Origin of the sequence: Cellulophaga sp. F20128 (assembly GCF_023015805.1) — a bacterium.
Classification (GTDB): Bacteria; Bacteroidota; Bacteroidia; order Flavobacteriales; family Flavobacteriaceae; genus Cellulophaga.
This window is the reverse complement of the sequence record NZ_JALKBA010000001.1, coordinates 1-57,671: the sequence shown is the minus strand read 5'-3', so window position 1 is coordinate 57,671 and position 57,671 is coordinate 1. Positions and strand designations below refer to the sequence as shown.

Genomic DNA, 57,671 nt, shown 5'->3' with positions numbered 1-57,671 from the left:
TTTTGTAGGTCATTTATGTTTGGATTATAAAAATACTACTTAAATCACTAAACAACAGTTTGGAATACTTTAATTTCTGAAAAATAATATGTATATTTGCACCGCTGAAAGAATATAATGTATTCATGAGGGGACTTAATAGTCCCCTCTTTTATTAACTATACTTTTTTAGTTTGTTTAAATTTCTGTAAAAAGAATTATGTTTAAAGATAAAGTTACAGCGTTGTTAGAAGGGGCATTGGCGGAAAACCAATCGCTTTTCTTGATTGATTATTCAGTGACTCCGGGCAATAAAATTAATGTTGTCTTAGATGGTGATAATGGTGTTACCCTAAAGGAGTGTATGGCAGTTAGTAGGGCTATAGAGCACAACTTAGACCGGGAAGAGGAGGATTTTTCTTTGGAAGTTGCGTCGGCTGGAGCTACTTCACCCTTGGTTATGCCTAGGCAATACACAAAAAACATCGGTAGAAAAATGGAAATAAGAACTGCTGAGAGTAGTTTTGAAGGGATTTTAACTGCCGCAACAGAAGATGCGATTACCTTGGAGTGGAAGGCTAGAGAGCCAAAGCCTATAGGTAAAGGAAAAGTTACCGTTCAGAAAAAAGAAGAAATTCGCTTTTCTGATATCAAAGAAGCAAAAGTTATATTAAAATTTTAATAAATAAATCAATATGGAAAATATTGCGCTAATAGAATCTTTCTCAGAATTTAAGGATGATAAATTCATAGATAGGGTAACGTTAATGGCAATTTTGGAAGAAGTGTTTCGTAATGCTTTAAAAAAGAAATTTGGTTCTGATGATAATTTTGATATCATTATTAACCCTGATAAAGGGGATATGGAGATATGGAGAAACCGTATTGTTGTAGAAGATGATGAGGTTGAGGATTCAAATGAAGAAATTTCCTTAAGTGATGCCCGTAAAATTGAACCAGATTTTGAAGTAGGAGAAGATGTTTCTGAAGAAGTAAAGTTGGTGGATTTAGGTAGGCGAGCAATTTTAGCGTTACGTCAAAACTTAATCGCAAAAATACACGAGCATGATAATACTACCATTTACAAGCAATTTAAAGACTTAGAAGGGGAAATTTACACGGCTGAAGTGCATCATATTAGACATAGAGCAATTATCTTGTTGGATGATGAAGGAAATGAATTGGTGATGCCTAAGGATAGGCAAATACCTTCAGATTTCTTTAGAAAAGGAGATAATGTTCGTGGTATCATTGAAAGCGTAGAGCTTAAAGGAAATAAGCCATCTATTATTATGTCTAGAACATCACCTAAGTTTTTGGAGCAATTGTTTTTCCAAGAGATACCGGAAGTTTTTGACGGATTAATTACGGTTAAAAAGGTGGTTCGTATTCCTGGAGAAAAGGCTAAAGTGGCTGTAGATTCTTATGATGATCGTATAGATCCTGTAGGTGCCTGTGTTGGTGTTAAGGGTTCTAGAATTCACGGTATTGTAAGAGAATTAGGAAACGAAAATATAGATGTTGTTAATTGGACAAGTAACCCACAATTACTAGTTACAAGAGCATTGAGTCCGGCAAAAATATCATCCGTTAAATTAAATGATGAGAAAATGACTGCTCAGGTGTACCTGAAACCAGATGAGGTTTCTAGAGCAATTGGTAGAGGAGGTCATAATATTAGACTGGCAGGACAATTAACTGGTTATGAGATAGATGTGTTCCGTGAAGGAGTAGAAGAGGATGTTGAATTAACGGAATTTTCAGATGAAATTGAAAGCTGGATTATAGATGAATTTAAGAAGATTGGATTGGATACGGCGAGAAGCGTTCTGGAACAAGATTCTGATGATTTAGCAAAACGTACAGATTTGGAAGAGGAAACAATTTTAGAAGTTGTACGCATACTTAAAGAAGAATTAGAAGATTAAGCTATATATTAGCAAAAATTTAAGAATACGAATACTTGTTTATGGCAGAGAATGCAACAATAAGGCTCAATAAAGTCCTCAGAGAATTAAATATTTCTTTAGATAGGGCTATAGACCACCTTTCGTCCAAAGGGCACGAGGTGGAGGCAAGGCCTACCACTAAGATTTCCAATGAGGTTTATCAAGTTCTTTTGGATGAGTTCCAAACAGATATGAGTAAAAAAGTTGCTTCTAAGGAAGTTGGCGAGGAAAAACGTAAGGAAAAAGAGGCAATCCGACAGCGCTTAGAGCAAGAGCAAGAAGACAAGCGAATTGCTAGAGAGAAACGCAATGCTGCTCAGGAAGTTGTAAAGGCTAGGGTAGAATTATCGGGTCCTAAAACAGTTGGTAAAATTGATTTGGACAGCGGCAAAAAGAAAACTGCTCCAGTTGTTAAAAAAGAAGAGCCTGCTAAGAAAGAAGAGCCTGTTAAGGAAGTAGAACCTGTTAAGGAAGAGAAACCTGTAGCGCAAGAAAAAGCTGTTGTAGAAGAAAAGCCTGTTGTAAAAGAAGAGGTTCCTGTTAAAGAAGAGGTAAAGCCAGAGGTTGCTAAAAAGGACATAGCAAAAACAGAGGAGGCTAAAAAACCAGATGAAAAGACGGAAGTTGCGGCAAAAAAAGATGAGGTTAAAGTTGATGAGCCTGCAGCAGATAAGCCTGAGGAGGCTACAGAGTCGAAAGAAAGTGATGTAATTACGACACAGTATAAAAAGTTATCAGGGCCTAGACTTACGGGTGCAAAAATTGATTTGTCTCAATTTAAGAAGCCTAAAAAGAAAGAAGCGCCTAAGAAAGTGGATGCAGCTGGTGCGGATAAGAAAAAGAGACGTAAAAGAATTGTTAGTAATAACAATGGTCCTGGAAACAACCAGAGGCCTAGTCCGGGTGGACCAAGAGCAAAAATTGTACAAGCTGGTAAAGGAAGATTCGGGGCTCCTGTTGTTAAAGTAGAGCCTACTGAAGAAGAAGTTCAAAAGCAGGTTAGAGAAACTTTGGAGAAACTTCAGGGTAAATCTAAAAAAGGAAAAGGAGCTAAATATAGAAGGGATAAAAGAGATCAACACCGTCAACAGACAGAAAAAGATCTTGAACAACAAGAATTAGAAAGTAAAATCTTAAAGGTAACTGAGTTTGTTACTGTAGGGGAGGTTGCAACTATGATGGAAGTGTCTAGTACGCAAATTATTTCTGCTTGTATGTCTCTTGGTATTATGGTGACTATGAATCAGCGTTTGGATGCTGAAACATTATCAATTGTCGCTGATGAATTTGGTTATGAGGTAGAGTTTATTGCTGCTGAAATTGAAGAATCTTTTGAAGTTGAAGTAGATGCGCCGGAAGATTTATTACCTCGTGCTCCTATCGTTACGGTAATGGGACACGTAGATCACGGTAAAACATCGCTTTTAGATTATATAAGAAAAGAAAATGTAATTGCAGGTGAAAGTGGTGGTATTACCCAGCATATTGGTGCCTATGGTGTTCAGTTAGATAACGGACAAAAGATGGCATTTTTAGATACACCGGGTCACGAAGCCTTTACGGCAATGCGTGCTCGTGGTGCTCAGGTTACAGATATTGCAATTATTGTAGTTGCAGCAGATGATGACATTATGCCACAAACCAAAGAAGCAATTAGTCACGCTCAAGCAGCCGGTGTACCAATTGTTTTTGCGATTAATAAAATAGATAGACCTACAGCTAATCCGGATAAGATTAAAGAGGGACTAGCACAAATGAATTTGTTGGTAGAAGATTGGGGTGGTAAAATACAATCACATGATATCTCGGCAAAAGTAGGTACGGGAGTGAAAGAGCTTTTGGAAAAAGTATTGTTGGAAGCTGAATTATTAGAGCTTAAAGCCAATCCAAATAAGTTGGCTTCAGGAACAGTAGTTGAAGCTTTCTTAGATAAAGGTAGAGGTTATGTTTCTACGATATTGGTGCAAGCTGGTACCTTAAAAATTGGGGACTATGTTTTGGCCGGTACTTGTAGTGGTAAAATCAAAGCCATGCAAGATGAACGTGGTAAAATTGTTAAAGAGGTAGGTCCTTCTACGCCAATTTCTATTCTTGGTTTAGATGGTGCGCCACAAGCAGGTGATAAGTTTAATGTCTTTGAAGATGAGCGTGAAGCGAAACAAATAGCATCCAAACGTTCGCAGTTACAAAGAGAGCAATCTGTTCGTACACAGCGTCATATTACTTTAGATGAAATTGGTAGACGTATTGCTTTGGGTGAATTTAAAGAGCTTAATATTATCCTTAAGGGTGATGTGGATGGTTCGGTTGAGGCATTAACAGATTCATTCCAGAAATTATCAACAGAAGAAATTCAAGTAAATATTATACATAAAGCGGTTGGACCAATTACAGAATCTGATGTGTTATTGGCTTCTGCCTCTGATGCTATTATAATTGGATTTAATGTGAGGCCAATGGGTAACGCAAGGTCAATTGCTGAAAAAGAAGAAATAGACATTAGAATGTATTCTATAATCTATGCTGCAATTAATGATCTTAAGGATGCTATGGAAGGTATGCTTTCTCCAGAAATGAAAGAAGAGATACTGGGTACGGCTGAAATACGTGAAACATTCAAGATATCCAAAGTGGGAACTATTGCAGGTTGTATGGTGTTAACTGGTAAAATAGTTAAAAGTGCTGGTATTCGTTTAATACGAGATGGTGTTGTAATCTATACTGGTGAGTTGTCTTCTTTAAAGCGATTTAAAGACGATGCTAAAGAAGTTGCTAAAGGGTATGATTGTGGATTGCAAGTTAAAAACTACAACGACATAAAAGAAAATGATATTGTAGAAGCATTCCAAGAAGTAGCGGTTAAGAAGAAGTTGAAATAGAATCTTCCAAACTATAGAGCATAAAAAAAGCGATCCAATTGGATCGCTTTTTTTATGCTGTTAATCGTTTTATTATTGTGGATTTAATAACTGTGCATTAGGATATTTTTTAAGAACTACGACGTATTTCTGTTGGGCTTCAAATTTAGTTTTAAACTTGCCTATAGTTACTTTGTAGTATTCATGAATAAAGTCTAAGGTAGAAGGCCATCCAGGGAAATCAGTTGCTGCTTTTTCTTTGGCGTTTTGTGCGCTTTGTGACGCTTTGCTAGAGTGTATTTGAATGGTGTAGTAATGTTTTGTTGTTTTGTTGTTATCTACGTACAAATCCAATAAGGTTTCAATCTCTTTGTCCTGTTTTATGGTAATTTTTCCTTCTTGTGCCTGCGTAATTGCCGTAAAACATAAGAATAATAGGGTGTAATAAAGTGTTTTCATATACTTTTAAAGTAAAAATTAATTGTGGTTACAAATGTAATTTATTCTAAATCAAACATTAAATATAAATATTATTTAGAATTATTATAAATTATCAATTATCAATCCCTTAACATTTCCAAATTTAAGCTTATGTCGTATTTTTGCCATCAATTTAAGAGGCGATAAAAAGGGGATACCCATTATATAGTAATTATCGTGCCAGGATTTCGATAGAAATATTTTAAATATGAAAAAGGTTTTATACCGTAATCAACTTTCTAATTTTTTGGGTATCAATCTGATAGCATTAATGTTATTTTCAGTGTCCCTTTTTTCACAAACTGAAAATGCTGATCCCGTTAAGGGGAAACAGATCTTCAATCAGAACTGTGCTTCTTGTCATTCTTTAGACAGAAAAGGAACGGGGCCTGCATTGCGGAATGTAGAGGCGCGTTTAGAAGAGGAAGGATTAGATCGTGAGTGGATTTACGCTTGGATAAAAAATAGCTCGGGTGTTATTAAATCTGGTGATTCTTATGGAAATAAGATTTTAGCAGAGTATAACAATACACCGATGACTGCTTTTCCAACATTGAGCAATGGTGACATTGATAATATTTTGGCTTATACAGCTGAAGAAGAAAAAGCACCAGTGGTTGTGGCGGGTGGAGTAGCGACTGAAGGTCAAGCTGCCGTAGGAGGAGTTTCTAATGAGGTAATCTTAGGTGCTCTGGCTTTGGTGTTTGGTCTGTTGGTGGTTATGTTGTTTATGGTGAACAAAACATTGCGTAGCATAGCAACTGCAAATGGAGTGGCCTTGGAGCAAGAAAATGCTGAAAAGCGTACGCCAATTTGGAAGGCATTTGTAAAAAATCAATTCTTAGTATTAGTTTCTGTAATATTTTTACTTTTAGCAAGTGCTTATTTTGTGTATGGTTACTTTATGCAGGTAGGGATAGATCAAGGGTATCAACCTGTGCAGCCTATTCATTTTTCGCATAAGGTGCATGCAGGTGATAATAAAGTAGATTGTGTACTTTGTCATTCTTCGGCAAGGGTTTCTAAAACTTCAGGGATACCTTCTTTGAATGTTTGTATGAATTGTCATAAATCTATTTATGAGTACAAGGGGAATCCAGAAGGTCCTTCTAAGGAGGATATAGAAAACGGATATACCAACGAATTCTATACTAAGGAAATTAAGAAATTATATGCAGCCGTAGGTTGGGATGAAGAGGGGCAAAAATACACTGGCGAAACCAAGCCGGTAGAGTGGGTAAGAGTACATAACCTACCAGATTTTGTTTACTTTAATCATTCTCAGCACGTAAGTGTTGCAGGTATTGAGTGTCAGACTTGTCATGGTCCTGTAGAGGAAATGGAGGTTGTTAGTCAGCACGCACCATTAACAATGGGCTGGTGTATTAACTGTCACAGAGATACGGATATTAAAGTAGAAGGTAATGCTTATTATGATAAAATTCATGAAGAGCTGTCTAAGAAATATGGTGTAGAGAAGCTTACGGCTGCTATGCAAGGTGGTTTAGAATGTGGTAAGTGTCACTATTAATTCAATTGTAAAAGAAGATAATTCAGATATATCATATGGCATCAAACAAAAAATATTGGAAAAGCGAGGCGGAGTTAAATCCCAACGATTCCATTGTTGAGGCGCTAAAACAGAACGAATTTGTTCAGGACATTCCTGTTGAGGATTTCTTAGGGAATAAGGATAACTTAGCAGCTAGTTCTACAAATAGAAGAGATTTTTTAAAGTACGTAGGTTTTAGTACCGCTGCTGCAACTATGGCTGCCTGTGAAGGTCCTGTAGTAAAATCTATTCCTTATGTGGTTCAGCCAGAACGAATAATTCCTGGTGTTGCTAACTATTACGCGACAACAATAGCAGATGGTTTTGATTTTGCTAGTGTTTTGGTTAAAACACGTGAGGGGAGACCAATTAAGATTGAAAACAATGTAGATGCAAAAGTAAACGGATCGGCTAACGCACGAGTGCAAGCCTCTGTTTTGTCTTTGTATGATAGTAAAAGGCTGCAAGGGCCAGTTGCAAACGGAGAGCCAATTGAGTGGTCTACTCTAGATGCAGCTGTCAAGGCAAAGTTGTCTGCTCTTAAAAATACAGGAAAGCAAATTGCGTTATTAACGCAAACCTATGCTAGTCCGTCTACCACACGATTAATTTCAGAATTTAAAGAGACTTTTGGCAATGTAAATCACGTTACTTACGATGCGATTTCGGCAGACGCGGCTTTAAACGCTTTTGAGGCAAGGTATAAGGAAAGAGCTTTAGCTGATTATGATTTTAGCAAAGCGAGTTTAATTGTGTCTTTCGGTGCAGATTTCTTGTCTGATTGGCAAGGTGGTGGTTATGATAGTGGATATTCTAAAGGGCGTGTTCCTAAAAAAGGGAAAATGTCTAGACATATTCAGTTTGAATCCAATATGTCTTTAACTGGTGCCAATGCAGATAAAAGAATTCCGTTAACTCCGTCACAACAAAAAGTTGCTTTAGCTAGGTTGTATGGAAAATTAAATGGAACATCGGTAGGTGGTGAATTGTCAGAAAATGTTTCAAAAGCGGTAGATGCTGCTGCTAGTGAAATTAGAAAGGCTGGAAAAGGAGCGGTTGTTGTAACAGGTCTTGATGATGAAAATGCGCAGGCTGTTGTTTTGGCAATCAACGAAATTTTAGGAAGTTCTGCTTTTGATGCTAAGGCGCCAAAGTATGTAAGACAAGGAAATGCAAAGGCGGTTGCTGGTTTAATTGCAGATATGAAAGCTGGTAAGGTAGGGGCTGTTCTTATGGATGGTGTGAACCCTGCGTATACGTTGCCCAATGCAGCTGAATTTGTAGATGCATTAGCTAAGATAGATGTAACTGTTGCCTTTGCTCAAAGCAAAACGGAAACTGTTATGGCTTCTAAATTTGCTGCTGCTGCTCCAAACTATTTAGAGTCTTGGGGAGATGTAGAGATAAAAAAGGGGCATTATGGTTTAATGCAGCCAACAATACAAGAAATTTTTGATACACGTCAGTTTCAATCTTCACTATTGGTGTGGATGGGAGCTGATAAAACGTATTACGATTATATCCGTGAAACATGGAGTGCTGGTATTTTAGGAAGTTCTTCTTGGAATAAGGCATTGCATGACGGTGTTTTTGCTGCAGGGGTTACACCTGTTGCGGCTGAGGCAATTGAAAGTGAAGTAGAAGAGCAAGAGTTAATTCCAATTGCATCTGCTATTCGTAGTTTGGCTGGCGCCAAAACGGAAGGTTTAGAGCTGACTTTGTACTCTAAAGTGGGTATGGGTGATGGGCAACAAGCTGGTAATCCGTGGTTGCAAGAGTTTCCAGATCCAATTACTAGGGTGTCTTGGGATAACTATGTAACTGTGTCTAAAACGGATGCAGAACAATTAGATCTAATTAACGACCATGTAGCAAACGGAGGTTTGGATGGTAGTAAGGTTAATCTAAAAGTAGGTGATGCCGTATTAAATGGTATTCCTGTGATAATTCAACCAGGACAAGCGGTAGGAACTATTGGTTTGGCGTTGGGTTATGGAAGAAAAGAAGGAATGAAGGCCGAAATGCAAACAGGTGTTAATGCCTATGCGTTGTATCAGGATTGTATTTCTTCACAATCAGTTTCTATTGAGAAGGCAAGCGGAATGCATGAGTTTGCATGTGTTCAATTGCACAAGACCTTAATGGGTAGAGGTGATATTATTAAAGAAACAACCTTAGAAGTATTTAATACAAAAGATCATTCGGAATGGAATATTATTCCTCAGGTATCTTTAGATCATGAAAGTGTAGATGCGGTTTCAGTAAGTCTTTGGGATGATTTTGATCGTTCAATAGGACATCACTTTAATCTATCTATAGATTTAAATGCCTGTACGGGTTGTGGGGCTTGTGTTATTGCATGTCACGCAGAAAATAATGTGCCTGTAGTTGGTAAAGACGAGGTACGTAAGTCTAGAGATATGCACTGGTTGCGTATTGATAGGTATTATTCTTCGGAAGAAACTTTTGCTGAGGATAATACAAAGAAAGATGAATTTGATGGTTTAACGGGAGATAAAGGTTCTTTGGCGGGGTTCGGAGAATTAGAAGATCCTTCTGCAAATCCGCAAGTGGCTTTTCAGCCAGTAATGTGTCAACACTGTAATCACGCTCCTTGTGAAACTGTTTGTCCTGTTGCTGCAACTTCTCATAGTAGACAAGGTCAGAATCATATGGCGTATAACAGATGTGTGGGTACTAGATATTGTGCAAACAACTGTCCGTATAAAGTGCGTCGTTTTAACTGGTTCTTGTACAATAATAATGATGAGTTTGACTATAACATGAACAATGATTTGGGTAAAATGGTAATTAACCCAGATGTAAATGTTCGTTCTCGTGGGGTCATGGAAAAATGTTCTATGTGTATTCAAATGACACAGAAGTCTATTTTAGATGCAAAGAGAGATGGTCGTACGGTTAAGGATAGTGAATTTCAAACGGCTTGTTCTTCGGCTTGTAGTAGTGGAGCAATGGTATTTGGAGATATTAATGATAAAGAAAGTGAAGTTGCTGAGTTAAAAGAAAGCAATCGTATGTATCACTTGTTAGAGCACGTGGGAACAAAACCAAACGTATTCTATCATGTAAAAGTGAGAAATACACAAGAAGCATAAAATTAAAAGGAACGTAACTATAACATAAATTATGGCGTCGCATTACGAAGCACCTATACGAAAACCCCTAGTAATTGGAGATAAAGGATACCACGATGTAACTGTGGATATCGCTGCTCCGGTAGAAGGAAGAGCAAATAAACATTGGTGGATAGTTTTTTCCATCGCGTTAGTAGCTTTCCTTTGGGGAGTTGGTTGTATAATATACACGGTATCAACAGGTATTGGAACGTGGGGATTAAATAAAACTGTAGGCTGGGCCTGGGATATTACCAACTTTGTTTGGTGGGTAGGTATCGGGCATGCAGGAACATTAATTTCTGCTGTATTATTACTATTCAGGCAAAAATGGAGAATGGCAATTAACCGTTCTGCAGAAGCGATGACCATTTTCTCGGTTGTACAAGCAGGTTTGTTTCCAATCATACATATGGGTCGTCCTTGGTTGGCGTATTGGGTATTGCCAATTCCGAATCAGTTTGGTTCGTTATGGGTAAACTTTAACTCGCCATTGCTTTGGGATGTATTTGCAATATCTACCTATCTTTCTGTATCATTGGTTTTCTGGTGGACAGGTCTTTTGCCAGATTTTGCAATGATTCGCGATAGGGCTGTTAAACCATTTCAAAAGAAAATTTACAGTCTATTGAGTTTTGGATGGACCGGAAGAGCAAAAGATTGGCAACGATTTGAGGAAGTTTCACTTGTTTTGGCAGGTTTAGCAACACCACTTGTACTTTCTGTACACACCATTGTATCTTTTGATTTCGCCACCTCTGTAATTCCAGGTTGGCATACAACCATATTCCCTCCATACTTTGTGGCAGGTGCAATATTTTCTGGATTTGCAATGGTAAATACTTTGCTTATTATTATGAGAAAAGTATGTAGTCTTGAAGCATATATTACAATACAGCATATAGAATTAATGAACATTGTAATTATGGTTACTGGTTCTATCGTGGGCTGTGCCTATATTACAGAGCTGTTTATGGCTTGGTATTCAGGTGTAGAATATGAACAGTATGCTTTCTTAAACAGGGCAACAGGACCTTATGCTTGGGCATATTGGGCAATGATGTCGTGTAATGTGTTCTCTCCACAATTAATGTGGTCTAAGAGATTGCGTACCAGTATTATGTTCTCTTTTGCGATATCTATAGTAGTAAATATAGGAATGTGGTTTGAGCGTTTCGTTATTATTGTAACCTCATTACACAGAGATTATTTGCCATCTTCATGGACAATGTTCTCTCCAACTTTTGTGGATATCGGTATCTTTATTGGTACTATAGGGTTCTTCTTTGTATTGTTTTTATTGTACGCTAGAACATTCCCAGTAATTGCACAAGCAGAAGTGAAGTCTATATTGAAGGCTTCAGGTAGTAAATACAAAAAGTTAAGAGATGCTGGTAAGCCTTTATATGAGATGCCTGCAAAGACAATCTATACCAATACAACTTCTCCGCAACCACTAGCAAAAGAAGTGGTAGCAGCTAAGGAAGATGATAAGGTATCTAATTTACTTGGTTCTTTAGGGACATTCGATATCAATACGGATACCCCAGATGATTTAAAACAGGTAAAAGGTATTGGTCCGCAAATGGAGCAAACTTTAAATCAAATAGGAATCTATAGTTTTGCTCAAGTGAGTAAAATGACTCATAAGGAGTATGATTTATTGGATTCAATTACAGAATCATTCCCAGGAAGAGCACAAAGAGATGATTGGGCAGGACAGGCTAAGAAACTAAATAATAAGAAATAATTATGGCGTCTAAAGTTATTCACGCATTTTACAATGATGATGATATATTGATGCTTGCAGTCAAAAAAGTAAAGGCAGCTAAGCATCATATCGAAGAGGTGTATTGTCCTTTTCCAGTTCATGGACTAGACAAAGCAATGGGGCTTGCTCCAACAAGAATAGCCATAACGTCGTTTATGTATGGTTGTGTAGGTTTAATAGTTTCTATCGTAATGATGAATTATATTATGATAGAAGATTGGCCACAAGATATAGGAGGAAAGCCAAGTTTTAGTTATTTGGAAAATATGCCGGCTTTTGTACCTATTATGTTTGAACTTACGGTATTTTTTGCAGCCCACTTAATGGTAATTACTTTTTATATGAGAAGTAGATTATGGCCGTTTAAAGAGGCAGAAAATCCGGACGTTAGAACAACTGATGATCTATTTTTAATGGAAATAGAGATTCATGATAACGAAGAAGAATTAAAATCGTTGTTAGCCGATACGGGAGCAGTAGAAATTAACATTTCAGAAAAGTAGTCATAGTATTATGAATAGTTATAAAAATATAGGAATTGTAGTAGGGTTGTTTCTTGTTATGGCATCATGTGCAGATAAGAATAGTCCTAACTATCAATATATGCCTGATATGTACGAGGCTGTAGGTTATGAAACCTACCAAAAAGTAGATTTTTTACCAAACGGAATGGAAGCGGGTTTACCTGTGGAAAACACAATTTCTAGAGGTTGGATGCCGTATGAATTTGCAAATGATCTTGAGGGTAGAGATTTAGCGAGGTTACAAGCTAGTCCGTTAGATTCACTAAAACAAGGTGAGAATTTGGTAAAGGGAAAAGAATTGTTTTCTGTTTATTGTGCCGTATGTCATGGAACCAAAGGAGATGGACAAGGTAACTTGGTGAAAAGAGAAAAAATATTAGGGGTGCCAAGCTATGCTGATGCAGGTAGAATTATTACAGCTGGTGGTACATACTATACTATCTATTACGGTTTAAATTCTATGGGCTCTTATGCAAATCAATTAAACCATGAGGAGCGCTGGCAAGTATCAGAATACGTAATGCAATTGAAACAAGACTTAACAAAATAATACATAGATTAAGAATATGTACACTTTTTCAAACAGACTAAAAATTGCTTCCATCATATTAATGGCTGTAGGGTTAATAGGAATAACTTATGGCTTTATTACTATGCCTGGAACAGTCCAAGAAGCAAAGAATATTGTGGCTAGTAATAGTGGAGACCATCACGGAGATGAGGAAGCAGGAGTAGAAGCTCACGCTAGTGACTCTCATGCTGAAGCCGGACACGATAGCAAGCATGACGAGCATCTATTACACAAATTACAAAATAAGCCTTGGTCAGCATTGTATGTTGCAGCCTTGTTCTTTTTTCTAATCGCATTGGGGGTATTGGCATTTTATGCTATACAAAGGGCGGCACAAGCTGGTTGGTCCCCCTTATTATTTAGAGTAATGGAAGGTATTACGGCCTATTTGTTGCCTGGAGGAATTATCGTTTTTGCAATTCTTCTTGCTTCGGTAGCACACATGAACCACCTTTTTGTTTGGATGGATTCAGAAGTTGTGGCAAATGATAAATTATTACAAGGAAAGGCTGGTTATTTAAATGGAACCTTTTTCCTAATAAGAGCAGCTATTTTTATTGGAGGTTGGGTTTTTTACAGAACAATTTCTCGTAAACTTTCTTTGGCACAAGATGAGGCCGATGATAATACAAACTTTGTGAAAAACTTTAGATGGTCTGCTGGCTTCTTAGTTTTCTATCTTGTATCTGAATCTATTATGTCATGGGATTGGATAATGAGTGTAGATCCACACTGGTTTAGTACCTTATTTGGTTGGTACGTTTTTGCAAGTATGATTGTCTCTGGTATTACGGTGATCGCTATGGTTACAATTTACTTGAAGTCAAAAGGATATTTGGAAGATGTAAACGATAGTCATATTCATGATTTGGGTAAATTTATGTTTGGTTTTAGTATTTTTTGGACTTACCTGTGGTTTGCACAATTTATGTTAATATGGTACGCCAACATTCCAGAAGAAGTTACTTATTTTGTTACCCGAATTCAAGACTATAATTTACCGTTCTTTGGAATGGTAGCATTGAACTTTGTTTTTCCGTTGTTATTGTTAATGAATAGTGATTTTAAGAGGATGAATTGGTTCATTATTATGACCGGTATTGTGATATTGACAGGACATTATTTTGATTTCTATACAATGATTATGCCTGCTACCGTGGGAGATCAATGGTCTGTTGGAGTTTCGGAAATTAGCTCCGTACTTTTCTTCTTAGGATTGTTCATATTTGTTGTCTTTAGAGCGTTAACCACGGCTCCATTGCAACCAAAGAGAAATCCTTTTATTGGAGAGAGTAAGCATTTTCATTATTAATAAATAAGTTTTAAAAGCATAAAATCATACAATGACTACATTTTTAACCATAACTGTTTTAGTCTTAATAGCCATTGCAATTTGGCAAATGACAAAAATATTTGAATTGTCACAGCTTAGTGCAACTAAGAATGAAGTAGCAACAGATAAGGATAACAAATATAACGGTTATCTAATGTTTGCTTTTTTAATCTTTATTTACGGAATTACAATATTTAGTTTCTATGAATATACAAAGATGTTGCTTCCAGAAGCAGGATCGGCACATGGAGCTGATTATGATAATTTAATGTTAGTATCCTTTATTATTATCTTTTTTGTACAGACTATTACTCAGTTTTTATTGCATTATTTTGCCTTTAAATACCGAGGAGAAAAAGGAAAAAAGGCCTTGTTTTATGCGGAAAACCATAAATTAGAATTTATTTGGACTATTATTCCAGTAATTGTTTTAGCAGGTTTAATTCTTTGGGGATTATATTCTTGGACAAACATAATGGATATCAATGAAGATGATGATCCGTTAATTGTTGAGTTGTATGCACAACAGTTTAATTGGACAGCTAGGTATGGTGGTGAAGACAACGTTTTAGGGGAAGCTAGCGTAAGAATGATTGATATTGATAAGGCTAATATATTGGGCTTAGACGAATCGGACCCAAATGCGGCAGATGATGTTATTGTTAAAGAATTACACTTGCCGGTGGGTAGAAAGGTTAATTTTAAAATGCGTTCACAAGACGTATTGCATTCTGCTTATATGCCTCATTTTAGAGCACAAATGAACTGTGTGCCAGGTATGGTTACACAATTTTCATTTACTCCTATAAGAACAACCGCAGAAATGCGCCTTGATCCTGATGTTATAGACAAAGTAAAACGTGCAAATAAAATACGAGCAGAAAGAGCAGCAGAAGGGATTCCGAATAACGATCCTTGGGAGTATGACTACATTTTACTTTGTAATAAGATATGTGGAAAATCCCATTACAATATGCAGATGAAAATTATTGTTGAAACTCAGGAAGAGTATGACAAGTGGATGGCATCTCAAAAAACATTCAGTGGTGCAGCAGTTGCAGGAGAATAATTGATTTACGAAACGAAGTTAACTAATAAAACAGAATATCTGATTATGTCAGGAATACAAGAACACGGAGACGATCACGGACATCATCACAAAGAGACCTTTGTAACTAAATATATTTTTAGTCAGGATCATAAGATGATTGCAAAGCAGTATTTAATTACTGGTTTGATAATGGGTTTCATTGGGATAGCAATGTCTTTAATGTTCAGAATGCAACTAGCATGGCCTGGGCAGTCTTTTGCAATATTTGAGACCTTATTAGGCAAATGGGCACCAGGAGGTGTAATGGATGCAGATGTTTATTTGGCATTGGTAACCATTCACGGAACCATTATGGTTTTCTTTGTGCTTACAGCGGGCTTAAGTGGTACTTTTAGTAACTTACTTATTCCCTTGCAAATTGGAGCCAGAGATATGGCTTCCGGTTTTTTAAATATGATTTCCTATTGGTTGTTCTTTTTGTCGGCAGTTATAATGCTCTGCTCTTTGTTTGTTGAGGCAGGACCTGCTTCAGCGGGTTGGACCGTTTATCCGCCATTAAGTGCACTACCTATGGCGCAATCTGGTTCAGGTATGGGGATGACACTTTGGTTAACATCTATGGCAATTTTTATTGCTTCGTCCTTGTTAGGATCACTTAATTATATTGTAACCGTTATCAATTTAAGAACAAAAGGAATGTCTATGACTAGACTTCCATTAACGATTTGGGCTTTTCTTGTAACAGCAATTATTGGTGTAGTTTCCTTTCCGGTATTATTCTCAGCAGCATTGCTATTAATTATGGATAGAAGCTTTGGAACATCTTTCTTTTTATCCGATATTTTTATTCAAGGAGAAGTGTTGCATTATCAAGGAGGATCACCCGTTTTATATGAACATTTATTTTGGTTCCTAGGACATCCAGAAGTATATATTGTTATTTTACCTGCAATGGGTATTGTGTCAGAAATTATGGCGAACAATGCGCGTAAACCAATATTTGGGTATAGAGCCATGATTATGTCAATCATAGCCATTGCGTTCTTATCTACGATTGTATGGGGTCACCATATGTTTATTTCAGGTATGAATCCATTCCTTGGATCTGTATTTACATTTACAACCTTACTAATTGCGATTCCATCAGCCGTAAAAGCTTTTAACTGGATTACTACCATTTGGAAAGGTAACTTGCAGATGAATCCAGCGATGTTATTTTCAATCGGATTTGTATCTACGTTTATATCTGGTGGATTAACAGGAATCGTTTTGGGAGATAGTACCTTAGATATTAACGTACATGATACGTACTTTGTAGTAGCTCACTTTCATTTGGTAATGGGTATATCTGCACTTTATGGTTTACTAGCTGGTGTGTACCACTGGTTCCCAAAAATGTTTGGTAAAATGATGAACAAGAACTTAGGGTATGTTCATTTCTGGATCACCGCAGTTTGTGCGTATGGGGTATTCTTCCCAATGCACTTTGTAGGTATGGCTGGTGTACCAAGACGTTATTATGAAAACACAGCTTTCCCAATGTTTGATGAACTTACGGATGTAAATATTCTAATAACTGTGTTTGCTTTGGTTGCTGGACTTGCACAATTGGTGTTTGTAGGTAATTTTATCTATAGTATTTTCTATGGTAAGAAGGCAGAGCAAAATCCTTGGAAAGCAAATACATTGGAATGGACTACGCCTGTAGAGCACATACATGGAAATTGGCCAGGTGAAATTCCTCATGTATACAGATGGTCTTATGACTATAGTAAAACAAAAGAAAATGGTGAATATGTTTTACCAGGACAAGATTATGTTCCGCAAAATGTTCCTTTACAAGATGGTGAAGAAGCGCTAGAACACTAATCAAATACAAGCTTACTTTAAATACCCCTTTTAAAATATATATTTTAAAAGGGGTATTTTTTTGGCATCATTTTAGTCAAACTACATTTGTTAATCTTTATTTTAGTATATTGATTGTACAGAAAACACAAGAACCATTAATAAACTAAGAAAGTGAAAAATATTATTTTAGGAATTTTACTGTTGAGTGTAACAGTAAGTTTTAGCCAAAAGAAACCGAAAATAAAGGGCAGTAAGGTGGTTATAGAAGTCAATGAGGTATTGCAGTCATTTACTGCAATAAAATTATTAGATGATCTTAAAATAGAGGTTATGAGGTCTCGTGAATCTGGATATTACATCCATGGTGATGATAATCTTATGGATGTGTTAAAGTTTGATGTAAAGGATAGTACCTTGTATATAAGTTCATTTTATAAAATTACTTCAAAAAAGAAACTTGATATTGTTATTCATTATGAGGAATTAAATACCATTATGTTGGATGCGGGCAGCATAGATGTTAAAGACGCTATAAATACGGATTATTTAGAAGTACAATTGCAAGGCAATTCAAAATTAGTGCTGAATGCTCAGGCAACGGAGGTCGGTATCGTTATGGCAGGTAGTAGTGATGCCGAAATGACTGTTGATTGCGATGTAGTACGCGTTAAACTAGATGAAAAAAGTGGACTTAAATTATATGCCACGGTAGATGCTGCACAGTTGAATATGAATGGCAATACTGCGGTTAAAATTGAAGGTGCTGTTTCAAATTTCGATTTTGATATTTTTGGGAATGCACAGTTAAAAGCAGAAGGGTTTCAGGCCGCTATTGTCAACGCAAATTTAAAGGAATCTGCAGATGCTAAAATATTTGTGGGAGACAGTTTAAACGTATCAGCCAAAGGAGCTTCAAAAACCTATTTGTATGGTACTCCTAAAATTACCGTTATCGATTTTTTAGATACTGCCCAATTACTTAAAAAGGAATAGAATTTTTTTAGATTGATGTATTTCTACTTAGAATACTTTCAATTTCTAGTATCTTTGTTAGACTATGAATGAAAACCTAGACCCCACATCGGATAATTTTACTCCAGAAGATGTTGATATAGAAAGAGCGTTAAGACCCTTAAGTTTTGATGATTTTGCAGGGCAAGAACAAGTTTTAGACAATCTTAAGGTATTTGTTGAAGCGGCAAACCAACGAGGGGAAGCGTTAGATCACACCTTATTTCATGGCCCCCCTGGCTTGGGTAAAACTACCTTGGCTCATATTTTAGCGAATGAGTTGGGCGTTGGTATAAAAGTAACATCGGGTCCTGTTTTGGATAAGCCAGGAGATTTAGCCGGACTTTTAACCAATCTTGATGAAAGAGATGTCTTGTTTATTGATGAAATTCATAGACTAAGTCCAATTGTAGAAGAGTATTTGTATTCTGCAATGGAAGACTATAAAATAGATATTATGATAGAGACAGGACCAAATGCCCGCTCTGTTCAAATAAACCTAAATCCTTTTACCCTTATAGGGGCTACTACTAGATCTGGGTTGTTAACGGCTCCTATGCGGGCACGTTTTGGTATTCAGAGTAGGTTGCAATACTATTCAACAGAGTTGTTGTCTACCATTGCAGAGCGTAGTGCTGCCATTTTAAATGTGCCTATTGCACAAAATGCGGCAATTGAAATAGCGGGAAGAAGCCGGGGAACACCAAGAATATGTAATGCGTTGTTAAGGCGGGTACGAGATTTTGCCCAAATTAAAGGGAATGGAACCATAGATATGGAAATTTCTAAGTACGGACTAAATGCTTTGCATGTAGATGCCCATGGTTTAGATGAAATGGACAATAAAATTTTAACGACACTTATAGATAAATTTAAAGGAGGGCCAGTAGGTATTACTACGCTGGCTACTGCCGTTTCAGAAAGTGCAGAAACCATTGAGGAAGTATATGAGCCTTTTTTAATACAACAGGGCTTCATTATGCGTACGCCTCGTGGACGGGAAGTAACCGAGCTTGCTTACAAACATTTAGGAAGAGTAAAAGGGAGTGTTCAAGGGGGGTTATTTTAGGCTACCACCTATTCTCCCAATCTTTCCATACTACTTCAAAACCTTTGCTTTTTAGCATTTGTGTCACAGCTTCGGTACTGCGTTCGTCAGAAATTTCGAACTGCTCTAATGATTGTGGTTCTACCACATAGCCTCCGGGGTTGGTTTTAGACGCTGCGCTTATAGAGGTAATGCCAAGGTTGATAATATTGTTTCTAAATTTTTCGCTTTCTCGGGTAGACATCGATAGCTCAATATCTTCATCTAACAAACGATAGGCACAAATTACCTGAGCCAAATCTGCATCTTCCATAACTACTTTTGGTTCCAAACCTCCACTGTGTGGTCGTAGTCTAGGAAAAGAAATGGAGTATTTGGTTTGCCAATATGTTTTTTGCAAATACTGTAGGTGCATCGCAGTAAAAAAACTGTCTGCTCGCCAGTCTTCAAGGCCAAATAAGGCGCCTATCCCAATTTTATGCACGCCTGCCTTACCCAATCGGTCTGGGGTTTCTAAACGGTAGTCAAAATTAGATTTTTTACCTTTAGGGTGGTGTTTTTTGTATTCTTCCCTATGGTATGTCTCTTGATATACCAATACAGCATACAAACCATTTTTAGCTAACAACTCATATTCATCTTGGTCTAGCGGCTGTACTTCAATGGTGATATTAGCAAACTCTTTTTTAAGGAGTTTAATGGCATTATTAATATAGGTAACTCCAACTGTTTTATTGGCTTCACCAGTAACAAGTAGAATGTGATTGTATCCTTTGTTTTTTAAAAAAGTAGCCTCTTTTAAAATTTCTGAATCCGTTAAGGTACGTCTTGGTATTTTATTGGTTAAACTAAACCCGCAATAGGTACAAATGTTTTGGCATTCGTTGCTTAAATACATGGGCGCATACATCTGCATGGTGTTGCCAAAACGCTTTTTGGTAAGTGCACTGCTCAACTGTGCCATTTGCTCTAGATACGGCTTGGCAGCAGGGGAAATTAAGGCTTTAAAATCTTCTAGAGTTCTATTGTTATTATGCAAGGCGGCTTCTACATCTACAGTTGTTTTGTTGTAAATGTCAGCAACGATAGTATCCCAATTGTAACTGTTTAATAGCGGGGTAAAATTACTCATTTAAAAAAGAGGTTAAGGGTGAACTTGCTTCGGCTGTGTTTCTAATTGCTGCTAATTTTGCAGTATATGCTAAGCGACCGGCTTCTACAGCTAGTCTAAAAGCTTTTGCCATAGCAATTGGGTTCTGAGATACTGCAATTGCGGTGTTTACTAAAACTGCATCCGCACCTAATTCCATAGCATATGCAGCGTGAGATGGAGCACCGATTCCGGCATCTACAATTACGGGAACAGTACTTTGTGCAATAATTATTTCTAAAAAGTCTATTGTTTTTAATCCCTTGTTGCTTCCAATTGGTGCGCCTAAAGGCATTACACATTGAACACCAACATCTTCTAAACGCTTGCATAAAACGGGATCTGCATGTATATATGGCATAACTACAAAACCTTGCTTTACCAACGCTTCCGCTGCTTTTAATGTTTCTATGGGGTCTGGTAATAAATAGCGAGGATCTGGATGAATCTCTAATTTAACCCAGTTTGTTTCTAAGGCTTCGCGCGATAGTTGAGCCGCAAATACAGCTTCCTTGGCTGTGCGTACCCCAGAAGTATTTGGTAGTAAATGAATGCTAGAATGGCTTAAATGCGATAATATATCATCATTTTCATTAGCGACATCTACTCGTTTTAGGGCTACGGTTACCAATTCACTTTCTGATGCTAGTATGGCGTCTTTCATTACTGTTGAAGAGCTAAATTTTCCAGTTCCAGTAAACAAACGAGATGTAAACTTTTTGTCTCCTATTATTAAACTATCCTTCATCGTTTTTATTTTTTTTCAAATTGGTACACTTGCTCTTGCGTTGCCGGTGTATTTAAAATAGTATTTAAAGTCGCAATGGTGTTAAAGTTGCTTGTAATTACTCCAGAAGCTGCAATACCGTAAATTCCGGTTTTTAGTAAATCGGGTACTTCTGAGATTGTAATTCCACCTATTGCAATTATTGGAATGTTTGTTTTTAACTCATTTAAAAGGGCTCGGTAGCCTTCTAAGCCTATAATAGGACTTAGATTTGTTTTCGTTGTGGTAAATTGAAATGGCCCTAGACCAATATAGTTTACTCCTTTTTTTTGCAGGTTTTTACAATCTTCTAAAGTGTTAGCTGTACCACCAATACAATACAATTTACCTAGATATTCTCGTGCTTCTGTTGTGCAAGCATCGGTTTTTCCCAAATGAACACCGTCTGCTTTTACTTCTTTAGCAATTTTATAATAATCGTTTATAAGTAAACGTGTTTGATAACGGGCTGTTATTTCTCGCGCTTTTAAAGCAGTTTGCAAAATAGTGTTTTGGTCTACATCTTTTAAGCGTAGCTGAATCCAATCGGCACCAGAAGCACAAGCTTTTTGTATGTTTTCTAAGTGAATTTCGGGAGTTTCTCCTTGAGTTATATAGTGTAATTTGCTAATCATTATAGGTGTAATTATGTGTTCCTAAAAGAGATGTATTAGAATTTAAAAATTTCTCGGTGTACAGTTTGGCTAGTTTACAGGCATCTTCTAACCCTATATTTTTGGCGATATTAGATGCTAAAGCCGAAGATAAAACACAACCGCTACCATGTTTTTGATGTATTGATGCTGCACTTGGTGGAATATTTAGTTGTATTATTCTATTGTAGTAAACTTCATCCCAACCAGTTTTGTCTTTTCGGTGTCCGCCTTTTAAGTAAATATTTGTTTTTTCTGAAAGATAAGAAAGGGTCGCTTCAATATTTTTATCAGGAAATAATGCTTGGATCTCTTCGTAATTAGGTGTTATAAAATAGCAGCTGTTTAATACCTTAGAAAGTATTTTTTGGTTTGATGAAGCATGGAAATTAAAACCCGTACTCGCTTTTAAGATAGGATCTAGAATGATTTTAATTTTGGGATTTCCTCTTTTTAAAGTAGTCACAATATGGTGTAAACAACACCAGGATTTTACAACACCTATTTTTGCTACCGAAATGGTAAAGCGTTCAAACAATGTTTCTATTTGCGAAATAATAACTGCGCTTTCAATCCAAATACAATCTTTAAATGTATTGTCGTTTTGAATTGTTACCGCTGTACAAACCGATAAACCATAAAGATTATGAGCTTCAAATGTTTTGATATCTGAAGTGATTCCGGCACCACTTGAAGGATCGAAACCTGCAATACTTAATATATATGGTTTTTGTTGCATTATTTGCGTAGCTTTTGAAGTTGTTCTAAGGTGTTTTTTATTTTTAGAAACTCCTTAACGGGATCCTTTGCCTTCCATACGGCACCTAAAATACCAACGCCTTTATAGCCTAGTTTTAAAGTTTTTTCTAGGTTCTCTGATTCAATGCCACCCATTCCAATGATGAATTTATCTATGGCAGTTACATTAAAACCTTTGCCTTGGTATCCTTTTTTAGAGATCGAAGAAAACACTGGACTTAATAAATAATAGTCGAACTCAATTTCACAAATAGCTACATCATTAGGGTTATGAAAGGAGCTGCTCATTGTTTTGCCTGCCATTTGTAAGGTGTTAAAATAGCCATTGCCATTTTCTAAAGCGGCTAATCGTTTTTGTTCTTGAAAATGAATGCCTTTTAGATTGTAACTGTTTACTAATTCGTGAAAATAATGTACTACAATACGATTGTGGTATTGTACTTCTATTTGGTTTAGGTAAGCAAGGTGTTCTTCTAAATTTTTAAACGGTTTTCTAAAATGATAGTACTGTAAGCCAGCCTTAAATAAATGGTGAAGGGTGTCTATTTCATTAGGGATGTCTTGTTCTGGTGCTATAAGTACAATCATTTTATTTTTTTTTCAGTCAAAATGAATTTTATGATAGAAATGTGATCTATGTTTACCTAGTAGTTTTCCACACTATCTATTGTTCCTCAAAATCTATCGAATTGATATAAGTTTGTAGAGTTAGGGATTGCAGTGACATCCTTTTGCTGCTAGTTCTAGAAAATTTATGCCCTATAAAAAAATAATTCTTGATAAGAACAAGCAAAAGATAGAACGGAAAGCGCGCCTACGCCTTTGTCTTTATAAAAGGCGTAGGAACTTCCATAAGCTATTACAAGTACACTTCTGATCCTTTATCTTTAAATTCTTTGGATTTTTCTTCCATTCCTTTTGCAAAAACTTCGTCTCCTTTTATTTCATTAACAGCAGCAAAATCTCTGACTTCTTGAGAAATTTTCATGGAACAGAATTTGGGTCCGCACATGGAACAAAAATGAGCAATTTTAGCACCATCGGCAGGCAAGGTTTCATCGTGATACTCGCGTGCTAATTCAGGATCTAAGGCAAGATTAAATTGGTCTTCCCAGCGGAACTCGAATCTAGCTTTACTTAAAGCATCATCTCGATGTTGCGCGCTAGGATGGCCCTTGGCAAGGTCTGCTGCATGGGCGGCTAATTTATAGGTGATAACACCAGTGCGTACATCGTCTTTATTGGGTAAGCCAAGGTGTTCTTTTGGTGTAACATAGCACAACATAGCGCAACCAAACCAGCCAATCATAGCCGCGCCTATCCCTGAGGTAATATGGTCGTAACCAGGAGCAATATCTGTTGTTAGAGGACCTAGTGTGTAAAAAGGAGCTTCGTCGCAAACTTCTAATTGTTTGTCCATATTGGCTTTAATCATATGCATTGGAACGTGTCCAGGGCCTTCAATAAAAGTCTGTACATCGTGTTTCCAAGCAATTTTGGTAAGTTCGCCCAAGGTTTCGAGCTCCGCAAATTGTGCCTCGTCGTTGGCGTCGGCAATGCAACCAGGACGTAAACCATCTCCCAATGAAAAGGCAACGTCATAGGCCTTCATGATATCGCAGATCTCTTCAAAATGGGTGTATAAAAAACTTTCTTTATGGTGTGCTAAACACCATTTTGCCATAATAGAACCCCCACGAGAAACGATGCCTGTAATACGTTTTGCGGTCATGGGTACGTAGCGCAAACGAACACCCGCGTGTATGGTAAAGTAGTCTACACCTTGCTCTGCTTGCTCAATTAAGGTGTAACGGAAAATTTCCCAGGTTAAATCTTCTGCCACACCATTTACTTTTTCCAAGGCTTGGTATATTGGCACGGTACCAATGGGTACGGGTGAGTTGCGAACAATCCACTCGCGCGTTTCGTGAATATTTTGTCCGGTAGATAAATCCATAATATTGTCTGCTCCCCAACGGCAAGCCCAAACGGCTTTTTCTACTTCTTCTTCTATAGATGATGTGGTGGCAGAATTGCCAATATTGGCATTTATTTTAACCAAGAAGTTACGACCTAAAATCATAGGCTCTGCCTCTGGGTGATTTATGTTACTGGGTAAAACGGCACGTCCACGAGCAATCTCGTCTCTAACAAATTCGGCTGTAATTTTAGCTGGTATGCTTGCGCCAAAACTTTGACCAGCGTGTTGTTTAGATAAGCGTGTAATTTCATCTATACGTTGGTTTTCTCGAATAGCAACATATTCCATTTCTGGAGTAATTATACCCTTTTTTGCGTAATGCATTTGTGATACATTTTCACCTTTTTTAGCACGCATTGGTTTTTTTAATTGTGTAAAACGTAAGTGATCTAAACGCTTATCGTTTAAGCGTTGGTTGCAGTATTCAGAAGAAAAATTATCTAGCTGCTCTACATTGGCACGGTCTAGAATCCATTGCTCGCGTATGCGTTCTATACCACTATGTACATTAACTTCTTTGTTTGGATCTGTATATGGTCCGGAGGTATCGTAAATTGTTACAGGCTCATTAGGTATTCGCTTTTTGGTAAGCGAGTCTATGGTATCGCTTAAAGCAATCTCGCGCATAGCTACCTTAATCTCCGGAAACAATTTGCCAGATACATATACTTTTTTAGAGTTAGGAAATGGATGTCTTGTAATGCCGTTTTGTTTGGGTGCGGTGTCTTTTTTTTTCATAATAAGTCTTTTCATGGTTTTAGGTTACCCTCCTTGAGCAGGTTGTATTAGTAATACATTGTCTTTGGGTTGTAAGAAGGTAGCGCTCCAAATTGTTTTAGGTATTACAGCATTGTTAATAGCAATGGCAATAGCAGGGGAGCTTAAATTTAGAGTCTGTACTAATTGTAACACATTGGTTTCTCTAGAAACTTGGTGTTGCTTGTTATTTACGTTTATGGGTATCATAGCGATACATTTTAAGTGCTAGGTTATAGCGTTAAAAAACCAATTAAATCGTAAACTGTGAGTGAAAATGCGTTTCCGGAAACGGAAAAGCATTAAAAGATCGAAATCATAAAAAGAATTCAACTTTTCCCTTCGGCTGTACTAACAGCATCAGGTTCAAAGGGTATTTCTCAGTTCTTAAAAAGAACACCCCTAAAGTTTACATAACAAATGTAAGTTCTATTTTTTAACTAGCAATAGCTATGCGAAATAATTTTTTGCTTATCTGTAAACCACTAACTTTGCTTTGTGATGCTACCTATTGTAAATAAAGAAAAAACAACAGCTTTAATAAAAGAAGAAGCCAAACGCCTCGGTTTTTTGTCTTGCGGTATATCCAAAGCGGCTTTTTTGGAAGAAGAAGCACCGCGACTAGAAAATTGGCTCAACAAGAATATGAATGGCCAAATGTCTTATATGGAAAACCATTTTGACAAACGTTTAGATCCAACAAAATTAGTGGAAGGTTCTAAGTCGGTGATTTCATTATTGCTCAATTACTTCCCTGAAGAGTCACAAGGCGAGGATGCCTTAAAGATTTCTAAATATGCATACGGACAAGACTACCATCATATCATAAAATCAAAGTTACGAGAGTTGCAAGAGTTTATGACAGCTACTATTGGCGAAGTAGGGGGTAGAGCGTTTGTAGATTCTGCCCCGGTACTGGATAAAGCTTGGGCTGCAAAGTCGGGTTTGGGGTGGATTGGGAAACACAGTAATTTACTGACACAAAAAGTTGGTTCGTTTTATTTTATAGCCGAACTTATTGTAGATATAGATTTGGCTTATGATACTCCAGTTACAGACCATTGTGGTAGCTGTACCGCTTGTATAGACGCTTGCCCAACGCAAGCCATTGTGGAACCTTATGTGGTAGATGGTAGTAAGTGTATTTCGTATTTTACCATTGAATTAAAAAATGAAATTCCTACAGATGTTAAGGGTCAGTTTGATGATTGGGTTTTTGGATGCGATGTTTGTCAGGATGTTTGCCCTTGGAATAAGTTTTCTAAACCGCATAGCGAACCTTTGTTTAATCCACATCCAGATTTACTGTCAATGACTAAAAAAGATTGGGAAGAAATAACCGAAGATGTTTTTAGAAAGGTTTTTCAAAAATCAGCAGTGAAACGAACAAAATTCTCTGGATTGCAGCGCAACATAAAATTTTTAAAATAATAGTATCTATTAATTGGCGGGATACTCGTAAATTTACATCTAAAATTTCCAAACAATGAGCAACGAGAAGAATAGAAGAGAGGCTTTAATTTATCATGCAAAACCGCAACCTGGTAAAATTAAAATTGTTCCAACAAAGCCTTATGCGACGCAAAGAGATTTGGCATTGGCGTATTCTCCAGGTGTAGCAGAACCTTGTTTGGAAATATTTAAAGATAAAGAAAATGCATACAAATATACAGCTAAGGGTAATTTAGTAGCGATAATTACCAATGGTACGGCAGTGTTAGGATTAGGAGATATTGGGCCGGAAGCTTCTAAGCCAGTAATGGAAGGAAAAGCATTGTTATTTAAAATATTTTCTGATATAGATGGTGTAGATATTGAAATAGATACCAAAGACGTAGATAAATTTGTAGAGACGGTTAAAATGATAGCGCCTACTTTTGGCGGTATCAATTTAGAAGATATTAGTGCGCCAGCAGCATTTGAAATAGAGCGAAGGTTAAAAGAAGAATTGGATATTCCTGTGATGCATGACGATCAGCACGGTACTGCAATTATTTCGGCTGCTGCTTTGTTAAATGCCTTAGAGATTTCGGGTAAAAAAATTGATGACGTACGTATTGTAGTAAGTGGAGCGGGAGCCGCAGCAGTTTCCTGTACCCGATTGTATAAAGCTTTTGGGGCCAAGGATAAGAATATTGTAATGCTAGATAGTAAGGGGGTTATTCGTTCTGATAGGGAGGGACTTTCCAAAGAAAAGTTAGAATTTGCTTCCGATAGAAAGATAGATACCTTAGAAGAGGCTATGGTAGATGCTGATGTATTTGTAGGCCTTTCGATTGCAAATATTGTATCTCCAGAGATGTTAGTTTCTATGGCTAAAAAGCCAATTGTTTTTGCTATGGCCAATCCAAATCCAGAAATAGAATACGATATCGCTATTGCAACTCGGAAAGATATTATTATGGCTACAGGAAGATCTGATCATCCTAACCAAGTGAATAATGTTTTAGGCTTTCCTTTTATTTTTAGAGGAGCTTTAGATGTAAGAGCAACTGGTATTAACGAAGCAATGAAAATGGCCGCAGTTAAGGCGTTAGCTAAATTAGCCAAAGAGCCAGTGCCAGAGCAAGTAAATATTGCCTACGGAGAAACACGCTTAACCTTTGGGCAAGATTATATCATTCCAAAACCCTTTGATCCTAGGTTGATCTCTGAAATTCCATTAGCCGTTGCCAAAGCAGCGATGGACAGTGGAATAGCGAAGCAGCCTATTGAAGATTGGGAAAAGTATAAGGAAGAATTAATTAGAAGATCAGGAAACGATAATAAATTAGTTCGCTTGCTTCACAACAGGGCAAAGGTGAATCCTAAAAAAATTGTATTTGCAGAAGCAGATCAATTAGATGTTCTAAAAGCGGCTCAAATAGCATTGGAAGAAGGGATTGCAGAACCTATCCTTTTGGGAAATAAAGAAACTATTTTAGAATTAAAAAAAGAATTAGAATTTGATAATGACGTACTTATTGTAGATCCAAAGTCGATCGAATTTAAGGATAAAAAGGATGCATACGCACGTACTTTTTGGGAAAACAGAAAGCGAAAAGGGGTTACGCTTTACAATGCAAAATCCAAAATGCGAGAACGTAATTATTTTGGAGCAATGATGGTTTTAGAGGGAGATGCTGATGGTATGATCTCTGGTTATTCACGGTCTTACCCTACAGTTGTAAAGCCAGTTTTTGAGGTAATAGGACGGTCTGCCAATGTGCAAAAAGTAGCTACCGTTAATATAATGGTAACCGATAGAGGACCTTTGTTTGTTGCAGATACTTCTATTAACATAAACCCCAATGCAGAAGAATTAGCAGAGATTGCTTTAATGACAGCAAATGTGGCAAGAACCTTTGGTTTTGAACCTGTTATCGCAATGACTTCCTATGCCAACTTTGGGTCGTCTAGTGATCCTAGTGCAGTGAAAGTTAGAAAAGCAGTTGAACTATTGCATACAAACAATCCAGAATTAATTGTAGATGGTGAAATTCAAATGGATTTTGCATTAAATAAAGAATTGTTGCAAAGTCAGTTTCCATTTTCAAAATTGGCGGGTAAAAATGTAAATACTTTTATTTTTCCAAATTTAGAATCAGCAAATATCACCTATAAACTTTTGAAAGAATTGAATAATGCAGATTCTATAGGTCCCATTATGTTAGGGCTTCGTAAATCAGTCCATATATTGCAATTAGGAGCCGATGTAGATGAAATGGTAAATATGACTGCAGTGGCTGTAATTGACGCTCAAGAAAGAGAAAAAAGGAGAAAGGCAAAAAGCGCACAATAGTACACAATTAATAAGACCATCAACAAATTATGATTACGCATTTAAAGGGAAAGTTAGTAGAGAAAAATCCAACATTTTTGGTGGTAGAATGTAATGGTGTTGGGTATTTTGTAAATGTTTCACTGCATACCTTTTCAAAAATAACAGAGGATGAAAATATTCAACTCTACACACATTTACAAGTAAAGGAAGATTCGCAAACTTTGTTTGGGTTTGCTGAAAAATCAGAACGGGAGATATTTCGTTTGTTAATTTCTGTTTCGGGAATTGGCTCTAGTATTGCACGGACCATGTTATCCTCACTTTCTCCGGCCCAAGTAAGAGATGCAATTGCTACAGGAGATGTGGCAACCATTCAATCTGTAAAAGGAATTGGGGCAAAAACAGCTCAAAGGGTTATCTTGGATTTAAAAGACAAGGTTTTAAAAATATACGATATTGATGAAGTTTCTACTTCTCAAAACAATACTAATAAAGAAGAAGCGTTATCTGCATTAGAGGTTCTTGGTTTTGTGCGGAAACAAGCAGAAAAAACTGTTGACAAAGTAGTTGGTCAAGACTCAACATTAAGCGTTGAAAACATCATAAAGTTGGCGCTGAAAAATCTGTAACAAGTTTGAAAAAAGGGGCAAATACAATTCTTAATTCTCTAGTTAAGTTTCTAATTTTATGTATACTGTTTTTAAGTGCAACACATACTTCTACTGCACAAGAAACTGGTGAGCAAGAAACGGACTCAACAAATATGGGGGTAGCTATTGGAAAAATAGTATTACCAAACCCAAGTAGCATTATTTCTAAATATACCTACGACCCTAAGATTGATAAGTACGTGTACACAGAAAGCATTGGTGACTTCAATATAAATTACCCCATTTATCTATCGCCAAAAGAATATTTAGAATTGGTTCGCAAAGAGGGAATGAAAACTTATTTTAAGGAAAAAGCAGATGCTTTTTCTGGGAAAAAAGCAGGGAGTGAAGAGGCCCGTAAAAATTTACTTCCTAATTTTTACGTCAATAATAATTTTTTCCAATCTATTTTCGGTGGCAATAGTATAGAAGTAATACCTACGGGATCTGTTTCAATGGATTTAGGTGTTATTTGGCAAAAAAACGACAATCCTTCCTTGTCTCCAAGACAACGTACAAACATGTCTTTTGATTTTGATCAGCAGATACAATTAAGTATGCTGGGTCAAATTGGAGAACGGTTAAAAGTTAGTGCAGATTACAATACGGAGGCCACCCTGGATTTTCAGAATTTAGTAAAATTAGAATACACGCCAACGGAAGATGATATTCTTCAGAAAATAGAGGTGGGTAATGTGAGTATGCCGCTAAATAGTTCTTTAATTACGGGGGCCCAAAGTTTGTTTGGTGTAAAAACGCAATTACAGTTTGGGAAAACCAAGGTTACTGCTGTGTTGTCCGAACAGCGATCGCAAAACAATACGGTGGTTGCACAAGGTGGTGGAACCGTTGAGGAATTTTCATTTTCGGCCTTGGATTACGATGAAGACAAGCACTTCTTTTTAGCCCAGTATTTCAGAGATAATTACGATATAGCATTAGAAAACTACCCATATATACGGAGTCAGGTACAAATTACAAGATTAGAAGTTTGGGTGACCAATAGGCGTCAAGAAACTTTAAACGTAAGAAATGTTGTAGCTATCCAAGATTTAGGAGAAGTAAATGCCAATCAAACAAGGATTGGTGAAAATGGTGGTGCGCCGGCAGGCTTTTTTAATGTTTCAGGGGCAGGAAACTTACCGTTGAACAATGCCAATGATTACGATCCCGCTCTTATTGGTAGTGGAGGTGCCTTAACAACACAAATTCGAGATATTGCAACCGTACAAGCGGGTTTTAATGTTCCTGGGTATCAGCCAAACCAAGGGTTTGATTATGCCATTTTAGAAAACGCAAGAAAATTAGATTACGGAAAAAGAGAATATGAATACCACCCTCAATTGGGGTATATATCCTTAAGCCAACGGTTAAGTAATGATGAGGTTTTAGCAGTGGCTTTTCAATTTACCTACCAAGGGGATGTTTACCAAGTAGGTGAATTTGCAAATGGCGGATTGGATGCAACATCGGTATCACCGGGGGTAACTCCAATAGTAGAAAATAACACCTTGGTATTAAAGTTGCTAAAAAGTAATATTACCGCAGTGCAAGATCCTATTTGGGATCTTATGATGAAAAATATTTACAGCACTGGTGGGTACCAATTAAGTCAAGAAGATTTTAGATTAAACATACTTTATACAGATCCTACGCCTCGGAATTATATTACCCCGGTAGCTGAAGGTCCTGGTTCTGGATGGCCAACAACACCTGAGCCTTTGCAGGAACGTATTTTACTAGATGTCTTTAATTTTGATCGATTAAATGCATACAACGACATTCAACCTGGGGGTGATGGTTTTTTTGATTATGTAGATGGAATAACAATAGACTCTCAAAATGCACATATTATTTTTACAAAGACAGAGCCTTTTGGGGAGTATTTGTTTGAGAAATTAGGAGGAGGAATTTACGATCTAGACAATGATCAAGGCTATAATGTAAACCAGCAGAAATACGTATACAGAAATATGTATTCCCGTACAAAGTCGGCTGCCTTAGAAGATGCAGATAAGAATAAGTTTTTAATAAAAGGTACTTATAAATCACAGGGAATTAGTGGTATTCCAATTGGAGCCTTTAATGCAACTCAGGGTTCTGTACGTGTAACCGCTGGCGGAAGACAGTTGCAAGAAGGTATAGATTATACGGTAAATTATGCAGCGGGTACGGTGCAAATTTTAGATCCTAATTTAGAGGCTTCTAATGTTCCAATAAATATTTCTGTAGAGGACAATGCCGTTTTTGGGCAGCAGACTAGGAGGTTTACAGGTGTAAATGTAGAACACCAGTTTACAGAGAAGTTTGTTTTGGGAGGTACATTTATTAATTTAAACGAGCGTCCTTTAACACAGAAATCAAATTACGGAGTAGAGCCAGTAAACAATACCATGTTTGGTTTTAATGGTAACTTTTCAACCGAAATACCTTTTTTAACACGGTTGGTGAATAAATTACCCAATATTGATACTGATGTACCTTCCAATTTGTCGGTACGTGGGGAGGTGGCAGTATTAAGTCCCAATTCGCCCAAACATGCAAATTTTGAAGGGGAAACCACAACCTATATCGATGATTTTGAAGGAGCACAGTCTCTGATAGACATTAGGTCTTCTTTGGGGTGGTCATTAGCGAGTACGCCTATCGAATTTGGAGCTGGAAGCGGACAACTTTATGGGAGCTCTCCAGATGACCCTGCCAATATGCAAAATGGATACGGAAGGGCAAAAGTGGCTTGGTATTCTATTGATAGGGCATTTTACTCCAATCAAAGACCCTCAGGGATTAACGACAATGACATCTCTTTAAATGCTACTAGGAGAATTTTTATCGATGAGGTTTTTCCTAAAATAGAGATTGCACAAGGACAATCCACAACCCAAGGAACATTAGATGTTGCCTATTACCCTAATGTGAAAGGTCCGTATAACAATAGTCCAAGTTTTGATACAACCCAACCTGAAGATAAATGGGCTGGAATTATGCGTCCAATGAGCAGTACAAATTTTGAGCAATCCAATGTAGAGTTTGTGCAATTTTGGGTGCTAGATCCTTATGTAGACGGAGAAACAACAAGCCCTGGAGAACTGGTTTTTAATATTGGTAATATCTCTGAAGACATTCTAAAAGACGGTAAAAAACAATATGAAAATGGATTACCAGGTGTTAATAGTAATGACTTAACCTCAGACACATCTTGGGGCTTAGTGCCTGCTACACAATCGTTAGTCTATGCCTTTGATGCAGATACATCCAATAGGTCTTTGCAAGATTTAGGATATGATGGTTTAAGTGATGCGGATGAAGCAGTGGTTTATAACAATAACCCATTAAGTGATCCGGCCTTAGATAATTATGAATATTACTTAAGTAAGGAAGGTAGTATATTAGAACGTTATTTAAATTACAACAACCCACAGGGTAATTCTCCTGTAGAAGTTAATAATACCAATAGAGGTTCTACCACCTTGCCTGATGTTGAAGATATAGACAGGGATTTAACCATGAATACGGTTAATAGTTATTTTGAATACAGAATTCCAATTAAGGCAGGTACTACAATAAATGATAAGTATGTTACGGATATCAAAGACGGCCAAACGCCGACCTTGCCTAATGGTACAATATTAAATAGAAGATGGATACAGTATAAAATACCATTAAGCGATTTTACAGATGCTGTGGGTGGAATTGCAGATTTCAGGTCAATTAGTTTTATGCGGATGTATTTAACAGGTTTTACCGACGATGTTGTAATGCGTTTTGCAACCTTAGATTTGGTAAGTGGCGATTGGCGTGCATATTCAAAATCTTTAGAGCCAGATGTAGATAATAACCCGGCAGATGACGGTACCTTGGTAGATGTAGCAACTGTAAATATTGAAGAAAACAATACCCGTTCTCCAATTATATATGATTTGCCACCGGGCTTAGAACGAGAGCAACTCAATAATAACAATACCATTGTTCAACAAAATGAACAATCCCTTTCTTTTCAGATTGAAAACTTACAATCTGAAGATTCTAGAGGTGTTTTTAAAAATATAAATATAGATATTAGGCAATATGAGCGTTTAAAAATGTTTATACATGCCGAAGAAATTGCAGAATCAGATTTTCCTGATGGTGATATGCCATTGGTTGGTTTCTTGCGTATAGGTACAGATTTTTCACAAAATTTCTATCAGATTGAAGTGCCCTTGGAATTTACGGCACACGGTGAGAGAGACCGCGAAAGAATATGGCCAGAAAATAATGAGTTGGTTATTAACTTGGCAGATTTAAACAAAATAAAATCGTACGGTATTGCTGGGCAGACCTTGAATCAGGTGAATTATTATGAAATTATAGACGGGGAAGTAGTGTCTGTAAATGAGTTTGATGTTCGTACGCCTGGGGTTATGCGTATAGGGTTAAGGGGAAACCCTTCTTTGGGGAGTATCCGCAGTATGATGGTTGGTGTTAAAAATACAAGTGCATTTCCAGCACGAGGAGAGGTATGGTTTAATGAGCTGCGTTTGGCTGGTCTCGATAATAATGGTGGTTGGGCGGCAGTGGCAGCCATGGATGTTAATTTTGCTGATTTTGCCGATGTATCCCTTACAGGAAATAGAAGTACCTCAGGTTTTGGAGCTATAGATCAAATGCCAAATGAACGTGCTCGTGAGGATGTAATGTCTTATGATGCCGTTACCAATGTAAATTTAGGGCAATTACTACCGAAGAAATTGGGCATACAATTGCCCTTCAATTACGGAATATCGGAGCAATTGGTGACCCCAGAATTTGACCCTGTTTATGACGATTTAAAATTGGAAGACAGGATTGCGGCAGCTGCAACTCCTGAAGACGCTAAAATTATAGAAGAGCAAGCAGAAGACTACACCAAAAGAACCTCTGTTAATTTTATAGGGGTGCGTAAAAATAGAAGCGAAGAAGCAGAGGCTAATTTCTATGATATTGAAAACTTTACGTTTAATTATTCGTACAATGAGATAAACCATAGGGATTTTGAAATTGCAAAATTGCGAGACCAAAATCTAACTGCAGGCTTATCTTATGCGCATAATTTTGAAGCCGTGGAAATAGCTCCTTTGGCAAAGAAAGATTCCTTGTTTAATGGGAAATACTGGCAATGGTTAAAGGATTTTAATTTTAACCTATTGCCGACAAGTATTGCGGTAAACTCAAATTTTAACCGTCAGTTTAACCAACAACGCTTCCGGGATGTTTTGGAGCTTGGCGTAGATGCCTTAGAATTACCAGAATTGCAGCAGCGCAATTATATGTTTAATTGGCAGTACAATCTAAATTATAATTTAACCAAATCATTGCGTTTTAATATTACCGCATCAAATAATAATATCATTCGGAATTATTTTAATGAAGAAGGGAATCCAGATTCTGGCATAGATGATATGATGAATATCTGGGATGGATTTTTTGATATTGGCGAACCCAACAGACATGCACAACAATTTGAGCTAAATTACGAGTTGCCCTTTAATAAGATACCAGTTTTAGATTTTGTAAATGCACAATACACGTATACTAGTAATTTTGATTGGCAACGTGGGGGAGATGCCTTACGAGAAGTGGCAGGTGAAAATATAAATAGTATTCAAAATGCCAGCACCCATACCATTGCTGCGAATCTTACTATGCAAAAACTGTATGATTTGGTTGGATTTAAAAAATCCAATGGAAAAGCAACAGTTAATAATAACGCAGGAAAGGCTGGGGATACCCCAAAGGCTAAAAACGGTGGTTTTGGTAAAGTTGCCAAAGATGTAATTACCATGGTGAAACGTATAAACTTTAATTATACGGAAACTAGAGGAAAGCAATTGCCAGGTTATACACGCTCTATTGGTTTTATAGGTACAACAAAGCCAAGTTTAGGGTTTGTTTTTGGTAGCCAAGCAGATGTGCGATTTGATGCTGCTAAAAGAGGTTGGTTAACCTCGTTTTCAGAGTTCAACGAACAATATGTACAAGAAGTCAATAGGCAGTTAGATGTAACAGCAGTTGCAGAACCTATTCGTGACTTAACAATAGATCTCTCTGCCAATAGAAATCTTTCGGATCGGTACCAAGAGAATTTTGCGGTGAACGATTTAGGTAGTGGAGAATACGAATATGAAAATTTATTAGGGAATCATTACGGGAATTTTAGCATTTCTACGATTATGATTGGTACCGTATTTAATAAGAGCGATGAGTTTGAGTCTATCAACTTTGAAAATTTTAAAGCGAATCGATTAACGATAGCGAATAGGTTGGTTGGTTCTGGTGGTACACTAGACGCAGATGGCTTTCCGGAAAGATATAGTAAAACAAGTCAAGATGTATTGTTACCGGCATTTGTAGCAGCTTATACAGGTCAAGATGCATCTAAAGTAAAATTGGGTGCTTTTAGAAATGTACCCATTCCCAATTGGCGTTTAAAATATACGGGACTTATGCGCAACCAGTGGTTTAAAGATAAATTTAAGCGTTTTTCTGTAAGTCATGGGTATAGAGCGTCTTATAGCATTAACTCTTTTCAAACCAATCTGGAACGAGAAAATAATGTGGTGGACCCAGAAACTCAAGATTTCTTACCAGAAAATATAATGGCTAATGTTGTGTTGGCAGACCAGTTTAATCCGTTGATGCGAGTAGATTTTGAAATGAAAAATTCTATGAGTATTGTTGCCGAAGTGCAAACAATGAGAGCGCTAACCATGAGCTTTGACAATAACCTTTTAACCGAACTTAATAGTAAGGATTACACCTTAGGATTGGGGTATCGCTTTAAAGATGTAAATTTTGTGACCAATATAGGAGGTGAAAAGCACAGGTTTAAGGGCGACTTAAATCTAAAGTTAGACGGAACGCTAAAGGATAATATTACCATTATTAGAAATTTAGAGCTAGATAACAACCAAATTACATCGGGGCAAAATGTATTTTCAATGAAATTTGGTGCAGACTATGCGCTTAGTGAAGCCTTAAATGTTGCCTTCTTCTACGATCATTCGTTTTCAAAATTTGCTGTTTCTACGGCATTTCCTCAAACTACAATAAACGCAGGATTTACCTTAAGGTATAATTTCGGCAATTAAATTGGACTAAAAAATTATTGATGTCTCCTCTAATTGTCAATACCCAAAAAAGAATATACTATTTTTCAAATTAAATAATTTCCAAATCATATATAATCTGTTACATTTGTGGTGTTAATTAAAACTAAGCTAAGATGAATATACCATCAGAATTAAAGTACACAAAAGATCATGAGTGGGTTAAAATAGATGGCGATGTAGCCACTGTTGGGATTACAGATTTTGCACAGGGAGAATTAGGAGATATTGTTTATGTAGAGGTTGAAACTTTAGATGAGACCTTAGATAAAGATGAGGTTTTTGGAACTGTTGAGGCTGTAAAAACTGTTTCTGATTTATTTTTGCCGCTTTCAGGAGAAATTATAGAGTTTAATGAGTCGTTGGAAGATGAGCCAGAAAAGGTGAATACAGATCCTTATGGAGATGGTTGGATGATTAAAATTAAATTGAGTAATGCTTCTGAAGTAGACGATTTAATGAGTGATGCGGACTATAAAGAATTAATTGTTGGTTAAAAAACCATTGTATACCATATTATTTATAAGCTGGGTAGTGTTTGTAGCATTCCTCAGCTTATTTTCTTTTTCGGGTACAGATTTGCCAACAGTGCAAATTCCTCACCTTGATAAGTTAGTTCACTTTACTTTCTATTTTGTTGCAAGTGTTTTGGGTACCTTAGCTATAAAAGAATGTAGTGGTTCTCCTAAAATTGGGAAGCGGGTAGTGTGGTACTTGGTTGGGTCTCTAATTGCTTATGGCATAATTATTGAGGTATTACAAAGTAAATTTACTGCTACTAGAAGTGGGGAAATTTTAGATTTTGTTGCGAATACCATTGGTGTTTTTGCAGGAATCATTGTCGCTAGATTCTTATTTTTAAGAAAGGAATATTAAAATGAAAAAATTAATTGCTTATTTAAAGATAATTTTTTTAAATTAGCAATCACTAAAATTAAAGTTATGGAACCGAAAAAAAATCCTCAAGCAGATTTAACAAAGAATAGTGGTCTATATTTTGCAATAGGCTTAGCTGTTGTTATGTTTCTTGTATGGCAAGGACTAGAGTATAAGAAGTACGACGATGAATCTATGTATGATTTTACGCAGCAAGTAGATGATATGCTAGATGAAGAAGTTCCTATGACCCAACAGCTTAAAACTCCACCACCTCCACCACCACCAGCAGCGCCTGAGGTGATTGATGTTGTTGAGGATGAAGTGGAAATTGAAGAGACAATTATTCAAGATACAGAATCTAATGAAGAAGATGTTGTAGTAGAGGTAGATGATGTTGTAGCTGTAGAAGTAGAAGTAGATGTGGATGTTCCATTCTCAGTAATTGAAGATGTACCTGTATTTCCAGGTTGTGAAAAGGAAAAGAAAAAAGGTGCAAATGCATTAAGAGAGTGTTTTAATGAGCAAATGAATAAGCATATTCGAAAGAATTTCCGTTATCCAGAAATCGCTCAAGAAATGGGTGTTCAAGGGAAGGTAAATATCCGATTTGTAATTCAAAAAGATGGTTCAATAGGGCAAGTACAAATGCGTGGACCAGATAAAAATTTAGAGAAAGAAGCAGCTAGAATTATTGGGTTGCTTCCTAAAATGACACCTGGAAAACAAAGAGGTAGAGCCGTTCGTGTTCCATTTAGTTTGCCAATAACGTTTAGATTACAGTAATTTAATTTACTTTAATAGAAGATAAAAATCCGAGCCGTAAGGTTCGGATTTTTTTGTTTCTAAGGCTGCTGACTAAAGCCTACTTTCCCGTTTTCATAGTACTAAGCAGAGCTTTTTGGTTTCAACTTTTAGAAAGCCCTAAGGACCAATATTCCTTTGTAATGGTGTAGGGTAGTAAAAAAACAAACCCCAAGTCTAAACTTGGGGTTTTTGGTACGCTTCTTGTGTTTTAACATAATTATAACAAATAAAAATATAAATTATGAAAACAAACACAGAGAAATCTGTTACTACCCACGGCAATGGGAGTAGCAGTGAAGCAACCAGTGGTGGCCTTAAAAAAGGCAAACACGATGCAAATTTACGAAAAAACAGCTTTATTAATTTTCAAATAGGCCTAATAATTGCTTTAGTCCTAGTGTACGCTGCCTTAGAATCTTCTTATGCAATTTTTGATAAGCCAGAAATGGCCATAACGGAAGAGGATGATTATATTCTTGAGTTTTATCCAGATACAGAGAATTTGAAAATAGAAAAGGAACCCAAAAAACAACAAAAAGAATTTAAAAAGCGTACTAATCCAACGGAAATTGAAATTATTGATGATGACACGCCAAAACTGCTAGAATCCCTTATTGAAAATACAGAATCAAATCCAGAGGATGTAGTTGATCTTGGTGAACTGGAATATGTAAAAGAGATCAAAGATATCGAGATTCCAATAAACGTGGTGGAGGAAGTTCCTATTTTTCCGGGATGTGAGAAAGTTGATAAGAGTGAGCGGTTCAATTGTTTTAATGAAAAAATGCAAAAACACGTAAAGCGGTATTTTAATTATCCAGATGATGCCATAGCATTGCGGCAACAAGGTAGGGTGAGTGTGTTGTTTAAAATTGGTGCTGACGGGGTAATCAGGGATATAAAAATGCGCGGTCCAGCAAAATCTTTAGAAGGAGAGGCAGAACGTATCATAAGTAAGTTGCCGGTTATGACGCCAGGTAAACAACAAGGAAAGCCTGTGATAGTAAAGTATGCAATCCCTATTAATTTTAAATTGGAATAATTGCGTGAACTGTTTAAAATCCTGTCTACAGCCACTGTAGACAGGATTTTTTGTGCTTTCTTTTGTTTCTTTGGGACAGCAGAAGATAAACCTTCGTAATTCGTTGTAAAGAAATCAATTAGGTTATATCTTTGCAATCCATTAAAAAAGAAGGATGAAAACTGCGGTTGGTACGGCAAAAGAAACCACAAAGGTTTCTGCATTTGCAGACTTTAAGGAAATTACGAAAGCAAGACTTGCTATTAGTGTCGTTTTTTCTTCAATTGCTGGTTATCTTTTGGGTGCTACTTCCATTGACTATACTGTGCTTTTATTATTGATATTTGGTGGTTATTGTATGGTAGGTGCTTCAAATGCCTTCAATCAAATCATAGAAAAAGATTTAGATGCCTTAATGGATCGCACAAAAAACAGGCCAATTCCCGCCGGAAGAATGTCTGTAAATACTGCGCTCATCATAGCAACTTTAATGACCCTAGCCGGGATCGTAGCCTTGTATTTTGTAAACCCAAAAACAGCGATGTTTGGGGCTATCTCTATATTTTTATACACCTGTGTGTATACGCCTTTAAAAACAAAAACGCCACTAGCTGTATTTGTAGGTGCTTTTCCAGGGGCAATCCCGTTCATGTTAGGTTGGGTTGCAGCCACAAATGAGTTTGGTATAGAACCCGGAACCTTATTTATGATTCAATTTTTTTGGCAATTCCCTCATTTTTGGGCCTTGGGTTGGATGTTAGATGAAGACTATAAAAAAGGTGGTTTTAAAATGTTACCTACCGGGAAAAAAGACAAAGGAACTATCATGCAGATTATAATGTATACCATTTGGATGATGGTGGTATCCGTTATTCCAGCCTTTGGAATCACTGGAGATTTGCATTTGTCGGTAGCTGCAGCCATACTCGTTTTTTTAATGGGGGGCATTATGTTGTTTTTTGCGTTTCGCTTGTTTGAAAATAGAGACAATGCCGCTGCAAAAAAATTAATGTTGGCAAGTGTAATTTATATTACTCTTATGCAGATTGTGTATGTTATAGATAAATTTGTATAAGGATGTTTTAGGCAGCCAAAAGGTTGTCTTTTTAAAAATTTGAAGTATTTAGATAATGGATTTGACTCAGAAATCACAGAAAGAAAAGACCGATAATGCTAAAAAAATGATGCTATGGTTTGGGATTATTAGTTTGGTAATGGCTTTTGCAGGTTGGACTAGTGCGTATATAGTAAGTAGTTCTAGGGAAGATTGGTTAGCAGATTTTGATCTGCCAACAGCTTTTTTCTGGAGTACACTCATAATCATTATAAGTAGTATTACTTATTTTCTGGCAGTGCATTCAGCTAAAAAGGATAAAGCCTCACAAGCATCTGCTTTTTTATGGTTCACATTGGCATTAGGGATTTCATTTATTGTACTACAGTTTCAAGGGTTTTCCCAATTAATAGGAGCGGGGTATTATTTTACAGGTGCAACTAGTAATATAACAATGTCGTATATTTTTTTAATTGCAGTTGTTCATATTGTGCATGTTGTTGCAGGGATAATATCGCTTTTGGTTGTGATTTTTAATCAAATGAAAGGAAAATACTCGGCTTCAGAGGTGGTAGGTATGGAAATAGGTGCTACATTTTGGCACTTTTTGGATTTGCTTTGGGTATATTTAATTCTATTTTTCTATTTATATCGATAATAAATAGAAATAAAGTTAATTTTCAGTGAAAATTTGATTTTTGAATAGACGAAAAAAATGTATTTTTGCGAAATAAAATTGAATTTCAGATACTGAAATTTGATTTGCTTTAAAAATAATGGAGCGTAGTAAAGCGTTCTTTACTTTATAAATTTTAAATTGTATATGGATACTACGGTTAAAACAGGTACAGAAGAGAATGTTTGGGGCGGAGGAAGTGATAAGAAGCCATTAGGTGCAAGCTATGGTAAAATGATGATGTGGTTTTTCATCGTTTCAGATGCATTGACCTTTTCTGGGTTTATAGCATCTTACTCTTTTGCTAGATTTAAATTTGCTGATAGCTGGCCTATTGCAGATGAGGTTTTTACCCACATTCCGTTATTTCACGGGAATTACCCCATGATTTATGTTGCTTTTATGACATTTGTATTAATTATGTCATCAGTAACAATGGTTTTAGCAGTGGATGCTGGCCATAAAATGAAAAAGAATAGTGTTATCTGGTACATGTTCTTTACCGTTATTGGTGGGGCAATATTCGTAGGTTCACAAGCTTGGGAATGGGCAACCTTTATCCAAGGAGATTATGGTGCTATTGAAACCAAAGGGGGAAGAATTTTACAATTTGTAAAAGCTGATACCGGAGAAAGAGCTGCCTTGAAAGATTTTGCAACCCCATTGGACGAAGAGCGAATAGATCATACCAATAGTAAAGGAGTGTGGTTTTTTGGTGAAACTACCTTGCCTTCATTTTCTGTAAACGAAGTTGTAACTGGTTTTAAAGCGAATCCAAACATCCTAGTTCGTACAGAGGATATTGTTCAAGAAGGAGAGCGAAAAGGACATAAGACACTGCTAAATAGATCAGAATCTTTAGAGCGGTTAGCAGGCTCTAAGTATGTGGTAGAAGGTGCTAACTTAATACACAATGAATATGGAAATAGGTTGTTTGCAGATTTCTTTTTCTTTATTACAGGCTTTCACGGTTTTCACGTACTTACGGGGGTATTGATAAATATCATTATTTTCTTTAATGTTATCTTGGGTACCTATGAACGAAGAGGGCATTATGAAATGGTAGAAAAAGTAGGGCTATACTGGCACTTTGTAGATTTAGTATGGGTATTTGTATTTACTTTCTTCTATTTGGTTTAATTGAAGTTGAAAATTAGTATTGGGTTAAGCGTAAAAATAAAAAGTATAAAATGGCACACGAACATAAATTAGAAATTTTTAGAGGACGTTGGAAGTTTAAAAATAACATTCAAAAAATTTGGGGAGTTTTACTTTTCTTAACGATAGTTACAGCAGTTGAAGTAGTGTTAGGTATTTATAAACCAGCAATGTTTATGAGCCCGTTTATCGCTCCTTTTGAGCCTGGGTTTTTTGGTTCTTCTATGAATGTTATCTTGTCTCCATTTATATATATGAAACCTTTAAATTTAATCTTTATAGTATTAACGCTTGTAAAGGCGTATTATATTGCTTGGGATTTTATGCACTTGCGTGATGAAACAAAAGGCTTGCGTAGAGCAATCGTTTGGACGCCAGTCTTTCTTATTGCCTATTTGGTATTTATTCTATTGGCAGAAGCAGGTTATATTTACGATATTTTAGGTTCTGAGTTTGTAAAATGGAATTTTTAAAATGAAATGATTTAACAATATTTAAAGACGGTTTTTAAACCGTCTTTTTTATTTTTGTAACAATATGAAAAAAGTATTCGTAATGGTAGTTTTATTTATTCTACCAATAGTTGCCTATTTGTTTTTTGCCTCTGGTGTACATAATTTTGGAAGGTTACCAACGCTGACGAAATCCGTGAGTGAATTAACCGCCATAACTACAGATATACGCTTAGAAGATAATATTACAATACTCGGGTTTTTAGGACATCAGGTTGAACTTAAGAAGGGTAATGCTTTTAATTTAAATCAAAAAATCTACAAGCCCTTTCACGAATTTAAAGATTTTCAGTTTGTAATTATTGTTCCTCTGGGGGAAGAGGCAGCGGTTGAGGCTCTAAAAAATGAACTAGCTAATTTAGCGGATATCAAAAAATGGAAATTTGTTTTTGCAACAGAGCCACAAATAAAAACATTTTTCACTCAACTAAAAACAGACCTTAACCTAGCATCAGATTTAAGTACGCCTTATGTCTTTGTCATTGATAAAGATCGTAATTTACGTGGTCGTACTAAAGATGAGGATGTGGGTACAAAATATGGATTTAACACCTCATCTGTAGCCGATCTAAACAATAAAATGGAGGATGATGTTAAGATCATCTTGGCAGAGTACCGGATGGCACTAAAAAAGAATAATGCAGACCGTTAACAAGAATTAAAGAACTACTGATGAAAAAAGGGAATTATACATATGTTTGGGTTTCTTTTGTTATACTAGTTTTTGGAATTATTTTTATTCCAAAAATAATAGAAAGAGTTAAAGAAGGTACTGTTGTTGAGAACGACCGGATGAACATTAAGGATAACAGGGGTGATCTTGCGTTTGTAGAAATTAATGGTAGTAAAAGAAGGGTGCCAGATTTTACCTTCTTAAATCAAGATAGTTTGGTTATAACCAATAGAGATTACCTAGGGAAGGTATATATCGTTGAATTTTTCTTTACTTCCTGTCCTTCTATTTGTCCTATTATGACAAAAAATTTGGTGCAAATTCAAGGTGAATTCGACGAATTTGAAAATTTTGGAGTGGCTTCTTTTTCTATAGATCCTGCTAATGATACGCCTACGGTATTAAAAGAATATACCGAAAAATATGCGATTACCAATTTAGATTGGCATTTGATGACTGGCGACAGAGATAAGATCTACGAACTTGCTAATACTGGTTTTAATATTTTTGCGGCAGAAAATCCGAATGTCGAAGGTGGTTTTGAACACTCTGGGATGTTTGCATTGGTAGATAAAAGAGGTTTTATTCGTTCTAGAGTAGACCAGTTTGGAAACCCTATTATTTATTACCGAGGCGCTATTTCTGCTCAGGAAGGGGCAAATGAGGAAGGGGAAACAGAGCAAATAACAATACTGAAAGAAGATATTAAAAAATTGTTGAATGAGTAAGGAAGTGGGTGTAAGCCAAAAGGAAAAGAATTTTAATAAAATTATTACGGTAGTTTCAATTATAGTACCTGTTGTAGTAGCCCTTCTTTTTGGAGTTAAAATACCAAATGTTGAGCCGTTGACCTTTTTACCCCCAATCTATGCCACAACAAACGGTTTAACTGCTATGCTGTTAATTGCTGCCGTTTTGGCTATTAAAAATGGAAAAGAAAAGTTGCATCAAAATTTAATGACATTTTGTGTGCTGCTATCCTTGGCCTTTTTAATGATGTACATTGCTTATCACATGACCTCTGAGTCAACTTCTTTTGGTGGAGAAGGTTGGGTAAAGTATATTTATCTCACAATTCTTATTTCGCATATTATCTTATCCATTGTAATAATACCACTTGTAATGAGGACCTATGCAAAGGCGTATTTAAAACAATACGAGGCGCATCGGAAACTTGCAAAAATAACCTTTCCAATTTGGCTGTATGTAGCAGTTACAGGAGTTGTGATCTATTGTATGATTTCCCCTTATTATGTGTAAATAACTTTAAAATGAAAAAAATAGCTTTCTTGTTTTTTGTAGGATTATTGCTTCTTCCGCAACTGTCTGAGGCGCAATGTGCCATGTGTAGGGCAGTACTCGATAGCGAAGAAAACAGAGCGGCAGCTGAAGGGGTTAACAATGGTATTGTATATTTAATGGCAGTACCTTATGTGCTAGTCGCAACTATCTTTTATTTTGTCTATAAAAAGATGAAATCCTAATTTTAACATTTTTTTTACATTTTTTCTGTAACAACTTCATAGTTTGGTAGTCTTACCAATGTATTGGGGCTAAATCAGTTTGAGTTTTTCCTTGTGTCAATTCAAATAATGGGTGCCAGTATTTCATCAATCCTAAAATAATAAACAATGATAGAAATTAAAAATCTTCATAAATCCTATAAAATGGGTAGTAATACACTACATGTTTTAAAGGGGATAAATTTTAATGTAGAAGCGGGAGAATTAGTAGCCATTATGGGATCATCAGGTTCAGGAAAATCTACCCTTCTAAATATTTTAGGGATGTTAGATGTTTTGGATGAAGGTTCGTATACCTTAGATGGGGTTCCCATTATCAATCTTAACGAAACCAAGGCGGCACAATACAGAAATAAATTTTTAGGTTTTGTCTTTCAATCGTTCAACCTTATCAATTACAAGAACGCTATGGAAAATGTAGCCCTTCCTTTGTATTACCAAGGAGTGGGTAGAAAAGAACGTCAAGAAAAAGCCTTAAAGTACTTGGAGCAGGTTGGTTTAAAAGAATGGGCAGGTCATTTGCCTAGTGAATTGTCTGGGGGTCAAAAACAACGTGTTGCCATAGCAAGAGCGCTAGCAGCCGAACCAAAAGTACTTATGGCAGATGAGCCAACAGGTGCATTAGACAGTAAAACATCCTATGAAGTAATGGATCTTATTCAGAAAATTAACGATGCAGGAAATACCATATTAGTGGTTACTCATGAGCCGGACATCGCTGCCATGTGCAAGCGTATTGTTCACTTAAAAGATGGTGTAATTGTCGAGGATAAAAAAGTTGATCAAGTAAGAGCCTCAGAGTATGTTCAGTAGAGATGCCTGGAAAGAAATTTTCGAAACTATTCAAAAAAATAAACTCAGAACATTTTTATCTGGTTTTACTGTAGCTATAGGTATTTTTATCTTTGTGGTGTTGTATGGATTTGGAAATGGATTAACAAATACATTTAATAAATTTTTTGGAGACGACGCTACCAATGTTCTTTTTATATACCCTGGAAATACTTCGGTGCCCTATGCTGGTTACAAAGCCAATCGTAGAATTGAATTTGACAATAGCGATTTAAAGGATATTGAAGAAAATTTTGCCATGTTCATTGACTATGTTACACCTCGGATAAATGGAAATGGGATGGTCAAATATAAGAACGAATCTAATGGTTATAGAACAAGGGCAGTAGGGCCTTCTCATCAATATAATGAGAAAACCATTATGATGAAGGGGCGCTTTATAAATGATTTAGATATTGAAAATAAAACAAAATATGCAGTAATTGGAAGGCTGGTAGAGGAAGATTTATTTGGCAGAGAAAATGCTATTGGAGAATTCATAGATATCACAGGTAGTTCTTATAAAGTAATAGGTGTTTTTCAGGATGATGGCGGAGACAATGAGGAGCGGATGATATATATTCCCTATTCAACGAAGCAACTCATAGATAAAAACACAGATAAAATAAACCAAATCATACTTGGTTTTAAGCCTCAAATAGGATATTCCGGGGCAATGACCTTAGAAAAAAGTATTGAGAAATTTTTGAAGAGTAAGAAGTTTATAAACCCCAATGATCAAAATGGAATCTTTATAAATAATGTCGCAGATAATTTAAAGCAGAACCAGCAATTGGCAAAAGTGCTGCAATTAATTGTTTCCTTTGTGGCCTTGGGAACTATCATCGCCGGAATTATTGGGATTAGTAATATTATGGTTTTTGTGGTTAAAGAACGCACCAAAGAATTAGGGATAAGAAAAGCATTAGGAGCAACCCCTAAAGCGGTTATTGGTACCATTCTTTTAGAGTCTATTTTTATAACAACAATCTCTGGTTTTTTTGGAATGATGATGGGTGTTGTACTATTGAGCTCTATGGGTGAAAAGTTAGAAGCTTATTTTATAACAGATCCATATATAGATATGGGAATTGCAATTTTTGCAACCATACTTCTTATCATTTGTGGAGCAATAGCAGGGTATGTTCCTGCTAGAAAAGCAGCTAGAATAAAACCAATTGTAGCTTTAAGAGACGAATAATATGAGATTTATATTTGACAGCAATACTTGGCAAGAAATATTTGGTTCTATTGGGAAGAATAAGACCAGAACTATAATAACCGTCATTGGGGTGTTATGGGGGATCTTTATTTATATTGCCTTAGCAGGAGCAGCAAAAGGTTTAGATAATGGTTTTGAACGTGCCTTTGAGAGTACTGCAATGAACAGTATGTTTGTGTGGGCCCAAAGTACGAGCATGCCTTACGAGGGGTTTAAAACAGGTAGACCACTGCAGCTTAAGCTTAAGGATGTAAATACGCTAAAAAATAGAATCCCTGAGATTCAGTATATAGCCCCTAGAAATGCGAAAGGAGTGTTTGGCGGAGCACCTGCAACCGTGGTTAGAGGTCAGAAAACAGGAACCTCACCTGTGTATGGCGATTATCCAATTTATACCAAAATAGCTACAAAAAAAATATTTGATGGCGGCCGCTTTATTAATGATGCGGATATAGATCAGGCTAGAAAGGTGGTTGTTATTGGAGAACGAACACAGAAAGAGATATTTGAAATAGGTGAAAATCCTATTGGAGAATTTATAAAAGTAGATAATATTTATTTTCAAATTGTAGGCGTACATAAGTTTATCCCAGGGGGAGGCTTTGAAAGTGAGACAGACATGTATATTCCTTATACTACTTATAAAAAATTATACAACACTGGAGATAATGTAGATTGGCTTACCATTGCGGCCTATGATGATGCAGACGTAATACAAGCGGAAAAAGATGTCAAGAATGTCTTGAAAAGTATCCATAGGGTAAATCCAGATGACGAAAGGGCTTTTGGAGCTTTTAATTTAGGTGAGATCTTTAAAAGAATTACTGGTTTTGCAAAGGGACTTACCTTTTTGTCTCTTATTGTTGGTATTGCTACTATTTTGGCTGGGGTTATAAGTATTGGGAATATCTTATTAATCTCTGTAAAAGAAAGAACAAAAGAATTGGGCGTAAGAAGGGCGTTGGGTGCAACACCTAGTGAAGTTCGAAATCAAATAATACTAGAATCGGTTTTTCTAACCATCGTGGCTGGTATCCTTGGAATTATTTTAGGAGCTATGGTGCTAAGGCTTATTGACTACCTAACTCAAGGAACCGATTTCCCATATACCAACCCAACCTTGCCCATACCTTATGTTTTGGGAGCACTTGCAATAATGGTGATTTTAGGAACTTTAATTGGTTTAATTCCAGCACAAAGAGCTGTAAGCATAAAGCCTATTGATGCATTAAGAGAAGAGTAAAACAAACAACTATAAATAACTAAATAAAACACAATGAACAAAGTAGTAAAATATATATTAATAGGAGTGGCGGTCTTAGCTGCATTATGGGCTATTACCTTCTTTATTAAGACCAATAGCAAGTCTTCTATTGAGTTTGAAACTAAAAAACCGTTTATAGCAACTATCGAGAAGAAATCGGTAGCAACTGGTAAAGTAGTGCCAGAGGAGGAAGTAGAAATTAAGCCTCAGATATCTGGTATCATCGATAAAATATACCTAGAAGAAGGTGTTGAAGTAAAATCTGGTGACCTAATTGCTCTGATAAAAGTTGTTCCTAACGAGCAATCTTTAAATCAGGCTAGTGGTAGGGTTAAGAATGCCCAGTTAAGCTTGAGTAATATTAAAATCGAATTTGAAAGAAATAAATCGCTATTTGATAAGGATGTTATTTCTAGTCAAGATTTTAATACCGTTAAACTCCAGTATGATCAGGCGTTACAAAACCTATCTAATGCACAATCCGATTATCAAATTATCAAAAAAGGTTCTGCTGGTGGCTCTTCTAGTGCCAATACTAATATTAGAGCTACTGTAAGCGGTACAATACTTGAAATTCCTGTAGAGGTTGGGGATCAGGTGATTGAGAGTAATAACTTTAATGATGGTACAACTATAGCATCTATTGCAGATTTAAAAAAGATGATTTTTGAGGGTAAGGTAGATGAAGCAGAGGTTGGAAAATTGAAAGTAGGTATGCCGCTAAAAGTAAGCTTGGGTGCTATTGATAACAAAGAGTTTGATGCTACCCTTCGGTTTATAGCTCCTAAAGGAGTAGAGGAAACTGGAGCTGTTCAGTTTAAAATTGAGGGTGAAGTTGTTATTGATGATAATTTTATGGTTAGAGCTGGTTATAGCGCTAATGCTTCTTTAGTGTTGGAGAGTAAAAAAGATATAATGGTTATACCAGAAGCCTTATTGCAATTTGATAGAAAAACAAACAAGCCTTATGTTGAAGTTTCTATTGGGGAGCAACAGTTTGAGCGCAAGGATATTGAAATTGGAATTTCTGACGGTGTTAATGTGGAGGTGGTTTCTGGACTTACAGAGAATGATGAGGTTAAAATCTGGAACAAAACTGAGCCAATTAAGAAGGGTGATGAAGCGGAAGAAACAGAAAAATAAAAGATAAGAAATCATCAATTTATAATTATGAAATTAAAGATAACTATACTATTATCTCTATTGGCCTTGGGGTTGGTTAGCGCTCAAGAAAAAAAATGGAGTATTGAAGAGTGTGTTGCCTATGCTTTGGAAAACAATTTAACCATAGCACAGTTGCAATTACAATTGGAGAATACCAAAATAGGAGAGTCTGATGCCTTTGGAAATTTCTTACCCAGTTTAAATGCTTCTTCTAACGGGTCATGGAATAGAGGATCAGGATTTGATCAGACGACCAATGAAAGAATATCAGGAACATTTTTCTCCCTAAACGGAGGAGTGTCTTCGGGAGTCACTCTTTTTGACGGGTTACGAAACGTAAATACCCTACAGCGAGCCAAGCTAAGTACTATTGCCAGTCAGTATCAATTGGATGATATGAAAGATGATATTGTACTTAATGTGGCCAACTCTTATTTGCAAGTATTATCGAGCAAAGAGGCTTTAAAGGCAATTGAACTACAAATTACAATTGCAAATGAAGAGTACGAGCGTACCAAAGAATTGGTTGATGCAGGCGTACTTCCTAAAGGGAATTTACTAGAATTGGAAGCAACCATTGCAACTTTAGAACAGCAGCAAGTAAGTGGTGAAAATAACGTGCTTTTAAACCGGTTGTTTTTAGCACAGTTATTGCAAATTACGGATTATGAAAATTTTGATATTGCCGATGAAAGTTATGAAGTTCCCCCTTCTGATGTTTTTAATTATTCCGCAAATGAAATTTATGGAAAGGCTTTGTCTTATAGAAGTGATATAAAATTAGCGGAAACAAATATTGAAATCGCAGAAAAGGATGTAAAAATAGCAAAAGGTGCTTTATATCCTAGGCTAGGCGCATCCATTGGATACAACACAAGTTACTCTAGTTTTGTGCGTAAATTATCTGGCGCTAATTTTGGGGATCAGTTGACTGAAAATGATGGTATTGGTTATGGAATGAATTTGAGTATACCAATCTTTAATGGATTTAGTGTAAAGAACGGTATTAAGCGGTCTAAAATTAACTTAGAGTCCTCCAAATTAAGAGCAACACAAGATAAGTTGGCTTTAGAGGCCAATGTAAATCAGGCGTATTTAGATGTGAGGTCTTTTGCTAAATCGTATGAAGCAGCACAGAAAACCTTGGCGGCTAGAAAACTAGCATTTGATTTTGCCAAAGAACGCTACAATGTTGAATTGATGAATGCGTTCGATTATAGTCAGGCGCAAAGCAGATTAGACAATGCGGAGATCGATGTTATTCGTGCCAAATACGATTATATTTTTAGAATTAAAATATTGGAAATCTATTTTGGATTGCCCATCACCTTAGAATAGGCATAAAAAAAGTACCCTAAAGTCCATTAAGAATTACTCTTAATGGACTTTTTTCAGTTTAAGACTTATCTTTGCAAACCTATGGCATTGATTTTAAATATAGAGACGGCAACCACCAATTGTTCTGTAAGTGTGGCAAAGAATGGTAAGCTACTATCCTTAAAGGAGTTTGATAGCGCAGGCTATTCACATGCAGAGCAGTTGCACCTTTTTATTGTTGAGGTTTTGGAAACTGCTGGGGTGGTAATATCAGACCTAAACGCTATAGCGGTTAGTAAGGGCCCAGGTTCTTATACGGGTTTGCGCATTGGTGTTTCTGCAGCTAAGGGTTTGTGCTTTTCGTTAGACATCCCTTTAATTGCGGTCCCTACACTGTCTAGTATGGCGCATCAGCTCACTTTGGGTAAAAGTGAAGTTGTAGTCTCAGTTTTAGACGCAAGGCGTATGGAGGTGTATTCTGCCGTGTTTGATGCTGATTTTAATCAGATACAAGAAACAGAGGCCAAAATAATAGATGAAACTTCGTACCAAGATATCCTAGACAGCTATAAAACCATATATGTTATTGGGTCTGGGGCACAAAAGATAAAAGACACTTTGCGTAATGATGTTTTGAAGTTTCTGGTAGATGCCGTTCCATCTGCCAAAGAAATGTGTTCGTTATCGCACCGCAGTTTTGAGGCGTCTGCCTTTGAAGATGTGGCCTATTTTGAGCCCTATTATTTAAAAGATTTTATGGTGCAAAAACCAAAATCAAAAAAATAGCCTCATTTAAATGTATCTTAAATGAGGCTAGTGACAGTGTTTTATTTTGTATTACTTAAGTGCATTTTGTACCACACGTTGCGGAAACGGAATTTCAATATCGTTATCGTCGAACCTGTGTTTAATTTCTTCCAAAACATAAAAATGAGCTGCCCAGAAATCTGCATTATTAGCCCAAAATCGCAAGGAAAGGTTTACGGAGCTGTCTGCTAATTCATCTACATAAACTTCGGGCATAGGCTCCTTGAGGATGATCTCTTTTTCGGAACAAATTAGCAATAGAATTTCTTTTGCTAATTTAATATTAGAAGTATAACCAATTCCTACTGTAATCTTATCTCTTCGGGTGCTTTCTACGTTGTAGTTTACAATATTGTTGTTTGATAATTGTCCGTTGGGGATAATTGCAATTTGATTGCCAAAGGTATTTAGTTTTGTCGTAAATATTGAGATCTCTTTTACAGTTCCGTCTACACCTTGGGCTGAAATAAAGTCGCCCACTTTAAAGGGTTTAAACAATAAAATTAAAACACCGCCGGCAAAATTGGCGAGGGATCCTTGTAAGGCCAAACCAACAGCTAAACCGGCAGCACCGATTATAGCGACTAACGAAGATGATTGCACTCCTAATTGGGTAATTACCAAGACAAATACAATAACCTTTAATGCTGCTTTGATAAAGCTTTGTAAGAAAGTTTCTAAGGTAGGATCGTAGTCTTTCGCCTCAAAAAATTTACGCACTATACGGTTCACGAATTTACTTACCCAAAGGCCAACAATTAAAATGATTATGGCAACAATAAGATTGGGTAATACCTCCCAAAATTTATCGATAAACTTTTGCGCATGCTCTTCGTAATCCATCAACTTATCCATCATATTTATTTTTTTAAGACTGCAAAGCAAAGAATTTTTAAACTCTTTTGCACAGGCTTTAACATTATTTTTAAAACTTTTAGTCTGTATATGTCAGTTGCTGTAAGGCGGCAGTGGCCTCCGTCTGTGGTAATTTGCAACTTCCGTGTTGACATACATATATAAGGGTGTTGTTAGGATCATGCCGGCCTTGTAGCAGCTCTAATTTGCTAGTTTTTGCTGTGCCTGCTAAGATGGCATTGGGCGTATAAGACGCGTGTAACTCTTTTGCCTTTTTACGGTAATCTTTGCCAACTATAGCAATCTCGTAAAACGGCAAATCTTGCTGTAATGCCAATTGCAACCAATTTGCATAACTGCCCCCATTTTCATGAAAATGCTGTTGTACGTTCTTTACCATATGAGATGCTTTCTGTGCATAATTTTCATTGGGAAAATATTTAGAGAGTACAAAAAGGTTTTTAGCCATGATAGAGTTTGATGCCGGGATTACATTGTCTGTTGTCTCTACAGTTCTTCTAATGACAAAGGTATCCTCTTGAGATGTAAAGTAAAACATGCCATTGCTGCTGTCGTAGAAATTGTTTAGGCAATAATCGTTGAGGTCTTTGGCGATTTGTAACCACGATTCATCAAAGGTTACTTGGTATAAGGCGATGTACGCTTCAATTACAGTGGCGTAATCTTCTAGAAAACCATTGATATTGCTCTTGCCATTTTTATGATTTCTATAAATACTATGGTCTTTTTTAATCATTTTGGTTTTTAGGAATGCGGCATTTTTTAATGCGATATTTAGGTATTCTTCATCCCCCAAATAGGTGTAGGCATCAATTAAACCCTTTAACATTAATCCGTTCCAAGAAGTAAGGATTTTATCGTCTAGCCTGGGTCTCTTCCTATTGGTTTGCTCCTCTTTTAAGATCGCTTTGCATTCTTCTAAGGTAGTTGTTAGCTGCTGCTGTGTTATCTTGTGTTTTTGGGCGACTTCGCTATCCGATTTGTTGCGTATAAGCACATAGTTTTGATGTTCCCAAAGTCCGTAATTGCTAATATTGTAATAGTCTTTAAAAATTTCGAAGCGGTCTGCTAGTAAGGCTTGTAGTTTTTCTTTTTTCCAAACATAATAGGCACCTTCTTCTAGTGTTCCTTTTTCTGTATAGGAATCTGCGTCTAGGGAGGAATAAAAAGCATATTCTTTGTTCATTAACTCCCTTGTGGTAAAAGCAATGGTTTCCTGAACGACTTTCTTATACAGCGGATTGTTTGTGGCCGCATAAGCTTGGGCGTATAAGCTGGTTAACTGTCCGTTGTCGTACAACATTTTTTCAAAATGAGGAATATGCCATTTGGTGTCTGTGGCATATCTTGAAAATCCACCTCGTACGTGATCATAAACGCCTCCGTAAGCCATTTTCGTTAAACTGGTGTTGGTGTACTCTAAAATAGCAGCATCTTCTGTTGCAGTACCATAATGCAACAGAAAGTTGTAGTTGGCGGGCATCATGAATTTTGGAGCTTGTTTGTTTCCACCTAAAGTAGTGTCAAAATGCTGTGACCAATTTTTTACTGCCGCATCCAATTGTTGCATACTGTAACTTGTGGCTTCCGCTTTGGTCTCTACTAAATTTACAGATTTTATACCTTCTGCTAGTTTGTCTGCATATTCCGTTATTTTGGACTTGTCCTTTAGGTACAGATTAGAGAGTTCGGTTAAGGATTTTATCCACTTGTCTTTTTCTACATAAGTAGCGCCCCAAAAAGGTTTTCCATTGGGGAGTGCAACAATGTTTAGCGGCCAACCACCACTACCCGTCATCATTTGCAAGGCATCCATATAAATATGGTCTATATCCGGGCGTTCTTCGCGGTCTATTTTAATGTTGATAAATTTTTCATTCATCATGGCGGCAACCTCTTCGTCTTCAAAGCACTCTTTTTCCATGACATGGCACCAATGGCAAGCGGCATACCCAATGCTTATTAATAAAAGTTTATCCTCTTTTTGTGCCCGCTCCAATAGTTCTGGACTCCAGGGATTCCAGTGTACCGGATTGTGAGCATGTTGCAGTAGGTACGGACTGGTTTCTGTCACTAAGGCATTGGTGTATTTGTGTGTCATTCCTGGTTTCTTTTGACCTTGGCACCCCACGACAATTAGAGCGAAAAAAGTAATTAAAAAGCTATTTTTTGCCATTGTATTTTATGAAAAAGGCGCCTTTAAGAAAGACGCCAATGAATAGTATTCCACTATAAAATTATTATTTTACTTCAAAGGTGATTTTAACATTCACCCTGAATTCTGATACTTCGCCGTCTTTTACAATCGCACTTTGCTCTTTTACATAGACAGATTTAATGTTTTTGACCGACTTAGATGCCTGTACCACTGCTTTTTTTGTTGCGTCTTCCCAACTTTTGTCTGAGTTAGACAATACTTCAATTACTTTTAAAATAGCCATAACTAATAGGGTTTATATTTCCTTAAATATAATGAAATATAATTGAAGTATAAAATGAAGACTAACCGTTTACGGCTACAACCTCACTTATTTTGTCGCCCATCATGTTTTTAAGCATGTTTTCTATCCCGTTTTTAAGGGTAAAAGTAGAAGACGGACAGCCACTACATGCACCTTGTAAGACCACGTTTACTATTTTGGTGTCCACTTCGTAAGATTGGAATAGAATATTACCTCCATCACTGGCAACTGCGGGTTTTACATATTCTTCTAAAATATCGATAATTTCATTAGAAATATCATCTAAGTTTTTACTTTTCGATTGACTAGTAGGAGCTTCTTCTTTTTGTTTGGCAATGCTATTGGCAGAAACCACTTCTTTGCCTTCCAGTAAGAAATTTTGAATGCGTTCCCTAATTTCAATGGTAATTTCATTCCAATCTGCCGCTTCTGTCTTTGTTATAGAAACATAATTTTCATCTAAGAAAACTTCTTTTACAAAAGGAAAGGCAAACAATGCAGTTGCCAATTCAGAATCTTTGGCTTCCTCACTATTTTTAAACTCAAAAATAGTAGGAACAATTAGTTTGTTGGCTACAAATCGCATTGCTGCAGGATTTGGAGTGTTTTCTGCATAGACGGTTGCAGGTACACTTTGTGGATCAGACTCTTCATGAACAACCGCTTCACCACTATTTAAATACTCTACCAATTGCTGTGCAACTTCTTCGCGCACATCATCCCAAGCTACAATATCAAAGCGCTCTAGGGCAATAAAATTACCCGAAATGTAAACCGTTTTAATAAAGGGTAAATAAAATAATTGCTGCGCCAAAGGAGAGTTTTTAGCGTCATCAATATTCTTGTATTCATAACTATTATTTTTAGTTATAAAGTGATTTGTTTCAAACTTTAATATGGCCGGATTTGTCGTTGTATACGTCGTTATGTTGTGTTCTTTCATCTTAAAAGTAATTTTTACAAAAGTACAAACAAAATCAATCATACCATCCATAGATAATAATATTGTGGTTATAAACGTTTTACTATATATTTGATACTTTGAGCCCTATTTTATGAAACAATTTGTATTCGCCTTATTCTCTCTTTTGCTATTCGGTAATAGTACGGTAGCCGCACAAGAGGGAATCCCTGTTTATTTTGATTATTTATCGGATAATTACTATTTAGTGCATCCATCAATGGCTGGAATAGGTGAAGGGGGTAAAATACGGGCCACCATCCGAAAACAATGGTTTGATGTAGAAGATGCACCCAACCTCCAAACCATAAATGCACACTATAGAGTGAACGAAAAAAGTGGGGTAGGAGCTATTATTTTCAATGATGCCAATGGCTATCATTCGCAAACAGGATTAAAATTAACCTATGCACATCACCTGCGATTTTCTAGAGATTTAAGAAATTTAAATCAAATCTCTTTTGGGTTAAGTGCCGGTTTAATGCAAAGTAATTTGGATGAGAGCGAATTTAACTCAGTAATACCAGATCCTATTGTTACCGGAGGAAATATCAGTTCTTCCTACTACAATATGGATTTAGGAGTTTCCTATAATTTTATGGAACTATACGCACACGCCACTGTTTTAAATGTTTTAAATAGCAAGCGTAATGTATACTATCAAAACAGGCAAGACCAAGCCAATGTAGCTGTGGTAGACAACCTAAGGCGCTATTTGATTTCTGTTGGGTATGTTTTTGGTAAAAGCGATTGGCTGTTAGAGCCTTCCGTTATGTTGCAGATGACCGATTTTACCAAGGAAAAAACCATAGATATGAATGCCAAGGTGTATAAAAAAATGGATTTTGGTACCGTTTGGGGCGGGATCTCTTACAGACGTAGTTTTGATGGCGCTTTGTATCAAAACAACAGTGGAGGAGTTAAAGAACAACGCTTGCAATTGGTAACTCCTATTGTTGGGGTTAATTACAATAACTTTTTAGTCTCCTACAATTATTCGTATCAAATGGGAGATATCCGATTTGACAATGGTGGCTTTCATCAAATTACCTTAGGGTATAATTTCGGACAGGTTTCTGAAAATAAGTACGATTGTAAATGTCCTGCCGTTAATTATTAAGTTTTTAGTACAAAGTAAGAAGTTGAAGGACTAAACATTTGCATTAATTTTTAACCAACAACCAACATATAACCGCGGTTGCTTCCCATTTTCATAGGAGAATTTTAAGAAGTTTTTAGTTTCAATAGGTTCTAGATACATTTTTCGTTTCATTTTATTCCACAAAAAACACTCGAACTGACTACTTTATACTAATTTAATTTATAGTTCAACTGTCACTTCGAGTGAATTATTTTGGAGCAGTAGTGGTAAAATATTTAGTATCGAGAAGTCAATGTGTTCAAAAGGTTCTCGATACATTTTTTGTTTCATTTCATTACACAAAAAACACTCGAACTGACTACTTTGTACGATTTCAAATTATAGTTCAACTGTCACTTCGAGTGAATTATTTTGGAGCAGTAGTGGTAAAATAATTAGTATTATGAAGTCAATGTGTTCAAAAGGTTCTCGATACAAAATTCTGAAAGTAGAATTTCACTCGCCCCGGATGGTCGGGAGACATATTGGTGCTTTCCACTTTTTAAGCGAGGATAAAAAAACGACCTACAAAAACAGAGCGTAAAACTTGAAGTGAGGTTTCGTTAAAAATAATCCGTCTTGTGATGAATTCAAATGCAATTTGAAGAA

Annotated in this window: 48 protein-coding genes and 1 riboswitch; of the genes, 36 read left to right on the top strand and 12 right to left on the bottom strand. The window is 36.5% G+C overall.

The window, feature by feature from the left end; all coding sequences use genetic code 11:
• Nucleotides 1–199: 199 nt before the first annotated feature.
• The 3 genes from rimP to infB are packed head-to-tail and all read left to right on the top strand — an operon-like array spanning nt 200 to nt 4,807.
• Nucleotides 200–661 (top strand): ribosome assembly cofactor RimP, encoded by a 462-nt coding sequence (rimP, locus tag MWU65_RS00240; protein ID WP_247074615.1) that lies wholly within the window; start codon nt 200–202, stop codon nt 659–661.
• A gap of 13 nt (nt 662–674) precedes the next feature.
• The gene (gene nusA, locus MWU65_RS00235) at nt 675–1,907 is read left to right on the top strand and encodes a transcription termination factor NusA (RefSeq protein WP_247074614.1); all 1,233 of its coding nucleotides are present in this window, start codon (nt 675–677) and stop codon (nt 1,905–1,907) included.
• A gap of 41 nt (nt 1,908–1,948) precedes the next feature.
• Complete coding sequence (infB, locus tag MWU65_RS00230) at nt 1,949–4,807, top strand: translation initiation factor IF-2 (protein ID WP_247074613.1); 2,859 nt, start codon at nt 1,949–1,951, stop codon at nt 4,805–4,807.
• Between the two features lie 72 nt (nt 4,808–4,879).
• Here the strand turns inward: infB and MWU65_RS00225 are convergent, their stop codons facing one another.
• The gene (locus MWU65_RS00225; protein ID WP_247074612.1) at nt 4,880–5,245 is read right to left on the bottom strand and encodes an SPOR domain-containing protein; all 366 of its coding nucleotides are present in this window, start codon (nt 5,243–5,245) and stop codon (nt 4,880–4,882) included.
• A gap of 229 nt (nt 5,246–5,474) precedes the next feature.
• Here MWU65_RS00225 and MWU65_RS00220 point away from each other — a divergent pair, with 229 nt between their 5' ends.
• The 10 genes from MWU65_RS00220 (at nt 5,475) to ruvB (ending at nt 19,133) form a co-directional block, all read left to right on the top strand.
• A complete protein-coding gene (locus MWU65_RS00220; RefSeq protein ID WP_247074611.1) occupies nt 5,475–6,797 on the top strand; it encodes a c-type cytochrome in 1,323 nt (440 codons plus the stop codon).
• A 35-nt stretch (nt 6,798–6,832) separates the two neighbouring features.
• Complete coding sequence (locus tag MWU65_RS00215) at nt 6,833–9,934, top strand: TAT-variant-translocated molybdopterin oxidoreductase (protein WP_247074610.1); 3,102 nt, start codon at nt 6,833–6,835, stop codon at nt 9,932–9,934.
• A 31-nt stretch (nt 9,935–9,965) separates the two neighbouring features.
• Complete coding sequence (gene nrfD, locus MWU65_RS00210) at nt 9,966–11,702, top strand: NrfD/PsrC family molybdoenzyme membrane anchor subunit (protein ID WP_247074609.1); 1,737 nt, start codon at nt 9,966–9,968, stop codon at nt 11,700–11,702.
• A gap of 2 nt (nt 11,703–11,704) precedes the next feature.
• Complete coding sequence (locus tag MWU65_RS00205; RefSeq protein ID WP_247074608.1) at nt 11,705–12,226, top strand: DUF3341 domain-containing protein; 522 nt, start codon at nt 11,705–11,707, stop codon at nt 12,224–12,226.
• Between the two features lie 10 nt (nt 12,227–12,236).
• Entirely contained in the window at nt 12,237–12,797 is a 561-nt protein-coding gene (locus MWU65_RS00200; protein WP_247074607.1) for a cytochrome c, read from the top strand.
• Nucleotides 12,798–12,813: 16 nt separating this feature from the next.
• Complete coding sequence (locus MWU65_RS00195) at nt 12,814–14,130, top strand: quinol:cytochrome C oxidoreductase (RefSeq protein ID WP_247074606.1); 1,317 nt, start codon at nt 12,814–12,816, stop codon at nt 14,128–14,130.
• A 31-nt stretch (nt 14,131–14,161) separates the two neighbouring features.
• Entirely contained in the window at nt 14,162–15,220 is a 1,059-nt protein-coding gene (locus tag MWU65_RS00190; RefSeq protein ID WP_247074605.1) for a cytochrome c oxidase subunit II, read from the top strand.
• 45 nt (nt 15,221–15,265) lie between these two features.
• Nucleotides 15,266–17,071, top strand: a complete 1,806-nt coding sequence (locus tag MWU65_RS00185) for a cbb3-type cytochrome c oxidase subunit I (RefSeq protein ID WP_247074604.1) — start codon at nt 15,266–15,268, stop codon at nt 17,069–17,071.
• A gap of 153 nt (nt 17,072–17,224) precedes the next feature.
• Complete coding sequence (locus MWU65_RS00180) at nt 17,225–18,046, top strand: DUF2807 domain-containing protein (RefSeq protein ID WP_247074603.1); 822 nt, start codon at nt 17,225–17,227, stop codon at nt 18,044–18,046.
• A gap of 64 nt (nt 18,047–18,110) precedes the next feature.
• Nucleotides 18,111–19,133: a Holliday junction branch migration DNA helicase RuvB gene (ruvB, locus tag MWU65_RS00175; RefSeq protein ID WP_247074602.1), complete on the top strand. Its 1,023-nt coding sequence runs from the start codon at nt 18,111–18,113 to the stop codon at nt 19,131–19,133.
• A 1-nt stretch (nt 19,134) separates the two neighbouring features.
• Here the strand turns inward: ruvB and thiH are convergent, their stop codons facing one another.
• The 7 genes from thiH to thiS all read right to left on the bottom strand — a co-directional run bounded on the left by thiH (nt 19,135) and on the right by thiS (nt 25,387).
• Nucleotides 19,135–20,244, bottom strand: a complete 1,110-nt coding sequence (gene thiH, locus MWU65_RS00170; RefSeq protein WP_247074601.1) for a 2-iminoacetate synthase ThiH — start codon at nt 20,242–20,244, stop codon at nt 19,135–19,137.
• A complete protein-coding gene (locus tag MWU65_RS00165; RefSeq protein WP_247074600.1) occupies nt 20,237–21,010 on the bottom strand; it encodes a thiazole synthase in 774 nt (257 codons plus the stop codon). The genes thiH and MWU65_RS00165 overlap by 8 nt, the downstream gene beginning before the upstream one ends.
• 5 nt (nt 21,011–21,015) lie before the next feature.
• Nucleotides 21,016–21,663, bottom strand: a complete 648-nt coding sequence (gene thiE, locus MWU65_RS00160; RefSeq protein WP_247074599.1) for a thiamine phosphate synthase — start codon at nt 21,661–21,663, stop codon at nt 21,016–21,018.
• The gene (locus MWU65_RS00155; protein WP_247074598.1) at nt 21,656–22,420 is read right to left on the bottom strand and encodes a hydroxymethylpyrimidine/phosphomethylpyrimidine kinase; all 765 of its coding nucleotides are present in this window, start codon (nt 22,418–22,420) and stop codon (nt 21,656–21,658) included. Before MWU65_RS00155 ends, thiE begins: the two co-directional genes overlap by 8 nt.
• Nucleotides 22,420–23,028, bottom strand: a complete 609-nt coding sequence (locus MWU65_RS00150; RefSeq protein ID WP_247074597.1) for a thiamine phosphate synthase — start codon at nt 23,026–23,028, stop codon at nt 22,420–22,422. Before MWU65_RS00150 ends, MWU65_RS00155 begins: the two co-directional genes overlap by 1 nt.
• A gap of 271 nt (nt 23,029–23,299) precedes the next feature.
• Nucleotides 23,300–25,159, bottom strand: coding sequence for a phosphomethylpyrimidine synthase ThiC (thiC, locus tag MWU65_RS00145; RefSeq protein WP_247074596.1), 1,860 nt, complete (start codon nt 25,157–25,159; stop codon nt 23,300–23,302).
• Between the two features lie 24 nt (nt 25,160–25,183).
• Nucleotides 25,184–25,387, bottom strand: a complete 204-nt coding sequence (thiS, locus tag MWU65_RS00140) for a sulfur carrier protein ThiS (RefSeq protein WP_247074595.1) — start codon at nt 25,385–25,387, stop codon at nt 25,184–25,186.
• Between the two features lie 110 nt (nt 25,388–25,497).
• A riboswitch (TPP riboswitch) is annotated at nt 25,498–25,591 on the bottom strand.
• Between the two features lie 87 nt (nt 25,592–25,678).
• On the opposite strand from thiS, the gene queG reads away from it, so the two are divergent.
• The 22 genes from queG to tsaB all read left to right on the top strand — a co-directional run bounded on the left by queG (nt 25,679) and on the right by tsaB (nt 51,601).
• Nucleotides 25,679–26,608 (top strand): tRNA epoxyqueuosine(34) reductase QueG, encoded by a 930-nt coding sequence (queG, locus tag MWU65_RS00135; RefSeq protein ID WP_247075376.1) that lies wholly within the window; start codon nt 25,679–25,681, stop codon nt 26,606–26,608.
• Nucleotides 26,609–26,663: 55 nt separating this feature from the next.
• On the top strand, nt 26,664–28,958 hold the full coding sequence (locus MWU65_RS00130) for an NADP-dependent malic enzyme (protein ID WP_247074594.1): 2,295 nt from the start codon (nt 26,664–26,666) through the stop codon (nt 28,956–28,958).
• 29 nt (nt 28,959–28,987) lie between these two features.
• Complete coding sequence (ruvA, locus tag MWU65_RS00125) at nt 28,988–29,569, top strand: Holliday junction branch migration protein RuvA (protein ID WP_247074593.1); 582 nt, start codon at nt 28,988–28,990, stop codon at nt 29,567–29,569.
• 5 nt (nt 29,570–29,574) lie between these two features.
• Nucleotides 29,575–36,699, top strand: a complete 7,125-nt coding sequence (sprA, locus tag MWU65_RS00120; protein ID WP_247074592.1) for a cell surface protein SprA — start codon at nt 29,575–29,577, stop codon at nt 36,697–36,699.
• A 134-nt stretch (nt 36,700–36,833) separates the two neighbouring features.
• Complete coding sequence (gcvH, locus tag MWU65_RS00115; RefSeq protein ID WP_247074591.1) at nt 36,834–37,214, top strand: glycine cleavage system protein GcvH; 381 nt, start codon at nt 36,834–36,836, stop codon at nt 37,212–37,214.
• Between the two features lie 7 nt (nt 37,215–37,221).
• Nucleotides 37,222–37,593 carry a VanZ family protein gene (locus tag MWU65_RS00110; protein ID WP_247074590.1) on the top strand — a complete coding sequence of 124 codons (372 nt, stop codon included), beginning with the start codon at nt 37,222–37,224 and terminating at the stop codon, nt 37,591–37,593.
• Between the two features lie 66 nt (nt 37,594–37,659).
• Entirely contained in the window at nt 37,660–38,379 is a 720-nt protein-coding gene (locus tag MWU65_RS00105) for an energy transducer TonB (RefSeq protein ID WP_247074589.1), read from the top strand.
• 262 nt (nt 38,380–38,641) lie between these two features.
• On the top strand, nt 38,642–39,442 hold the full coding sequence (locus tag MWU65_RS00100) for an energy transducer TonB (protein WP_247074588.1): 801 nt from the start codon (nt 38,642–38,644) through the stop codon (nt 39,440–39,442).
• Between the two features lie 154 nt (nt 39,443–39,596).
• Nucleotides 39,597–40,496: a heme o synthase gene (cyoE, locus tag MWU65_RS00095; RefSeq protein ID WP_247074587.1), complete on the top strand. Its 900-nt coding sequence runs from the start codon at nt 39,597–39,599 to the stop codon at nt 40,494–40,496.
• 55 nt (nt 40,497–40,551) lie between these two features.
• Nucleotides 40,552–41,133, top strand: coding sequence for a cytochrome c oxidase subunit 3 (locus MWU65_RS00090; protein WP_247074586.1), 582 nt, complete (start codon nt 40,552–40,554; stop codon nt 41,131–41,133).
• Nucleotides 41,134–41,298: 165 nt separating this feature from the next.
• Nucleotides 41,299–42,291, top strand: coding sequence for a cytochrome c oxidase subunit 3 (locus MWU65_RS00085; RefSeq protein WP_247074585.1), 993 nt, complete (start codon nt 41,299–41,301; stop codon nt 42,289–42,291).
• A gap of 50 nt (nt 42,292–42,341) precedes the next feature.
• Nucleotides 42,342–42,782 carry a cytochrome C oxidase subunit IV family protein gene (locus tag MWU65_RS00080; protein ID WP_247074584.1) on the top strand — a complete coding sequence of 147 codons (441 nt, stop codon included), beginning with the start codon at nt 42,342–42,344 and terminating at the stop codon, nt 42,780–42,782.
• A gap of 64 nt (nt 42,783–42,846) precedes the next feature.
• Complete coding sequence (locus MWU65_RS00075; RefSeq protein ID WP_247074583.1) at nt 42,847–43,473, top strand: hypothetical protein; 627 nt, start codon at nt 42,847–42,849, stop codon at nt 43,471–43,473.
• A 20-nt stretch (nt 43,474–43,493) separates the two neighbouring features.
• Nucleotides 43,494–44,222 (top strand): SCO family protein, encoded by a 729-nt coding sequence (locus MWU65_RS00070; RefSeq protein ID WP_247074582.1) that lies wholly within the window; start codon nt 43,494–43,496, stop codon nt 44,220–44,222.
• A complete protein-coding gene (locus MWU65_RS00065) occupies nt 44,215–44,754 on the top strand; it encodes a DUF420 domain-containing protein (protein ID WP_247074581.1) in 540 nt (179 codons plus the stop codon). The genes MWU65_RS00070 and MWU65_RS00065 overlap by 8 nt, the downstream gene beginning before the upstream one ends.
• 11 nt (nt 44,755–44,765) lie before the next feature.
• Nucleotides 44,766–44,978 (top strand): hypothetical protein, encoded by a 213-nt coding sequence (locus MWU65_RS00060; RefSeq protein ID WP_247074580.1) that lies wholly within the window; start codon nt 44,766–44,768, stop codon nt 44,976–44,978.
• A gap of 147 nt (nt 44,979–45,125) precedes the next feature.
• Entirely contained in the window at nt 45,126–45,830 is a 705-nt protein-coding gene (locus MWU65_RS00055; RefSeq protein WP_247074579.1) for an ABC transporter ATP-binding protein, read from the top strand.
• Nucleotides 45,820–47,049 (top strand): ABC transporter permease, encoded by a 1,230-nt coding sequence (locus MWU65_RS00050; RefSeq protein ID WP_247074578.1) that lies wholly within the window; start codon nt 45,820–45,822, stop codon nt 47,047–47,049. The genes MWU65_RS00055 and MWU65_RS00050 overlap by 11 nt, the downstream gene beginning before the upstream one ends.
• A gap of 1 nt (nt 47,050) precedes the next feature.
• Nucleotides 47,051–48,313: an ABC transporter permease gene (locus MWU65_RS00045; RefSeq protein ID WP_247074577.1), complete on the top strand. Its 1,263-nt coding sequence runs from the start codon at nt 47,051–47,053 to the stop codon at nt 48,311–48,313.
• 33 nt (nt 48,314–48,346) lie between these two features.
• The gene (locus tag MWU65_RS00040) at nt 48,347–49,477 is read left to right on the top strand and encodes an efflux RND transporter periplasmic adaptor subunit (RefSeq protein ID WP_247074576.1); all 1,131 of its coding nucleotides are present in this window, start codon (nt 48,347–48,349) and stop codon (nt 49,475–49,477) included.
• Nucleotides 49,478–49,504: 27 nt separating this feature from the next.
• Complete coding sequence (locus MWU65_RS00035; protein ID WP_247074575.1) at nt 49,505–50,836, top strand: TolC family protein; 1,332 nt, start codon at nt 49,505–49,507, stop codon at nt 50,834–50,836.
• A gap of 81 nt (nt 50,837–50,917) precedes the next feature.
• Nucleotides 50,918–51,601, top strand: coding sequence for a tRNA (adenosine(37)-N6)-threonylcarbamoyltransferase complex dimerization subunit type 1 TsaB (gene tsaB, locus MWU65_RS00030; protein ID WP_247074574.1), 684 nt, complete (start codon nt 50,918–50,920; stop codon nt 51,599–51,601).
• 51 nt (nt 51,602–51,652) lie between these two features.
• Here the strand turns inward: tsaB and MWU65_RS00025 are convergent, their stop codons facing one another.
• The 4 genes from MWU65_RS00025 to MWU65_RS00010 all read right to left on the bottom strand — a co-directional run bounded on the left by MWU65_RS00025 (nt 51,653) and on the right by MWU65_RS00010 (nt 55,903).
• Nucleotides 51,653–52,477 carry a mechanosensitive ion channel domain-containing protein gene (locus tag MWU65_RS00025; RefSeq protein WP_247075375.1) on the bottom strand — a complete coding sequence of 275 codons (825 nt, stop codon included), beginning with the start codon at nt 52,475–52,477 and terminating at the stop codon, nt 51,653–51,655.
• A gap of 79 nt (nt 52,478–52,556) precedes the next feature.
• Complete coding sequence (locus MWU65_RS00020) at nt 52,557–54,599, bottom strand: thioredoxin domain-containing protein (RefSeq protein WP_247074573.1); 2,043 nt, start codon at nt 54,597–54,599, stop codon at nt 52,557–52,559.
• A 139-nt stretch (nt 54,600–54,738) separates the two neighbouring features.
• Nucleotides 54,739–54,939, bottom strand: coding sequence for a dodecin family protein (locus MWU65_RS00015; RefSeq protein ID WP_247074572.1), 201 nt, complete (start codon nt 54,937–54,939; stop codon nt 54,739–54,741).
• 61 nt (nt 54,940–55,000) lie between these two features.
• Nucleotides 55,001–55,903, bottom strand: a complete 903-nt coding sequence (locus MWU65_RS00010) for a NifU family protein (protein WP_247074571.1) — start codon at nt 55,901–55,903, stop codon at nt 55,001–55,003.
• A 112-nt stretch (nt 55,904–56,015) separates the two neighbouring features.
• Between MWU65_RS00010 and MWU65_RS00005 the strand changes: the two genes are divergently transcribed.
• Entirely contained in the window at nt 56,016–57,041 is a 1,026-nt protein-coding gene (locus tag MWU65_RS00005) for a type IX secretion system membrane protein PorP/SprF (RefSeq protein WP_247074570.1), read from the top strand.
• Nucleotides 57,042–57,671: the final 630 nt, after the last annotated feature.

Coding starts and splice junctions, on each gene's coding strand:
- rimP (WP_247074615.1), top strand. CDS start 200: ATGTTTAAAGATAAAGTTACAGCGTTGTTAGAAGGGGCATTGGCGGAA.
- nusA (WP_247074614.1), top strand. CDS start 675: ATGGAAAATATTGCGCTAATAGAATCTTTCTCAGAATTTAAGGATGAT.
- infB (WP_247074613.1), top strand. CDS start 1,949: ATGGCAGAGAATGCAACAATAAGGCTCAATAAAGTCCTCAGAGAATTA.
- MWU65_RS00225 (WP_247074612.1), bottom strand. CDS start 5,245: ATGAAAACACTTTATTACACCCTATTATTCTTATGTTTTACGGCAATT.
- MWU65_RS00220 (WP_247074611.1), top strand. CDS start 5,475: ATGAAAAAGGTTTTATACCGTAATCAACTTTCTAATTTTTTGGGTATC.
- MWU65_RS00215 (WP_247074610.1), top strand. CDS start 6,833: ATGGCATCAAACAAAAAATATTGGAAAAGCGAGGCGGAGTTAAATCCC.
- nrfD (WP_247074609.1), top strand. CDS start 9,966: ATGGCGTCGCATTACGAAGCACCTATACGAAAACCCCTAGTAATTGGA.
- MWU65_RS00205 (WP_247074608.1), top strand. CDS start 11,705: ATGGCGTCTAAAGTTATTCACGCATTTTACAATGATGATGATATATTG.
- MWU65_RS00200 (WP_247074607.1), top strand. CDS start 12,237: ATGAATAGTTATAAAAATATAGGAATTGTAGTAGGGTTGTTTCTTGTT.
- MWU65_RS00195 (WP_247074606.1), top strand. CDS start 12,814: ATGTACACTTTTTCAAACAGACTAAAAATTGCTTCCATCATATTAATG.
- MWU65_RS00190 (WP_247074605.1), top strand. CDS start 14,162: ATGACTACATTTTTAACCATAACTGTTTTAGTCTTAATAGCCATTGCA.
- MWU65_RS00185 (WP_247074604.1), top strand. CDS start 15,266: ATGTCAGGAATACAAGAACACGGAGACGATCACGGACATCATCACAAA.
- ruvB (WP_247074602.1), top strand. CDS start 18,111: ATGAATGAAAACCTAGACCCCACATCGGATAATTTTACTCCAGAAGAT.
- thiH (WP_247074601.1), bottom strand. CDS start 20,244: ATGAGTAATTTTACCCCGCTATTAAACAGTTACAATTGGGATACTATC.
- MWU65_RS00165 (WP_247074600.1), bottom strand. CDS start 21,010: ATGAAGGATAGTTTAATAATAGGAGACAAAAAGTTTACATCTCGTTTG.
- thiE (WP_247074599.1), bottom strand. CDS start 21,663: ATGATTAGCAAATTACACTATATAACTCAAGGAGAAACTCCCGAAATT.
- MWU65_RS00155 (WP_247074598.1), bottom strand. CDS start 22,420: ATGCAACAAAAACCATATATATTAAGTATTGCAGGTTTCGATCCTTCA.
- MWU65_RS00150 (WP_247074597.1), bottom strand. CDS start 23,028: ATGATTGTACTTATAGCACCAGAACAAGACATCCCTAATGAAATAGAC.
- thiC (WP_247074596.1), bottom strand. CDS start 25,159: ATGAAAAAAAAAGACACCGCACCCAAACAAAACGGCATTACAAGACAT.
- thiS (WP_247074595.1), bottom strand. CDS start 25,387: ATGATACCCATAAACGTAAATAACAAGCAACACCAAGTTTCTAGAGAA.
- queG (WP_247075376.1), top strand. CDS start 25,679: ATGCTACCTATTGTAAATAAAGAAAAAACAACAGCTTTAATAAAAGAA.
- MWU65_RS00130 (WP_247074594.1), top strand. CDS start 26,664: ATGAGCAACGAGAAGAATAGAAGAGAGGCTTTAATTTATCATGCAAAA.
- ruvA (WP_247074593.1), top strand. CDS start 28,988: ATGATTACGCATTTAAAGGGAAAGTTAGTAGAGAAAAATCCAACATTT.
- gcvH (WP_247074591.1), top strand. CDS start 36,834: ATGAATATACCATCAGAATTAAAGTACACAAAAGATCATGAGTGGGTT.
- MWU65_RS00105 (WP_247074589.1), top strand. CDS start 37,660: ATGGAACCGAAAAAAAATCCTCAAGCAGATTTAACAAAGAATAGTGGT.
- MWU65_RS00100 (WP_247074588.1), top strand. CDS start 38,642: ATGAAAACAAACACAGAGAAATCTGTTACTACCCACGGCAATGGGAGT.
- cyoE (WP_247074587.1), top strand. CDS start 39,597: ATGAAAACTGCGGTTGGTACGGCAAAAGAAACCACAAAGGTTTCTGCA.
- MWU65_RS00090 (WP_247074586.1), top strand. CDS start 40,552: ATGGATTTGACTCAGAAATCACAGAAAGAAAAGACCGATAATGCTAAA.
- MWU65_RS00085 (WP_247074585.1), top strand. CDS start 41,299: ATGGATACTACGGTTAAAACAGGTACAGAAGAGAATGTTTGGGGCGGA.
- MWU65_RS00080 (WP_247074584.1), top strand. CDS start 42,342: ATGGCACACGAACATAAATTAGAAATTTTTAGAGGACGTTGGAAGTTT.
- MWU65_RS00075 (WP_247074583.1), top strand. CDS start 42,847: ATGAAAAAAGTATTCGTAATGGTAGTTTTATTTATTCTACCAATAGTT.
- MWU65_RS00070 (WP_247074582.1), top strand. CDS start 43,494: ATGAAAAAAGGGAATTATACATATGTTTGGGTTTCTTTTGTTATACTA.
- MWU65_RS00065 (WP_247074581.1), top strand. CDS start 44,215: ATGAGTAAGGAAGTGGGTGTAAGCCAAAAGGAAAAGAATTTTAATAAA.
- MWU65_RS00060 (WP_247074580.1), top strand. CDS start 44,766: ATGAAAAAAATAGCTTTCTTGTTTTTTGTAGGATTATTGCTTCTTCCG.
- MWU65_RS00055 (WP_247074579.1), top strand. CDS start 45,126: ATGATAGAAATTAAAAATCTTCATAAATCCTATAAAATGGGTAGTAAT.
- MWU65_RS00050 (WP_247074578.1), top strand. CDS start 45,820: ATGTTCAGTAGAGATGCCTGGAAAGAAATTTTCGAAACTATTCAAAAA.
- MWU65_RS00045 (WP_247074577.1), top strand. CDS start 47,051: ATGAGATTTATATTTGACAGCAATACTTGGCAAGAAATATTTGGTTCT.
- MWU65_RS00040 (WP_247074576.1), top strand. CDS start 48,347: ATGAACAAAGTAGTAAAATATATATTAATAGGAGTGGCGGTCTTAGCT.
- MWU65_RS00035 (WP_247074575.1), top strand. CDS start 49,505: ATGAAATTAAAGATAACTATACTATTATCTCTATTGGCCTTGGGGTTG.
- tsaB (WP_247074574.1), top strand. CDS start 50,918: ATGGCATTGATTTTAAATATAGAGACGGCAACCACCAATTGTTCTGTA.
- MWU65_RS00025 (WP_247075375.1), bottom strand. CDS start 52,477: ATGGATAAGTTGATGGATTACGAAGAGCATGCGCAAAAGTTTATCGAT.
- MWU65_RS00020 (WP_247074573.1), bottom strand. CDS start 54,599: ATGACACACAAATACACCAATGCCTTAGTGACAGAAACCAGTCCGTAC.
- MWU65_RS00015 (WP_247074572.1), bottom strand. CDS start 54,939: ATGGCTATTTTAAAAGTAATTGAAGTATTGTCTAACTCAGACAAAAGT.
- MWU65_RS00010 (WP_247074571.1), bottom strand. CDS start 55,903: ATGAAAGAACACAACATAACGACGTATACAACGACAAATCCGGCCATA.
- MWU65_RS00005 (WP_247074570.1), top strand. CDS start 56,016: ATGAAACAATTTGTATTCGCCTTATTCTCTCTTTTGCTATTCGGTAAT.